The 57,671-nt window shown below is 62.6% G+C and carries 50 protein-coding genes and 5 pseudogenes; 34 read left to right on the top strand and 21 right to left on the bottom strand.

The genetic code is table 11. From position 1 onward, the window contains the following. Positions 1–130 precede the first annotated feature (130 nt). From AZG88_RS39885 to AZG88_RS39860, 6 genes are all read left to right on the top strand, one after another. Positions 131–1,144, top strand: a complete 1,014-nt coding sequence (locus AZG88_RS39885; protein ID WP_061700812.1) for an LLM class flavin-dependent oxidoreductase — start codon at positions 131–133, stop codon at positions 1,142–1,144. A gap of 55 nt (positions 1,145–1,199) precedes the next feature. Beyond that, positions 1,200–2,393, top strand: coding sequence for a homogentisate 1,2-dioxygenase (locus AZG88_RS39880; RefSeq protein ID WP_061700811.1), 1,194 nt, complete (start codon positions 1,200–1,202; stop codon positions 2,391–2,393). Then, positions 2,386–3,510, top strand: coding sequence for an alpha/beta fold hydrolase (locus AZG88_RS39875; protein ID WP_061700810.1), 1,125 nt, complete (start codon positions 2,386–2,388; stop codon positions 3,508–3,510). The genes AZG88_RS39880 and AZG88_RS39875 overlap by 8 nt, the downstream gene beginning before the upstream one ends. Positions 3,511–3,546: 36 nt before the next feature. Next, positions 3,547–4,170, top strand: a complete 624-nt coding sequence (locus AZG88_RS39870) for a cysteine hydrolase family protein (RefSeq protein WP_061700809.1) — start codon at positions 3,547–3,549, stop codon at positions 4,168–4,170. 42 nt (positions 4,171–4,212) lie between these two features. Then, complete coding sequence (locus AZG88_RS39865; RefSeq protein ID WP_061700808.1) at positions 4,213–5,907, top strand: FAD-dependent monooxygenase; 1,695 nt, start codon at positions 4,213–4,215, stop codon at positions 5,905–5,907. Between the two features lie 170 nt (positions 5,908–6,077). After that, positions 6,078–7,646, top strand: a complete 1,569-nt coding sequence (locus tag AZG88_RS39860) for an AMP-binding protein (RefSeq protein WP_061700807.1) — start codon at positions 6,078–6,080, stop codon at positions 7,644–7,646. Positions 7,647–7,786: 140 nt separating this feature from the next. Here AZG88_RS39860 and AZG88_RS39855 read toward each other — a convergent pair whose 3' ends face one another. The 10 genes from AZG88_RS39855 to AZG88_RS39805 all read right to left on the bottom strand — a co-directional run bounded on the left by AZG88_RS39855 (position 7,787) and on the right by AZG88_RS39805 (position 20,674). Next, positions 7,787–8,617 (bottom strand): PDR/VanB family oxidoreductase, encoded by an 831-nt coding sequence (locus AZG88_RS39855; RefSeq protein WP_231914361.1) that lies wholly within the window; start codon positions 8,615–8,617, stop codon positions 7,787–7,789. A gap of 155 nt (positions 8,618–8,772) precedes the next feature. Next, on the bottom strand, positions 8,773–8,997 hold the full coding sequence (locus AZG88_RS53150; RefSeq protein WP_061700806.1) for a hypothetical protein: 225 nt from the start codon (positions 8,995–8,997) through the stop codon (positions 8,773–8,775). Between the two features lie 1,071 nt (positions 8,998–10,068). Continuing rightward, positions 10,069–10,794 carry a cytochrome P450 gene (locus AZG88_RS53145; protein ID WP_197488020.1) on the bottom strand — a complete coding sequence of 242 codons (726 nt, stop codon included), beginning with the start codon at positions 10,792–10,794 and terminating at the stop codon, positions 10,069–10,071. A 1,113-nt stretch (positions 10,795–11,907) separates the two neighbouring features. Further along, on the bottom strand, positions 11,908–13,488 hold the full coding sequence (locus AZG88_RS39835; protein WP_061700803.1) for a class I adenylate-forming enzyme family protein: 1,581 nt from the start codon (positions 13,486–13,488) through the stop codon (positions 11,908–11,910). After that, positions 13,485–14,618, bottom strand: coding sequence for an NAD(P)-dependent alcohol dehydrogenase (locus tag AZG88_RS39830; protein ID WP_061700802.1), 1,134 nt, complete (start codon positions 14,616–14,618; stop codon positions 13,485–13,487). Before AZG88_RS39830 ends, AZG88_RS39835 begins: the two co-directional genes overlap by 4 nt. 56 nt (positions 14,619–14,674) lie before the next feature. Continuing rightward, positions 14,675–16,135: an aldehyde dehydrogenase family protein gene (locus AZG88_RS39825; protein WP_197488019.1), complete on the bottom strand. Its 1,461-nt coding sequence runs from the start codon at positions 16,133–16,135 to the stop codon at positions 14,675–14,677. A gap of 52 nt (positions 16,136–16,187) precedes the next feature. Then, entirely contained in the window at positions 16,188–17,915 is a 1,728-nt protein-coding gene (locus AZG88_RS39820) for a sigma-54-dependent Fis family transcriptional regulator (protein WP_156517735.1), read from the bottom strand. Between the two features lie 56 nt (positions 17,916–17,971). After that, the gene (locus AZG88_RS39815; RefSeq protein ID WP_156517734.1) at positions 17,972–18,493 is read right to left on the bottom strand and encodes a hypothetical protein; all 522 of its coding nucleotides are present in this window, start codon (positions 18,491–18,493) and stop codon (positions 17,972–17,974) included. Positions 18,494–18,605: 112 nt separating this feature from the next. Next, complete coding sequence (locus AZG88_RS39810; RefSeq protein ID WP_197488018.1) at positions 18,606–19,142, bottom strand: SCO family protein; 537 nt, start codon at positions 19,140–19,142, stop codon at positions 18,606–18,608. Next, the gene (locus AZG88_RS39805) at positions 19,139–20,674 is read right to left on the bottom strand and encodes a linalool dehydratase/isomerase domain-containing protein (RefSeq protein ID WP_061700879.1); all 1,536 of its coding nucleotides are present in this window, start codon (positions 20,672–20,674) and stop codon (positions 19,139–19,141) included. The genes AZG88_RS39810 and AZG88_RS39805 overlap by 4 nt, the downstream gene beginning before the upstream one ends. 581 nt (positions 20,675–21,255) lie before the next feature. Here AZG88_RS39805 and AZG88_RS39800 point away from each other — a divergent pair. The 8 genes from AZG88_RS39800 to AZG88_RS39765 all read left to right on the top strand — a co-directional run bounded on the left by AZG88_RS39800 (position 21,256) and on the right by AZG88_RS39765 (position 29,953). Further along, on the top strand, positions 21,256–22,386 hold the full coding sequence (locus tag AZG88_RS39800) for an acyl-CoA dehydrogenase family protein (RefSeq protein WP_061700798.1): 1,131 nt from the start codon (positions 21,256–21,258) through the stop codon (positions 22,384–22,386). 87 nt (positions 22,387–22,473) lie between these two features. Then, a complete protein-coding gene (locus AZG88_RS39795; RefSeq protein WP_082833595.1) occupies positions 22,474–22,983 on the top strand; it encodes a flavin reductase family protein in 510 nt (169 codons plus the stop codon). A gap of 439 nt (positions 22,984–23,422) precedes the next feature. Next, on the top strand, positions 23,423–24,112 hold the full coding sequence (locus AZG88_RS39790) for a CoxG family protein (RefSeq protein WP_061700796.1): 690 nt from the start codon (positions 23,423–23,425) through the stop codon (positions 24,110–24,112). Beyond that, the gene (locus AZG88_RS39785; RefSeq protein WP_061700795.1) at positions 24,112–24,954 is read left to right on the top strand and encodes an FAD binding domain-containing protein; all 843 of its coding nucleotides are present in this window, start codon (positions 24,112–24,114) and stop codon (positions 24,952–24,954) included. Before AZG88_RS39790 ends, AZG88_RS39785 begins: the two co-directional genes overlap by 1 nt. Next, positions 24,947–27,322: a xanthine dehydrogenase family protein molybdopterin-binding subunit gene (locus tag AZG88_RS39780; RefSeq protein ID WP_082833594.1), complete on the top strand. Its 2,376-nt coding sequence runs from the start codon at positions 24,947–24,949 to the stop codon at positions 27,320–27,322. The genes AZG88_RS39785 and AZG88_RS39780 overlap by 8 nt, the downstream gene beginning before the upstream one ends. Next, positions 27,319–27,783 carry a (2Fe-2S)-binding protein gene (locus tag AZG88_RS39775; RefSeq protein WP_061700794.1) on the top strand — a complete coding sequence of 155 codons (465 nt, stop codon included), beginning with the start codon at positions 27,319–27,321 and terminating at the stop codon, positions 27,781–27,783. The genes AZG88_RS39780 and AZG88_RS39775 overlap by 4 nt, the downstream gene beginning before the upstream one ends. Positions 27,784–27,788: 5 nt before the next feature. Continuing rightward, positions 27,789–28,559, top strand: coding sequence for an alpha/beta fold hydrolase (locus AZG88_RS39770; protein ID WP_061700875.1), 771 nt, complete (start codon positions 27,789–27,791; stop codon positions 28,557–28,559). A 35-nt stretch (positions 28,560–28,594) separates the two neighbouring features. Continuing rightward, positions 28,595–29,953 (top strand): MFS transporter, encoded by a 1,359-nt coding sequence (locus tag AZG88_RS39765; protein WP_156517733.1) that lies wholly within the window; start codon positions 28,595–28,597, stop codon positions 29,951–29,953. Positions 29,954–30,450: 497 nt separating this feature from the next. Here AZG88_RS39765 and AZG88_RS39760 read toward each other — a convergent pair whose 3' ends face one another. Beyond that, complete coding sequence (locus AZG88_RS39760) at positions 30,451–31,026, bottom strand: MarR family winged helix-turn-helix transcriptional regulator (protein ID WP_197488017.1); 576 nt, start codon at positions 31,024–31,026, stop codon at positions 30,451–30,453. Positions 31,027–31,325: 299 nt separating this feature from the next. On the opposite strand from AZG88_RS39760, the gene AZG88_RS39755 reads away from it, so the two are divergent. From AZG88_RS39755 to AZG88_RS39740, 4 genes are all read left to right on the top strand, one after another. Further along, positions 31,326–32,582, top strand: a complete 1,257-nt coding sequence (locus tag AZG88_RS39755; protein WP_197488016.1) for an aromatic ring-hydroxylating oxygenase subunit alpha — start codon at positions 31,326–31,328, stop codon at positions 32,580–32,582. Between the two features lie 8 nt (positions 32,583–32,590). After that, positions 32,591–33,106 (top strand): aromatic-ring-hydroxylating dioxygenase subunit beta, encoded by a 516-nt coding sequence (locus tag AZG88_RS39750; protein WP_061700790.1) that lies wholly within the window; start codon positions 32,591–32,593, stop codon positions 33,104–33,106. Positions 33,107–33,171: 65 nt separating this feature from the next. Continuing rightward, the gene (locus AZG88_RS39745; protein WP_061700789.1) at positions 33,172–33,516 is read left to right on the top strand and encodes a Rieske (2Fe-2S) protein; all 345 of its coding nucleotides are present in this window, start codon (positions 33,172–33,174) and stop codon (positions 33,514–33,516) included. Between the two features lie 3 nt (positions 33,517–33,519). Further along, complete coding sequence (locus AZG88_RS39740) at positions 33,520–34,737, top strand: NAD(P)/FAD-dependent oxidoreductase (protein WP_061700788.1); 1,218 nt, start codon at positions 33,520–33,522, stop codon at positions 34,735–34,737. A 153-nt stretch (positions 34,738–34,890) separates the two neighbouring features. Here AZG88_RS39740 and AZG88_RS39735 read toward each other — a convergent pair whose 3' ends face one another. Continuing rightward, complete coding sequence (locus AZG88_RS39735; protein ID WP_156517732.1) at positions 34,891–35,664, bottom strand: IclR family transcriptional regulator; 774 nt, start codon at positions 35,662–35,664, stop codon at positions 34,891–34,893. A gap of 233 nt (positions 35,665–35,897) precedes the next feature. Here AZG88_RS39735 and AZG88_RS39730 point away from each other — a divergent pair, with 233 nt between their 5' ends. The 15 genes and pseudogenes from AZG88_RS39730 (at position 35,898) to AZG88_RS39660 (ending at position 49,813) form a co-directional block, all read left to right on the top strand. Further along, positions 35,898–36,347, top strand: a complete 450-nt coding sequence (locus AZG88_RS39730) for a hypothetical protein (protein WP_061700786.1) — start codon at positions 35,898–35,900, stop codon at positions 36,345–36,347. An 81-nt stretch (positions 36,348–36,428) separates the two neighbouring features. Continuing rightward, entirely contained in the window at positions 36,429–37,676 is a 1,248-nt protein-coding gene (locus AZG88_RS39725; RefSeq protein WP_061700785.1) for a M24 family metallopeptidase, read from the top strand. Positions 37,677–37,804: 128 nt separating this feature from the next. Continuing rightward, the gene (locus AZG88_RS39720; protein WP_331712317.1) at positions 37,805–38,554 is read left to right on the top strand and encodes an enoyl-CoA hydratase/isomerase family protein; all 750 of its coding nucleotides are present in this window, start codon (positions 37,805–37,807) and stop codon (positions 38,552–38,554) included. Beyond that, entirely contained in the window at positions 38,551–39,648 is a 1,098-nt protein-coding gene (locus AZG88_RS39715) for a CaiB/BaiF CoA transferase family protein (protein WP_061700783.1), read from the top strand. The genes AZG88_RS39720 and AZG88_RS39715 overlap by 4 nt, the downstream gene beginning before the upstream one ends. 869 nt (positions 39,649–40,517) lie before the next feature. Further along, complete coding sequence (locus AZG88_RS39710; RefSeq protein ID WP_231914358.1) at positions 40,518–41,384, top strand: cyclase family protein; 867 nt, start codon at positions 40,518–40,520, stop codon at positions 41,382–41,384. 84 nt (positions 41,385–41,468) lie between these two features. After that, complete coding sequence (locus tag AZG88_RS39705; RefSeq protein WP_061700782.1) at positions 41,469–41,801, top strand: putative quinol monooxygenase; 333 nt, start codon at positions 41,469–41,471, stop codon at positions 41,799–41,801. A 95-nt stretch (positions 41,802–41,896) separates the two neighbouring features. Next, positions 41,897–43,036 carry an XdhC family protein gene (locus AZG88_RS39700; RefSeq protein ID WP_061700872.1) on the top strand — a complete coding sequence of 380 codons (1,140 nt, stop codon included), beginning with the start codon at positions 41,897–41,899 and terminating at the stop codon, positions 43,034–43,036. 85 nt (positions 43,037–43,121) lie between these two features. Next, the gene (locus AZG88_RS39695) at positions 43,122–43,538 is read left to right on the top strand and encodes a molybdenum cofactor biosynthesis protein MoaE (protein WP_231914357.1); all 417 of its coding nucleotides are present in this window, start codon (positions 43,122–43,124) and stop codon (positions 43,536–43,538) included. A 37-nt stretch (positions 43,539–43,575) separates the two neighbouring features. Next, positions 43,576–44,637 carry a GTP 3',8-cyclase MoaA gene (gene moaA / locus AZG88_RS39690; RefSeq protein WP_061700780.1) on the top strand — a complete coding sequence of 354 codons (1,062 nt, stop codon included), beginning with the start codon at positions 43,576–43,578 and terminating at the stop codon, positions 44,635–44,637. After that, a pseudogene (locus tag AZG88_RS39685) lies at positions 44,630–44,889 on the top strand (MoaD/ThiS family protein). The gene moaA and the pseudogene AZG88_RS39685 overlap by 8 nt, the downstream one beginning before the upstream one ends. Before the next feature lie 60 nt (positions 44,890–44,949). Further along, a complete protein-coding gene (locus AZG88_RS39680; protein WP_061700779.1) occupies positions 44,950–45,591 on the top strand; it encodes a DsbA family oxidoreductase in 642 nt (213 codons plus the stop codon). 143 nt (positions 45,592–45,734) lie between these two features. Then, positions 45,735–46,289 carry a YceI family protein gene (locus tag AZG88_RS39675; RefSeq protein WP_061700778.1) on the top strand — a complete coding sequence of 185 codons (555 nt, stop codon included), beginning with the start codon at positions 45,735–45,737 and terminating at the stop codon, positions 46,287–46,289. Between the two features lie 498 nt (positions 46,290–46,787). Next, positions 46,788–47,561, top strand: coding sequence for a fumarylacetoacetate hydrolase family protein (locus AZG88_RS39670; RefSeq protein ID WP_061700777.1), 774 nt, complete (start codon positions 46,788–46,790; stop codon positions 47,559–47,561). Positions 47,562–47,948: 387 nt separating this feature from the next. After that, entirely contained in the window at positions 47,949–49,178 is a 1,230-nt protein-coding gene (locus tag AZG88_RS39665) for an aromatic ring-hydroxylating oxygenase subunit alpha (protein WP_061700776.1), read from the top strand. After that, positions 49,175–49,813 carry an aromatic-ring-hydroxylating dioxygenase subunit beta gene (locus AZG88_RS39660; protein WP_082833587.1) on the top strand — a complete coding sequence of 213 codons (639 nt, stop codon included), beginning with the start codon at positions 49,175–49,177 and terminating at the stop codon, positions 49,811–49,813. The genes AZG88_RS39665 and AZG88_RS39660 overlap by 4 nt, the downstream gene beginning before the upstream one ends. A gap of 62 nt (positions 49,814–49,875) precedes the next feature. On the opposite strand, the gene uvrA is transcribed toward AZG88_RS39660, so the two are convergent. The 7 genes and pseudogenes from uvrA to AZG88_RS55860 all read right to left on the bottom strand — a co-directional run. Further along, positions 49,876–51,909, bottom strand: a complete 2,034-nt coding sequence (uvrA, locus tag AZG88_RS39655) for an excinuclease ABC subunit UvrA (protein WP_442971770.1) — start codon at positions 51,907–51,909, stop codon at positions 49,876–49,878. Then, positions 51,910–52,449 (bottom strand): annotated as a pseudogene (locus tag AZG88_RS55875) (sigma-70 family RNA polymerase sigma factor); the annotation flags it as partial. Positions 52,450–52,862: 413 nt separating this feature from the next. Next, positions 52,863–53,213: a class II aldolase/adducin family protein gene (locus AZG88_RS55870; protein ID WP_082833585.1), complete on the bottom strand. Its 351-nt coding sequence runs from the start codon at positions 53,211–53,213 to the stop codon at positions 52,863–52,865. 606 nt (positions 53,214–53,819) lie between these two features. Continuing rightward, a complete protein-coding gene (locus AZG88_RS39645) occupies positions 53,820–54,428 on the bottom strand; it encodes a TetR/AcrR family transcriptional regulator (RefSeq protein WP_061700772.1) in 609 nt (202 codons plus the stop codon). Positions 54,429–54,536: 108 nt separating this feature from the next. After that, positions 54,537–55,037: pseudogene (locus AZG88_RS51045) on the bottom strand (transposase); the annotation flags it as partial. Beyond that, positions 54,977–55,234, bottom strand: a complete 258-nt coding sequence (locus AZG88_RS55865; protein WP_156517740.1) for a CocE/NonD family hydrolase C-terminal non-catalytic domain-containing protein — start codon at positions 55,232–55,234, stop codon at positions 54,977–54,979. The pseudogene AZG88_RS51045 and the gene AZG88_RS55865, both read right to left, overlap by 61 nt. Positions 55,235–55,259: 25 nt before the next feature. Beyond that, positions 55,260–55,424, bottom strand: a pseudogene (locus AZG88_RS55860) (CocE/NonD family hydrolase C-terminal non-catalytic domain-containing protein); the annotation flags it as partial. A 171-nt stretch (positions 55,425–55,595) separates the two neighbouring features. Here AZG88_RS55860 and AZG88_RS39640 point away from each other — a divergent pair. Next, positions 55,596–55,937, top strand: a pseudogene (locus tag AZG88_RS39640) (TetR/AcrR family transcriptional regulator); the annotation flags it as partial. Here the strand turns inward: AZG88_RS39640 and AZG88_RS39635 are convergent. Together AZG88_RS39635 and AZG88_RS39630 are read right to left on the bottom strand one after the other, a co-directional pair. Next, positions 55,903–56,721 carry an SDR family oxidoreductase gene (locus AZG88_RS39635; protein ID WP_061700770.1) on the bottom strand — a complete coding sequence of 273 codons (819 nt, stop codon included), beginning with the start codon at positions 56,719–56,721 and terminating at the stop codon, positions 55,903–55,905. The pseudogene AZG88_RS39640 and the gene AZG88_RS39635 sit on opposite strands and share 35 nt — an antisense overlap. Before the next feature lie 43 nt (positions 56,722–56,764). Continuing rightward, positions 56,765–57,619 carry an alpha/beta fold hydrolase gene (locus tag AZG88_RS39630; protein WP_061700769.1) on the bottom strand — a complete coding sequence of 285 codons (855 nt, stop codon included), beginning with the start codon at positions 57,617–57,619 and terminating at the stop codon, positions 56,765–56,767. Positions 57,620–57,671: the final 52 nt, after the last annotated feature.

Raw genomic sequence — 57,671 nt, 5'->3', positions numbered from 1 at the left:
AACGGTTGCTGACTCCAAGGACCTCCTCTCCCAGGAGAACACCCGATGCCCCGCAGGAGTTGGCGGGGGCAGTCCTGTCCGGCAGCAGACAACGGCGAAGCGCACACCGTGAAAGAAAGTAGAGACTCCCATGGAAATCAACTGCGTTTTCGCGCCGACAGTGGCGACACCGGACCACCTCGTGCTCGCCGAAGAGCTCGGTTACGAACGCGGATGGGTCTACGACGTGCCGCTGACCTACGCTGACACCGGATGCACGGTCGCTATGGCCGCGGCACGCACAAGTACCATCCGGCTGGGTGTTGCTGTGTTCACTCCTCACCTGCGGCATCTGCTGACCAACGCTGCGTTGATCGCTCATCTGGCCTCCGTGGCACCCGGCCGTTTCGATGCCGGTGTCGGTGCCGGGTTCACCAGCGCGACGTACCTCAACCGCAAACCGTCGAAATGGGTCGATGTGGAGGCCTACGTCGTCGCACTTCGGGCGCTTCTCGCTGGTGAGGAGATCGAATGGGATGACACTGTCCTCGGCTTGGTGCACACACCCCGCACTGGGATCACCTTTCCCATCGACGTCCCTTTCTGGATCGCCGCACACGGACCGAAGGGGTTCGGAGTAGCCACCAAACTCGGTGCCGGCGTCGTCACCAATCCGACCCACGGCGATCACCCTGTTCCTGTCGATGGTCCGTGCCAGCTGATTCACTACGGCACGGTGCTCGATGAAGGCGAGTCGATCGATTCACCTCGCGTGTTCGATGCAGCCGGGCCCGGTGCGTCGTTGGCCCTGCATATGGGACAGCACGGACCGTTCGCCGGCACCGAGGCGGTCGCCAAGTACGAGGCGGCGATCGCGGAGGTCGACGAGCGCCGACGTCACCTCGAATGGCATCGCGGACATCTGATGTCGCCCAACGCGATTGACCGGCAGCTCATCGATGGTGACATCATCGCCCGCGGAACCACCACCGGCTCCATCGAGCACGTCGCCAACCATCTGCGTCGTCTCGAAGAGGCAGGCGCCACCGCCATCCTGTACCAACCTGCCGGATCGGATATCCCGCGCGAACTCGCCGCGTTCAAAAAAGCCGCCGATTTGCGCCACCACCTGGCCGGCACGGCGGTCACGGCCGCCTCGGCTTGAAAACTTACTCCACCTGTTCGCTCGACCCTCACCGCTCGGAAGGAGCATTCACCCGATGCCCTACTTCACTCAGCTCGGCACCATTCCTCGCAAGCGCCATGTGGCGTTCCGTCAACCGGACGGCACGCTGTACTCCGAGGAGATCATCGGCGAAGACGGTTTCTCCGGCGACACCTCGCTGCTGTACCACCGCTACCCGCCCAGCGCTTTGACCTCGATCGAGGCCGTGAAGCCACCGGACGAGGGGCTGCATCCCAATGAGCCACTCTCACCGATCCACCTCAAGCCGCGGGATTTGTCGCTGAAGGGCGACGCCGTGCTGGATCGAGTGATTCTGCTGGCCAACGATGATGTGCGGATCGGCTACGCCGTAGCCACCGAGGACAGTAGCCTCTACAAGAACGCCACGGGGGACGAACTGGCTTACGTCGAGAGTGGCTCTGGAGCACTGGAAAGCACGTTCGGTCGCATCGATATCACCGAAGGTGACTACGTAATCGTGCCGACCTCGACCATCCACCGCTGGACGGTCAAGGGCGACGAGCCGCTGCGGTTGTTCCTCGTCGAGGCGCGCGGACACATCGACCCGCCCAAGCGCTATCTGTCCCGGCGTGGCCAGTTCATCGAGGGAACCCCCTACTGCGAACTCGATATTCGGCGCCCGGATGAGCTCATCGAGGGCACCGGCGCCGACATTCCCGTCTACGTACGGACGCGAACCGGCATGACCCGGAATGTGCATCAGCACCATCCCTTCGATGTGGTCGGCTGGCACGGCGGAATGTACCCGTGGAGCTTCAACATCAACGACTTCGAGCCGATCACGGGAAGTCTGCACCAGCCGCCGCCCATGCACCAGATCTTGGAAGCTCCCGGCTTCGTGGTGTGCAACTTCGTACCCCGGCTACTCGACTATCATCCCGAAGCGGTGCCGATTCCGCCGTTCCATTCCAACGTCGACAGCGACGAGGTGCTGTTCTATGCGAAGGGGCAGGCCAACACGCGACAGGGCACCGGCGTGGGAACCGGTTCGATCACCGTCCATCCCGCAGGCTTCATCCACGGTCCCCAGCCCGGAAACGTCGAGCGTGCGCTCGGTGCGACCCGCAACGACGAGTACCAGGTGATGATCGACACCTTCCGACCCCTGTCGCTGACTGCCGCGCTCGCCAAGTGCGCCGACCAGGACTACCCCTACACGTGGGTCAAGCGGGAAGAGGCTCTGACAGCAGGTGCAGCCAATGCGTGAACTGATGCCAGTGCCCATGCAAGCAGCAATGGGCGGCGACGTGTACTCCGGCATCGCCCGAGCGGCGGGACTGCTCTGGTGTGGGCGCGAGAGAGTGACTCCCGGCAAGAACGCCGACACAGTAATGGTGTTCTGTCACCCGAGTTCGAACTTCGTCGGGCACTACGCGCTCGCGACCTGTGCACGGCTCGGTGTCGACGCCGTCGGTGTGGTGACGCGATACGCCGGCAACGACACACAGGTGATCTTGGAGAACTGTGTCGTGGACCTCGGCTCAGTCATCACCCACCTGCGCGAAACCGAACGCTACGAGCGGATCGTGCTGGTCGGCAACTCCGGCGGTGGAGAGATGGCTGCGCTGTACCAGTCGCAGGCAGAGCAACCGAGCATCACCGATGCGCCCGGTGGTGGAGGCGTCGACCTGACTCGGGCGAGCTTGCCCTCGGTGGACGCGCTGGTCATGCTCAATGCCCACTCCGGACGGGCCGACATCATGCAGTCCTGGCTCGATCCGGCCATCCGCGACGAGAATGATGTCTTCGACCGCGATACCGAGCTGGACTTGTTCGCCCGACGGGACAACCCGCTCGACCGGGAATGGGTGGCCACCTACCGCGCAGCCCAAGCTCAGCGCATGGAACGCATCACTAACTGGGTCAAAACGCAGCAAGCCGAACTCGCCGACCGCTACGGCGACGATGTTCCCGATCTGCCGTTCCGGGTCCACGGAACCTGCGCCGACCCGCGGTTCGTCGATGTGACGATCGATCCCTCCGACCGCGAGCCCGGCACATTGTGGGGAGAGACCCTGTCGGCGAACTTCCGGCCGGTGACCTTGGGCAGCCTGACCACGTTGCGGTCGTGGCTGTCGCAGTGGAGCGTGGCGGACACCAATGGCTACGGGCCGAGGTGCATGGAGAAGATCACCGTCCCCGTCTTCGTCGCCTATGCCACGGCCGACAGGGGCTGCTTCCCCTCGATGGCGACAGCACTCTACGACGGGGTGCAGCACTCGAACAAGGAGCTGCTGGCCATCGAGGGAGCCGGCCACTACTTCGACGGCCGACCCGACCTCGTCGACGACACCATGGCAACAATCATCAAGTGGTTCAACTGATCATGTCTGCGCCCCAACCGAAGGAGTCCTGACACCATGGACTTGAACCCCACAACCACAGCTGTCATAGCGGTCCATCTGCAGCCGGAGGTCATCGCTCCCGAGGGCGCACTGGGTGCCCTGTTCGCAGCGCAGGCGGCCGCCCGCGACGTCGTCGGGGTCACCAACGCGCTGCTGGCCGATGTCCGCACGTCAGGTGGTGCGGTGGTCTTCACCCGCGTCGCCTTCCGCCCGGATTACAGCGACCTGGTGATCAACAGCCCACTGCTGGCAATGGCCTTCCAAACTCAGTCGCTGAAAGAGGGCAGCGACAAAGCTGAGATCGCCCCGCAGGTGGTCGTCGCAGACGAGGATCTGATCATCACCCATCAAAGGGTCGGGGGGTTCAGCAATACCGACCTCGACCTCAGGCTGCGCAGCCGCGGGATCAACACGTTGCTCATCACGGGCGTAGCAACCAATGTGTCCGTCGAGAGCACCGCCCGACAAGCTTCGGACCTCGGATATCGCACAATCCTTGTTGCCGACGCCTGTAGCGCAGCAGACGACCAGACCCACGATGCCGCAGTGCAGAACCTGAGACTCCTCGGTGAGGTCGCGACCAGCGCCGAGGTACGCAGTGCCCTGCAGGCGTCGCAGCCGGCCGCCGCGCACCAGTAGTACGCGCACGGTGTCCAATCAGCCTGAACTAGTGAGGAAACCATGACCCCCCAACCACCTGCCGGCGACGCCGACGTTCTCATCATCGGAGCAGGGCCGACCGGCGCTGCGTTGGCCGGCGACCTCGGGCAACGCGGGATCTCCGTGCTTCTCGTGGACAAGGGAGATGCGATCGTCCGCGACGCCCGGTTGCACTCGGTCAGCATCCGCACAATGGAACTCGCTCGTCACTGGGGCATCGAGGACGAGCTTCGCAACTGCGGATGGCCGCTCGATCATCCGCAGGACGTCGTATGGGGGACAAACCTGTCCGAGCCGGAGCTGGCCCGCATTCACTGGCCGCCGATCGGTGAAATGACACCGCCGCCCACCAGTCCGACGTTCGCTCAGCGCTGCCCGCAGGCATGGTTCAACGACATCCTGCTCCGGTTCGTCCGTCGGCAGAAGTCGGTGACCATGTTGGTGCATACCAACGTCATCGAGGTGACGCAGGACCAGGATAAGGCCACCGTCATCGCAGAAAACCCGTCAGGTGAGAGGGTCACGTACACGGCGCGCTACGTCGTCGCCTGCGACGGCTCGCGCAGCAACACCCGCCGGGCACTGGGCATCGGCGCAGAGAAGTCGCCGGTGTGGGGTCACTCGGCCGAAGCCATGATCCGCAGTCCGCAGCTCGAGGCGCTGCCCCTCGCACAGACTTTGGGCCGGTTCACCGTGGTGGAACCCGACGGTATGTCGTTGACGATGCTGCCGTTCGACGGATTGGGCAGGTATCGCATCATGGTGATGCTCGGCGACGGCGAAATCACCGAATCGGTCATCCGTGAGGCTGCCAACAAGATCGCAGGATTCGACATCGAGATCGAGATGCTTACCCCGATCCTGCCCTGGTCGAACCGCGCGACGGTCGCCACCACGTTCCGTGACGGCCGAATCTTCCTCGCCGGTGATGCCGCGCACACCATGCCGACTACCGGCGGACTCGGCATGAATACCGGCATCCTGGATTCGTTCGACTTGGCCTGGAAGCTCGACGCTGTGCTGAGCGGATGGGCAGGCGACGAATTACTCGCCAGTTACGATGTCGAACGTCGCGCCGGGGTCCTGCACTCGTCTTCGCTGGCCGGGACCATCTATCAGGACTGGGTTCGCACACGCACCGGTTTCCGGCAGTTTTGGGAGCGGATCGAGGTCGGCGGCGAGGACGCCGACCGCGCACGCGCTGAACTCGGCGAGGCTCTGGTGTCAACCTTCCGCCGGGAGTTCAACAACATCCCCGCCTCACTGGACTACCGGTACGAGCAGTCCCCGATCTGCATCAGCGACGGCACCCCGGCACCCGAGCTCGACCTCGAGAATTACACACAATCCGCCCGACCGGGGCATCGGGCCCCGCATGTGTGGCTCGGGCCCAACGAGTCGACGCTCGATCACTTCGGTCCGCACTTCACGCTGCTGGTCATCGGCGAGCGAGCAGACACCGCAACCTCTCTCGTCGACGCGGCCGAACAGCGGTCACTACCACTGACGGTCCTGGAGGTCACCGATGGCCAGGTCGTCGCCGCGATGCGCGAAGCCTACGAGCGCACCTACGTTCTCGTCCGCCCGGACGGGCATGTCGCCTGGCGCAGCGACAGCGTCCCCCAACACGCCCAGCAGATCGTCGACGTCGTTCGGGGAGCGTCCCCGGCCGACTCGGTCGCCGAGCCCGCAGATCATGACCTCGTGAGTGGGTAACTGCGATGGTCTGGACTGGCGGCGGCGGACTCGACTGTCGCCGCGCCAGTCCACCGACGTGGCGCCCGAGCGCGCGTTCCACCCGTGCGCCCAACGAGGGCGGATCGAGAACGGTAAGTGACGGCCATGGTCAGCGGCAGTCATCGAACAAGCAAGAAGGGAGTCAGGGGATGGCGAGTGAGGGTGCGCCTGATCCGGCGGCTGCGGCTGAGTTCACCTTCGCCGCGTTGAGTCCGACGTCATTTCTCGATCGTGCGGCCGCCGTCTTCGCCGACCGCACTGCGATCGTCGACGGCGAACGCCGGTTTACCTACCGTGAATTCCATCAGCGGACCGGTCGGCTCACGGCCGCTCTCGAGACGCTCGGGATCCGGGCGGGCGACCGGGTCGCGGCACTGTGCGCGAACAGTCACGTGATGCTCGAGTTGCACCACGCGGTGCCATTGCATGGGTCGGTGCTGGTGCCGCTGAATATCCGCCTCTCCGAGCCCGAACTGATGTACATCCTGTCCCACAGCGGTGCGTCACTGCTGATCACCACTGACGAGTTCGCCGACCGTGCCCGAGCGGTGGCCGCCGCGTCCGGCATCCGGCTGGTCGTGGCCGGGGGAGAGAGCGATGAGTACGAGGACCTGCTCGCCGCTGAGGTGACGTCCGTGCGCCGCGAGCCGCAGGAGTGTGGGCTCCTCGCGATCAACTACACGTCAGGCACAACGGGACGGCCCAAGGGGGTGATGTATCACCATCGCGGCGCTTATCTTCAGTCGGTGGCGATGGCGTATCACTCCGGCCTCGGGCCGGGGTCCAAATACCTGTGGACGCTGCCGATGTTCCATTGTGACGGATGGTGTTTCACCTGGGCGGTAACCGCCGCTGGTGGCACCCACGTCTGCTTGCGGACGATCGACACTGCCACGATCTGGCGGCATCTCACCGATGACGGCGTCACACATTTCAGCGCTGCACCGACCGTGCTCACCATGATCGCCGAAGACCCTGCCGCGGGCCCGCTCGCCCGGACGGTACATGTGGGCACCGGTGGAGCACCCCCCTCGCCCGTGCTGTTGGCCCGGATGGCAGATTTCGGCATCGACATCACCCACCTCTACGGCATGACCGAGACATTCGGGCCGATCGTGGTCAACCAGTGGCAACCCGAATGGGATACCGGCACCGCCGATGACCGCGCCGTGCGCAAGGCCCGTCAGGGCATCGGCAACATCGTCGCCGGACAGGTGCGGGTTGTGGCGCCGGACGGAGTCGACGTCGCGGCCGACGGCGCCACCCAGGGTGAGCTGGTCGTCCGCGGTAACAATGTCATGCTCGGCTACTACCTCGACCCCGACGCGACTGCGTCGGCGACGCTCGAAGGATGGCTGCGCACTGGCGATATCGCGGTGATGCACCCTGACGGATACGTCGAGATTCGGGACCGCAGCAAAGACGTCATCATTTCCGGAGGCGAGAACATCGCCTCTATCGAAGTCGAGCGAGTACTCGACCGCCATCCCGACGTGGTCGAATCCGCTGTGGTCGGCCGCGTCGACGACCGCTGGGGAGAGGTACCGGTCGCCTACGTCAGTGTGCGGGCAGGTGCGCAGGTGCGGGCCAACGACCTGATCGAATTCGCGCGAAAGAGCCTCGCCCGCTTCAAAGTGCCCAAAGACATCGTGTTCGCGGAACTGCCGAAAACCTCCACCGGCAAAATTCAGAAGAATGTTCTACGCGACCGAGCCTGAGTCCGAGTGACGACCACGCCTACTAGCATCACGCGGCCCTGGAACCCCTCGGGAGGGCCCGAATGGAGGTCGGTTCGAGCCGCTTTTGCGAGCATCCGGTCGATCCGGGCCCAACGCGATTCGACACAGGTGTGTATGTCTCAGACGTCGAGAACAAGCCGGCTGCCGCGGCATCGAGAAACGCAGATCATTATCTTGCTGCCCTCAGCCTGCTCCGCCGGAGTCAAAACGGAATCACGGTGATCGACGTCGCCCGACAGTACGGGGGTCTCGCAGGATCCGCAGGTTCCCTCGCCGCAGGAGCTGACCACGTCGGCGCCTGCGTCTTCCAACACCGACAGCAACGTCCGGTCCGCGGGAACCTCGAGCACGCGCCCATCGACAGCGAGTTCGACCTCGAACGCCTGATCAACGGCAGGGGAGAGAGCCTGAGCGTGGGATGCACTGAACCGCTCCGTACGCACTGAACCGGGGGGCCAGTGAACGGTACGCTCCTCGACCGCATCGAGCAGCGAACTGGGACCGCAGCAGTAGATGAGGGTGTCGTCCGTGACGTCGGCCAAGAGATGGTCGAGGTCTACCCGTCCGGCCTCCTCACGTGGGTACAGCTCGACTCGACCCATGAACTGATCCAGGTCGTGCAGAAAGGCCATGGAGGCCCGGGAGCGGCCGGCGTACGCCACGCGATAGTCGGCACCGGAAGCGTGCGCTTCTGCCACCATCGGCAGGATCGGGGTGATTCCAATGCCGCCGCCGATGAAGATGTACTGCCGTGCAGGGTCGAGCCTGAAGTGATTACGAGGCCCGCGCACCGAGACGATATCTCCCTCGGCCAGGTGGTCGTGAATCCAGAGGGAACCTCCACGGCCGTCGTTTTCGCGCAGGATGGCCACTCTCCAGGTCGTCCGGTCGTTCACGTCGCCGCACAGGGAGTATTGCCGAACAGTGCCGGTCGGCAATACCAGGTCCATGTGTGCACCAGGCTCCCATGCAGGAAGATGTCCACCGTCGATGGCTTGAAGCTCGATTGCGACCACTGCGTCTGCGGCGAACCACCTGCGCGAAATTCGAACTGTCCGTTCAGCGTTGCTGTCGGCGACGGGTTCTGCTGCTCTCTCCATCGTTGTCACCGCCAGCCCCCACCGAGGCTGCCTGCATTTTCGTCCACGTCTTTTTTTACCGACAGCACCGGGTAGGTCCGTCGCTGGCCCTGGCTGTTGAGCAAGAATGGGCCTTGCACCTTCGCTACGGGACACTCCGACAGGACCTCGCTATCAACGTCCGCAATCTCTGCCGACGGGTCGGTCTCGAGTGCGCGCAGCGCCTCGTTCGCATTCCGCTTCAGAGTCATGCATCTGCTCCCATCGCACGATCAACTCGATGTGCGGTTCTCCGGTGAAAAACATTCGGCGACAGATAGTTTCGACCATACATCGTTCACTCCTCAGGGTAGTGGGATGGTGAACTCCGTCGCGAAATTGCTGGCGCGCTACAAAGGGTCGCCGTCTTATATAGAGGACCTAACGTCTTCTGTGTACGAATATAGGACTGTGACGCCAGGCACGTCAAGACCAGTCCGCCCGCCCGTCACAAGAAAGCCGACCGATTGTGCGTATCTTGTCACTGCTAACGCGACGGATGATTACGGTCGCCACGGTAGGCCGGCATTCATGTCGATCTACACCGCAGGGCAAACCGAATCGACCTCGTGTCGACCCACTCGAGGGCGGAAGACTCAAGCGCACAACGCAAGCCTTTAACCGGAGCTACAACGACCTTTGCATCCATCACCTGGCACGTAGTCGTGACATTCCAAGTCGATGGGTTCGTTGAGATCCCCGCCTATGCATTCAACGGGAAAGAGGTTTCGGGGGTGAACGATATCCGAAGTAGCTGCCAGTGGCATCGCCGCAGCAGGCTGGATCTTGCTTGCTGCCGTGCGTGTGCACCGAACCCGTTGCCTATCAGTACTTCAGAGGCTCGACAGTGGCACGTACGGCCTGATTCAGAGATGGCCCCTGGCCTTAGGGCACGGTAGGCCCCGCGAGAATGGTGTGAGCTGTTCGACCAGTCGGCCCCGGCGTCGCCGAGTGGCGCGATAGGAGTCGAATTGGCCCCTCGGTCAGGGTTGCGAGTCTCGGCGTCTCCTGACCGGCAGGTTGCAGATCCGGCGTGCTCGCGCGATCCTGATTCTCAGACGACAACGAGCCGTTCAGCGTACGCCGCAAACGCCCAACGGCATTCGAGGAGAGTGCGCCGTGTTCCGATCCGGCGACCGGAGGTGGGGGAGCACCTCCGGTCACGGTCGCGTAATCCGAAACAGGTGAAGAGACCTGGCTGTAGCGCTCAGGTGCACCGTGTAATTCGCTTAGGAGACGCGGTCCTATGCGCCGCCCTCGCATACGGCGACGCGCGTCCGAGGTCAGCCCGCGTTGGGAATTGCCACCGGCTCGAGGAGGAGTGGCATCTCGTCCACAGAGAGCACTGGGAAACTGCGGCGCTTCACCGTTCCGTTCACCGAGAATGACGATGTCCTTGCGAACAACTCCTCCAGCGTGAGCCGCATGTTCATACGTGCGAAGTGCTGGCCAAGGCAGGCGTGCAACCCGAACCCGAAGGCAAGGTGAGCCTTGTCTTTGCGGTCGATGTCGAACTTCTCGGGGTTGGGAAAGCGTCGCGGGTCCACGTTGGCGGAGCCGTAACTGGTGAGGACGAAGTCTCCGGCGGAAATCTTGTGTCCGCCGATCTCGGTGTCGACCACGCATTTGCGGCTCAGGGTCTGCTGCGGCGTGTCAACGCGCAGGCTCTCCTCGAGAGCGTCGGGAATGCGATCGGGGTGAGCCCGCAGATACGCCTGCAGTTCCTGATCCTGCGCGAGACGCAGTACTGTGTTCGACAGTGCAGCAGTGGTCGTCCCGTGACCAGCCAGCATCATCGCTATGATGAGTTTGCTTATTTCTACGTCGTTGAGCTGCCGGCCCTGGACCTCGCCGGTGACGAAGCTGTTGACGATGTCATCTTGCGGGTTCTGACGGTGGTCTTCAATGACTTTCTGTACATAGGGCAGGACCTTGCCCATCGCCGCGATGAAAATCTGCTCGTCCTGCTCGTCGCCGACTGCGAAGCCAACTTGTTCGCCGACAGCCATCGCGAACTCGTGGTGCACGGGCCAGTCAGCGTCTGCGACTCCGAGGAACCGACAAAGAACCCGAGTCGGGAACGGGAACGTGTACCCGGTCGAGAAGTCCACACTGCCCTGCGCTACGAGGGCATCGATCATCTCACCGGCAATCTGTCGGTTACCGGCTTCGAGTCGGCCGACAACCTCACGCGGGAAGTTCGGGTTGAGGAGCTTTCGAAACCCGGTGTGGAGCGGCGGGTCGGCGAACAGAGGGAGGATGGCAGGCGTGCCGTCCGGTTCCGTGGTGACCGTACTGCTCATCTTACGGAAGTCGCGTAGAACAGCGGTCAGTTCAGCGTGTCCGAGGGCTCCCCACCAGTCCACATCAGACCCGGTGATGTGGACCCGCGACATCGGACACTTCGCGAGGGGTTCCGCGTACACGGCGGCGGTCCCCGCGTGCGGATCGTCCTTCAGGGGCGCCAACGCCTCACTGACCCTCAGCGCGCCGGTCATGCGGTTCCCCTGTCACTTGGTTGGGTGTTGATCACAGAGCACTCTCCTTGGGCTGACTGCCCTCCAGGGGAGCGCAAGAAGCCGTCTCAGCGGTTCTTCCCAGGGTGGCATACTTGTCTAACTAGAAGGACGTGATGTCCTGTGAGTGTGACGTTAGCCATAGGGTGGGCGGCGGTCAAGAAGCGGACGCACACTTTCTATTGCCAGCACTCGTCGACGAGGGCAACACCGTTATCGTCAGCGAACACAACCTCGACGTAATCCACTGTGCAGACTGGGTTGCCGTCGGCCTCGAACGAGGGAGCGGCGGAGGGAGAAAACGAAATACGCTGTGCGAGCGGAGCGTAACCTTCCGCGATGACAACCAGATCTGCAGCCACCTGCACCCTCGGCCCAGTCCATGGTGTCTGACTGACTGGCTCGACCCGTCGGAAGCGAAATGGCTGAGACAAAGTGCTGCAAGCGAGCACAGGGGCGACACTGGAGCGCCGGTCGGCAGAGGCCACCGGCCGGACCATCGAAATCCAGCAGTGTCCCAGGCGCTACGCCGCCGCCGACCTCAGCGGGACATGAATGTCTATCCTGACGGACTATGTGCAGATGCTCATGGTCCGCCTGACTCGTTCACCGGGCGGGGGTGGAATCGAGTTCGCTGAGTTTGCGCCGCATCAGCTTTCCTGAGGATGTCGTCGGGAGGGCGTCGACGAAGACGACTTCCCGTGGGCGTTTGTAGGCGGCGAGGTGCTCTCGGCAGTATTCCAAGATCGATGCGCTGTCGAGGTCGCTGTCGGGTGGGGTCACGATGTAGGCCACTGCGACCTCACCTTTCACCTCGTCCGGCCGTTTGCCGACGGCGACCATTGTCACCTGGGGGTGTGCGCTGATCACGCGTTCGATTTCGGCCGGGTAGACGTTGTATCCGGCGGTGAGGATCATGTCCTTGAGTCGGTCGACCACGAAGTAGTGGCCGGTGTCGTCGGTGTAGGCGACATCACCGGTGCGAAGCCACCCGTCGGGGCTGAGGACTTCGGCGGTGGCGTCTGGGCGGCCGTAATATCCGGTCATGACCAGTGGTCCGCGCACGACGAGTTCGCCGGGGGTGCCGACGGGCACTTCATCCACGCTGCCGTCCATGGGGGCGATCTTGATCTCGATGCCGGGTAGGGAGACTCCGATCGATCCCGGGACGGGGGGAGCGTAGACGGAGTGCGTGGTGCCGAGCCCGGCGATTTCGGTCATCCCCCACAGTTCCAGCATCGGCCCGGCGACTCGCCTCTGCCAGCGTTCTGCCAGGCTCGGGCTGAAGGTCTGTCCGCCGATGGTGCTCTTGCGCAGACTCGACAGTTGGGCGGTCTCGAATGTCGGGTCGGCCAGCATCATCGAGTACATGGCGGGGACACCTTCGAACAGGGTGGCGTTCTCGGTAGCGATCAGGTGTAGTGCCTGACCTGCGTCGAACCGTTCCATCAACACCACCGTGCCGCCGGCCAGGAACGTGCTGTTGATGGCGACGTTTCCGTAGACGTGGGCGGCGGGAAGCGCGGTGACCACGATGTCGTCGTCGCGCCGGCCGTGCATGGTCGCGGTCAGGGCACAGTTGAGCAAGACAGCCTGGTGCGTCTGCATCGCTCCTTTCGGGTGACCGGTGGTCCCCGAGGTGTATCCGATGCAGCACAGATCTTTCGGTGTCACCTCCGGTGCCGGCGGGGCCGGCATGCCTTGTACCGAGGCCAGGAACCGGGTCCAGGGGACGGCGTTCTGCGGTACGAATGCGTCACCGGCAGTGTCGAAGACGGAGAACAACTCGACCGACGAAACCGCGGCGAGGGCACCGGCTGCGGTCTGTGCCTGTCCCGGCCCGGCGAATACCACTTTCGCGTTGCAATCGCCTAGGACGTAGGACAGTTCCGGGCCGGTGAGCATTACGTTGACGGGGTTGACCACGGCGCCGGCTTTGAGGGCGCCGTGGTAACTGACGATCCATTCCCAGCTGTTCTGACCGTATAACGAGACCACGTCCCCAGCTCCGATACCCCGGGTTCGCAGGGAGGCTGCGACATCGTCGGAGAGTCGGTCGAGTTCCCGGTAGGTCAGCCGGCGGGCACCGACCACCAACCCGACCTTGTCGGGGTGGCGGGCGGCGGCGAACGGGAGGATCTGACCGGGGCCGGTCGAGGGGAGCGCCGCGGCGGGGAGATCGTTCACTGCTTTGCACCTTCGACTGGGCCGGTGGTGGTGTCGAAGGTCAACACGGCCTTGGTGACCTCGCCGCGGTGAACGGCGTCGAGGGCGTCGTTGATTCGTTCGAAGGGAAAGGTGGTGATCAGTTCGTCGAAGGGGAAGCGACCGGCCTGGTACAGGTCGATCATGCGGGTGACGAACTCGTTGGGGATGGCGTCGCCTTCGATGACGCCGACCAGGGTGCGACCGAAGAGCAGATGCCCCTGATCGAGTGTGATCTCGTTGGACATGCCCTGGAAGCCGACGGTGGCGCAGACGCCGGGGGACTGCAGGCATTCGAGAGCGCTCCGCAGCACCGGCGGCAGCGCGATGCAGTCGACCGAGTACTGGGCGCCGGCGCCGGTGATGTCACGGACCCGGGTGACGACGTCCTCGGTGGCCGAGTTGATGGTGTGGGTGGCGCCGAGCTTGGTGGCCTGCTCGAGTCGGGACTGCTGGATGTCGACGGCGATGATGGTGCCGCAGTCGGCGGCCACCGCGGCGAGCAGTGCGGCCAGGCCCACCGATCCGACACCGAAGATGACGATAGAGGAGCCGGCTTCGGGCCGCAGGGTGTTCAGGACCGCGCCGGCGCCGGTCTGAATGCCGCACCCGAGGGGGCCGAGCAGTTCCAGGGGTAGGTCGCGGGATACCTTGACGCAGTTCTGCTCGTTGGCGACGGCGTGGGCCGCCCAGGAGGATTGGCCGAAGAAGTGGCCACGGATGGGTTCGTCGCCGCGGGCCAGTGCGGTGGTGCCGTCGATGCGGGCACCGACGAGGTTGAGTTCGACGAACTGCCGACAGTGCATGGGCACGTTGTGTTCGACACAGTTGTCACATTGGCCGCAGAAATTGTAGGAGAGCACCACGTGATCGCCCGGCGCGAGGGTGGTGACCTCGGCTCCGACGGCGTCGATGATGCCCGAGCCTTCGTGGCCCAACACGATCGGAGACTGCTCGGGTTGGTGGCCGGCGATGACGCCGAGGTCGGTGTGGCAGATTCCGGATCCGACGACTCGGACGAGGACCTCATGCGGGTGCAGGGCGTCGATGTGCAACGTCTCGAGCGTGAGCGGGCCGTCGGCGGAGCGCAGCACGGCAGCGGTGGTGTCCATCAAGAAAGTTCCTTTGTGGTCAGGCGCGGTATCGGCGCAGGCGATTGTCGGTGCGGTCAGGAGACGGCGTTTCGCGCCTTGTTGAGGGTGATGCTCTGGTGGTTGGTGTACTCGGCGAGCCCGTGCAGGGAGTTCTCGGCGCCGATGCCGGACTGCTTGTGTCCGCCGAACACCTGATGCGGGGAGTACTGGTGCACCTCGTTGAGCCAGACGGTGCCTGCCTCGAGCTGACGCCCGATCCGCTCGATGGCCTCGAGATCCTCGCCCCACACCGTTGCGCCGAGTCCCCAGATGGTGTCGTTGGCCCGGGCGATCACGTCGGCCTCGTCCGTCCACCGCAGCAGCGGCAGGATCGGGCCGAACGGCTCCTCGGCGACGAGGCGGGAGTCCTCGGGCGGGTTGTCGACCAGGGTGACGGGAACGAACCACCCGTCCGCGTTCGGGTCGATCTGCCCGCCGAGAGCGAAGGTGTATCCGTTCGCCGTGCAATCGCCGAAGTATTCGCCGACCTTCTCGTACTGCTGCAGATTCTGGATCGGGCCGAGTTGTGTGTCGGTATCAGTGCCGTTGCCGACCTTGACGGTTCGCGCGTACTTGACCAACTCGTCGCGCACCGCGTCATAGACGCTGTCGTGAATGTAGATGCGTTTGGCGGCGTTGCAGAACTGGGCGTTGTTCTGGAAGGCGGCCCAGAAGATCTGCGGAGCGACCTTCGCTGGATCGACGTCGCCGAGCACGATCGCCGGGTCGTTGCCACCGAGTTCGAGGGTGATCCGTTTCAAGGTGCCGGCGGCCGAGCTCATCACATGGCGCCCCGTCTCCGTGCTGCCGGTGAAGGCGATCTTGGCGATATCGGGATGTGCGGTCATCCACTTGCCGAGGTCGTCGTCGCCGCTGACCGCGCTGAGAACACCGGGGGGAAGAAGGTCCTGAACGAGTTCGACCAACTTGAGGTCGCACAGCGGGGTGAACGGGGACGGTTTGACGATGATCGTGTTGCCGGCAACCAATGCCGGCGCGATTTTCCACACCGCCAACAGGATCGGGAAGTTCCACGGCACGATCGCGCCGACCACGCCGAGCGGGGTGTGGCGGCTGATGACCCGGCGTTCGGAGTCGTCGACGAGGATCTCCTCGGGCAACGATTGGGTGGCGATCTCCCGGAACCACGCCACGGAGCCGTACACCTCCCACTCCGCCATCGGCCGGGGCTTACCCTGTTCGGCGGTCAGTAGTGCGAGGAATTCCTCGGCGTGCGCCTCGAGCCGGTCACCGATTGCCGCCACGATCGACTGACGCTCCTCGAGCGGCGTCGCAGACCAGGTGACGAATGCCGCCTTTGCTGCCGCGACGGCGGCATCGAGGTCGGCTCGGGAGGCGACCGGCACGCGGGCGATGGTCTCTTTGGTTGCCGGGTTGTATACCGGTGCGGTGCTTTCGGTGGTGACGGCCTCACCGCCGATCGTCATCGGGAACTGCGCGTCGAGGTGGACTCGGGACTGGGCTTGAACGGTCACCAGATTCGTCCTTTGTGAGTAGGAGACCACTCCCCGCTTGGAGTGGCTCTACTCACATTCGTCGATCACGGACCGTTGAACTGTTCCGATTACGAACACTGGTCCGTGGTTCGGCATCCGTGATGCCGTACCGGCGCAGACGGGCATAGAGGGTCGTCCGTCCGATGCCGAGTTCCGTGGCTGCAGCAGCTCTGTTCCCGTGGGACGCACGCAAGGCGGCGACGATGGCATCGCGTTCGGCGGTCTCCATCAAGGTCAGTGTCCGGCCCGACGGGGTGTTCATCCGCACCGATTCGGGGAGATCAGATTCGATGATCATTCCGCGTTCTCGGCCGCGAGCGGCGTACTGGAGAACTGCACGCAATTCGCGGATGTTACCCGGCCACGGTTGTGCAGCGAGAAGCTGGAGGGCGGACGGGGCGAGCTCGACAGCCGAATCGGGAAGTATCTCTGCCAGAACGGATGTCGCCACCGAAGCGAGCTTGTGTGGATAGCTGCGCAGAGGTTGCAGATCGTGCCGAGTCAACGCCAACGAGGCGAGAGCGCGGTGGGCGGTGCCGAGTTCGGTGAGGGGCGCGCTGGTGAGGACTACCTGGTTGCGGCTGACTCGCACGGGGGCGGTGAGTTGATCGGCCAACCATGGGCTGAGGGCGTGGAGATTGTCGATCACAACCCGTGTGTCGTCCTCGCGTAACGCTGACCGCACGTGGAGGAACCACTGTTTTTCGTCCTCGATCGCGTCGGCGGCATCGAAAACCGTGCAGTCTGCGCCGGACATCGTCCGTGCTGTGGCGGTTCTCCCGGTTCCCGCTTCCCCGGTAATCAAGATGGTCCGGGACAGTCCGGTGGAGGATGAGCTAGTTTTCGGTGTGTTGCTCGCCGGTGCACGGCCCGGCCCGGTCCCGCGCGGACCGGCCGTAGCCTCTTTGGTGATCTCGAAGAGGGCGCCACCGTGACTTCCGCTGACGGCCCGGGCCCGGACGGACACTTCGGTACCGGAGGCGAGGGTGAGTGAACGTTCGACGGGCGCAGTGCCGGGAAGATCCGCTGCAAGGGCTCGCAGGGCGACATGATCGGATCCCTTGACGAGGTCGACGGCCGCGGTGTTCGTCAGTACGAGGTTCTCGCCGAGGGCGACCACCGCGTACCGTCGTTGGCTCGCGTGGGCTTGGAACTCGGCGAGCAGTTGTTTCTCAGCCACCCGCGATCCTTCGAGAAGGCGTTCTTCGATGTCGCGGGCCGCCCGCATCAGGAACGGCCCCAGCAGGGTGGTCGCGTCGGCGACGGGGCCGGAGACGTCGATGACCCCCTCGAGTCGGTGGGTGACCGGATGGATGATCGGGACTCCGTAGCAGCAGAAACAGCGCAGCGCTTCGAGGAAGTGCTCCTCCCCGGTCACAGCAATCGGACGGCGGAGCTCGAAGGCGGTGGCCAACGAGTTCGTTCCACTCACCTCTTCCAGATATTGGAATCCGGGAACGGCGAGGACACGGTCGAGTGCCCGGCCGATCGCGCTGCTCGTGACACGGCGGTCGACGATACGAGAGGTTCGGTCGGCAAGGAGAATCGAGAACCGGGTGTCTGCCAATTCATCGACCATTTTGTCCAAGACGGGTCCGGCGGCGATCGAGAGGGTGCTGCGTGTCTCCACATCGGTGATCGCGGTTTCGCGAACCTCCATGCCGGGATCGAGACCACTCATCGTCGCGCGGCGCCACGCGAGTTCGATTTCCGGTCGACGCCGAGTCGGCTGGTTCGGGTCCTGCTCAGGTGTCGTCATCTTGTGCTCCACTCACCCGAATTCCGCGTATCGGGCGGTTTATTCATTGTTGCTCGTCATGCTGCAATCGGCACCATTCCGGTCAGCATCAGTATGCCCGAGGCGGCAGTGATCTTCGCATGTCGACCGGTCGGTTCGCGGCGGCGCGCGAAGAGGGGATATAGCACAATTCCCGCCCAGCACATCAAGACGAGTGGGCCAAGCCAGGAAGTGATGGTCGTCGTCGCCCCACCTGCTAAGTGATGGGCGTGGAGGGAACCCGGATAACTGTCGTCTAATCGGGGTACCGCATCCGAATAGGACACGGTCGGCGAAACGAACACAAGGATCAACGACATCGCCGTCAGGTCTGCAGCGCAGGGAAGAGCGGTCGAGCGATCCGCGATGTCGGAGGTCACCCACATCGCCAGAGCGAGCAGAACGCACCCGGCGAGCACACTTACCCACCCTGCGCAGCCGCCCGGGATGAACATTGTCGCCATCACCACCACCATCGCCAGGTGCGCAACCCATACCTCGAGCGTGCGGCACTGCCCACAGAAAAGGGGCAGTGCCGCACCGACAAGGCCGACGACCATGAGCGTCTGGATCAGTGGGTGGGCGTGCATCGGACTTTCGGACCTCGCTTGGTCGACTGCCGTCAGCGGCGCGCGGACGTCGAGCCGTCCGGGCGCCGGCCGCGTGCAAATATCACCGCAGCAGCGACGACAGCCGGGACACCAAATCATCCTCGTCGACGGCATCGGTGAAGTGCGTGACGTACGACCCATCCGGGCCGAGGACATAAGTGAACGCCGAGTGCGGCATTTGGTAGCTGTCCGGATCGTCCGGGTCGGAGACCGTCGTGGAAAACACGCGGAAGGATTTCTTCGCTTTCTCGATTTGCGCTGCTGAGCCGGTCAGGCCTGTGAACCGCGGATAGTCAGAGGAGAGAAACTCTCTCATCACCTCCGGAGAGTCCCGCTCCGGGTCGACGGTGATGTAGAGCGGCTGCACCCGGTCGGCCAGCGGTCCCAGGCGATCGAGCACCGTCGACAGGCGGTGCAGAGCGCGCGGGCACACCATTTTGCAGTGCGTGAAGCCGAAGAAGATCACCGCATAGCTACCGCGGTAGGACTTCTCGGTGACCGCGCGCCCATCGTGGTCGACGAGATCGAAGTTTCCCCCGATATGTCGTCCGGCGGGCCTGCTCGTACCCTCATCCATTGTCATGGCCGCCTCCCTCATTGTGGGGACACCTCGAGAAGAAATGTGCGCGGTGCACCGGCAGGCACCCGGACTCTGACACCACCCTCGACGTGATCGATCTCGACGGGCCCGTCGGATGGCTGGTCCGACGTGATCGGTTCGCCCGCTCGACCGGTAGCGACGATCACACCGTTCTCCGTCAAGGACCACTGCCGCCTGTCGGCGACGTTGCCCAGCACGATCGACCCGTCTCCGTCTCGATCACCATGTCGCTGGACGCGGAAGGTCAGCACATTCGAAGCCGAGGAGAAGCGTGCTTGGCTCACCGCGATGTCACCCGAGACGGCGGTGAGTGCCGGTTCGGTGAAATGCTCCGGGCCCCACGGCTCGTTATACAGCTTCCGCATGCCGTCCGGGACATTCAGGCGGGCATACCCCAGGAGAGCGTTGCCGGTTAACGGCTCGACGATGGTGCGATTGCCGTTGTCGTCGGCTTCGGTGTCATTTCGCGGGTAGAACAGACCGCCGTCCCGGCACGTCGGCTTCATGAAGCGGTCGGCGTGAGCGAGGAGCCCGTCCAGGGTGGCCGTGTCGCCCATCTCCGATGCCCATGTCGCGACCCACCCGAAGTCGCACGTGTCGTTGATGACGGTCTGACCCATCACCTGCAAGTCGGGTGGGGTACGCACGGACTTCGTGCCATCCGGGCCCTCGACCACCAGGTCCTGGATCTGCTGGGGGTAATGGGAGTGGACGAACTCGGTGTTCCACGTGTTCATCAGCGTTCCGCACCAGGCGTCGATCCACGGGGCGGCCGACTCGTTGGGGAAGACGGTGCCGGAGTCCTGCGTGAGCATCATGTTGTAATGACCGGTCGAATCGAGCCTGCCCAATTGTGCCCAAGCTTGCTCGTAGCTGCGGGTGACCTCGGCCGCCACATTCTCGCCGGTCACCAGATCATGCATGCGGAAACCGAGAATCGCCGGCTGATTACAGATCTGAAAGGTGCAGTTGGGCTCGCAGGCGACGCCGAGATAACCGCTCTCGACCATCTGCCAATACAGATGCTCGTTGAGGGAGTTCTCGTCATACTCGAAATGCTTCGGCTCTCCGCCCCAGAAGAAGGACCAATAGTCGAAGGCCAGCGCGCCGGGCTGCGCATATCGGTCGTCACCGAAGAGGTAGTGATACATCAGCGACATGGACTGCACATAGGCGCTGTACATGATGTTGTCACGGGCGACCGGGTTCCACTCCTCGCGGTACTTCTCCGCCAGGTGGGCGTTGAATACCGCACCACCCCGACTGACGTCGCGCCAGTACAACCACGCTTCGGGCAGCAGAATCTTCTCGATCAAACGTTCGAAGACGGGTTTGAACACCCCCGGCGCGTTAGGCAACCGATGGACGTGAGCAAGTGCGAGCCCGTACGCCATGTAAGCGACCTGGAACCGAATCGCGCCGAAATCGAACTGTCCAATACCCTTGCCCTGCATCATCGACCAGTCATTCAGCAATTGCCGTGACAGATTGTCGAAATGCCGGATGTGGCCGAGTTGCTCTTCGGTCAATACAGCTCCGACGTCTCGAACGTCTCGCTCCGGGCCGGTCTTCAGTGACGACACTAGTTGATCCCTTCCTGTGGAACCCGCCGACAGACGTGTTCTCCGCGTCAAAACTTGATTCAATTGATGTTCTGCAGGCGCAGTCGACGTGTCGGCGTGCGTGCCAGACCAACACCCATCGTAGTGACTTGGTTCACAATGCCCTGTCCTGTCGAAGGCAAGTGTTCCGATTACGAACACATGCCGTCACGCTCGTGTTCGAGAATTTCTGTGTAGGCGCCCCCTTGGCCTCTCACGCCGCGCACCGACGACGGCGACGGATTGTTGCCAATCGAAGAATGACTGTGCAGCAATGAATTTCGGCAAATTGCAGATCGACGAGGGGAATTGTAACCCTTGACGCCTCGATCAAATGGCCTGCATGATGGACATGGTGTCTCCTATGTGGGACATAGCGTCGATTATTTACATCAACCGTTTGTTTACACTAGAAGGGCAGAAATACCTTGGGTATCTCGCTTGCAACGGAACTCGACATCGCCCCGCGTGAGGGCGAACTCCTCGAGCGAGCTCGGGCACTCCGGCCGGTGCTCGCAGCCTCGGCAAGGAAGACCGAGGACGAAGGGAGGGTCGGACAAGAGACTACGCGTCTGATCAAGGAGGCTGGCTTGCACCGCCTTTGCCAACCTCGGCGGTTCGGAGGGTTTGAGACTGGGCCGACCACGTGGCTCGAGGTGGGGTTCGAGCTGGGCAGGGGATGCGGCAGCACGGGGTGGGCGGTGCTGGTCGGGAACTCGTGTTCATGGTTCGCCAGTTATTGGCCCCTGGAGGTCCAGGAGGAGATTTGGGGAAACTCGCCCGACAACCTCGTCTGTCTTTCCGGGATCCCGACCGGTAAGGCGCGTGAGGTCGACGGAGGCTACGAGATCTGGGGAAGTTGGGGCTATTCCAGCAACTCCGACAACTCGGACTGGGCCGTGGTCTCCGCCGTCACCAAGTTCGACGGAGCGCCGGTCACCACCTGGTTCATGGTCGAGGTGAAGGACCTCGAGATCGATCAGGACAGCTGGCAGGTCGCTGGCCTCGCCGGGTCGGGTAGTAAGACGTTGATTCGCAAGGAGCCGCTGTTCGTGCCGCACCGTCGGGTCGTGCGATTGGACGACATCACGCTCGAGGCGGCGCCCGGCCACCAAATTCCGGGCAATGAGATGGCACGCTGGAATTTCTCCACACTCGGAGGCGTCATCCTGGTTGCGCCGCTATTGGGCGCAGCCCAAGGTGCACTCGACTGGTTCGTGGACACGATGCGTACAAAGGTTAAAACGTCGCTCAAGGCCGGATCATCTGCTCCGGCGGCCGCCAACCCGTTCATCCAGGCCAGAATCGGCGATGCAGCGGCGCGCATCGACGCAGCGATGGCTCTGCTTCTGACGGATCTAGAGGGTCACGAGACCCGTGTGCGGGCTGGCGAAGACGTGTCCGTCGAGGAGCGGGTCCGCCTGCGCCGAGACATCGGATTCGCGACCCGTCAGGCGCTCGATGCGGTAACGATCCTGGTAGAAGGGGCCAGTGCCTCTGCTACTTCGCTGAACGTGCCCTTGCAGCGGTTCTGGCGCGACGTCGTAGCGGGGAGCCGCCACGTGACCCTGGACGTCGATGGCATCTACGCCATGTTCGGCCAGGAACAACTTGGCCTGGAGCCGATCGGCCCACACTGATCCACTGCAGGAATTGACGTCTGAAAGAACAACCCACCGGACTCGTCGTCGAACCAGCCGGCTGCTGACCGAAAGCGACCCGTATCCATGACTACAACACAAGCAGGCCCGAGTCGAATCGATGCGACACACTTCAGGCAACTCTGCCGACTGCTTCCCACAACGGTCGTCGTGGCGGCGGGGATGCGAGATGACGCTCCGGTCGGAATGGTAGTCGGGACCTTCACCACCGTGTCGCTGGACCCGCGGCTGGTCGGATTTTTCGGAGACAACAGCTCGACAACGTTTTCAGTGCTGTCGGGCCTCGACCGCCATTCGTTCTCGGTGCTCGATCAGGACGATAGGACCACGCCGGACAGTTTTCGACTCCCGCTCGAACGAAGGTTCGATTCCCTCGAGTGGTCGCTCTCCGGCCATGGGATACCAGTGATCGAGGCGGCGGTGATGACCTTTCACACTCGACTGCACTCCGTCGTCCCGGCAGGCGATCACCAGCTGATGTTGGCGGAGGTCCTCGACGTGGATGCGTCCGCTCATGCCGGTCGTCCCCTCCTCTTCGCCGAGGGGAAGATGACCCGACTGATCGACAAGTCTTGATCTCGCCCGGCGCGGCTCGGCGTCGACAGATCGTGTGACGGACGCGGAGACTTCAACTGCGCCCTCGCTGCTGCTTCATGTCAGGATGCCCGCGAAGTCTGATTCGTTGACTCACTCGCCTGGATCTGACGTTGGACGCTGTGGGGTTGCGGACCACATATTTAATTGAGCGGCAACGACTCTGCAGAGGTGTCGTTCCGTCGTTCGTCGCATCAGTTGAGGTCAACGCTGTACGTAGTGTCTTGCGCGCGTGGTCACGGTTTCAGCCAGTCGTGTGCCACAGCTCGTCAGACCGACACGCCTCTGCCGGGCTTTTTCAGGGTGAGGCAACGAATACACCTACGCGGGTGTTTCTGACGATCCGACACGAACCCTTGACTGTCTTGCAGGGAAGACATATCGTCCTCAGTAAAGGACACAATACGGATTGGGTTTGCTCATGAAATTCTCTTCTCGCTTCGAGGTACCCGCAGCGCCCGACAAGGTCGTCGCTCTCTTCTTCGATCCCGCCACCATGCGGGAGTGCCTGCCTGGCTGTGAGGAGTTCGAGCAGGTCGATGAGACGACCTACCGTGGCACGCTGACCAATGAAATTTCCCATGTGAAGTTCAAGGCCGCGTTCTCTGCGGTGATTACCTCGATGGAGGAAAAGGGCGACGACGGCGCCGCGACCGTGAACGCGGTACTCAAAGGCGAAGATCGCCGGCTGGGGAGCACGATAAAGATTGACGCCAGCGTCCGAATCACACCCCAGGGTGAAGCGTCGGTCGTCGAGTACGAATTCGAAATAGCGATGTGGGGCAAGCTCGGTCGTCTGGGCGAGGCCGTCATCCGACGCCGCAGCGTCGAAGTGGAACGCCAGTTCGCTGAGAACTTGGCGGCGGTCTGCGCCGGCCGTCCGGTGCCACATTCCGGGAGCAAGCCGGCCAAGAAGAAGGTGCTGCTGGCCGCGGCGACAGACGGAACGACCGCCGAAAAGGTCTCCCAGCCTTCGGAACTCACCGTCCCGGCGATCGCAGGCGGCGTTTCCACCAATGGTCGCCGCGAGGACCTGCCCTTCCTGGTGGCGGTGGCAGCCGCCGCGTTTGCGTGGGGAATCATCGTCGGCACCTGGAAGCGCGGCCGCTGATGGCGACCTTCCATACACCTGACACACTCGAGGAAGCACTCGGTCTCCTGCACGATCTCGACGACACCATGGTGTACGGCGGCGGAACAGCGATCCAGATCCTACTCAAGCAAGGAATTCTGTTCACCGAGCACTTCATCGACATCAGTGCCGTGCCAGGACTGCGGGAGATCTCGGTGACACCTGAGGCGGTCATGGTCGGACCGCTCGTCTCCCTGCGGCAGATGGAGCGCGATGAACGGATCGTGTCCGCCGTGCCCCTCGCTGCGTCGACGTACGCGAAGGTCGCGAATCCGCGAGTGCGCAACACCGCCAGTGTTGGTGGCAATATCGCCCACGGCGATTACCGGCTCGACCCGCCCACCGCACTGATGGTGCTCGATGCGACCGTGATGCTGAGTTCGGTGCGGGGAACGCGGGAGGTGTACGCCCGGGAGTTCTTCGTCGACTTCCAGGTCACCGAGGTCCAACCCGACGAATTGATCACCGGAATACACATTCCGCGCCAGCCGGCAGGCGCGGCCGGAGCATTCGTGAAGTACAGCAGTCTGGCCGAGAACGATTGGCCTTGTGCCTCGGCTGCCGTGCTCGCCGTTCCCGGTGAATACACCGAACTCCGGATCGGACTCGGCGCCCTGGCCCCTACCACTCGATATCTGGCGTTCGATATCGAGTCCGACATGTCCGACCAGGACGTGGTCGACGCAGCCCTCGACATCGCGAGTACGGCCATCGATCCCATCGAGGACATTCGCGGTGGTGTCGCATACAAGACACGGCTGGGCCGAGTCGCCGTCGAAGACGGGGTACGCGCAGTGATGAAGGAGTTGCATCATGTCTGAGGTTCAGACGAACCCTTGCGAACCGGTGGTCGTAAGCGCGGAAGAATCGGTCGGCCATCTCGAGGGCGTCGGAGCCCGGCGCAAACGCTTCGATGCCGTGGGCCGGGTCCGCGGGACGATTCGGTATGTCGGCGATGAGCCGGTCCCAGTCGGAACTGCCTACGTAGCGATCCACCGCAGCACTCAGCCGCACGCGAGCATTGTCCACATCGATGTCACTGCCGCCGAGCGCGTGGCAGGTGTAATCGCGGTCGTCACCGGGCAGGACCTCTACAAGGACTTCGGGGACCGCATGTTCACCGGCCCGGCGTTCGCCGATCAGCCGTCGCTCGCCGTGGAGAAAGTGCGTTACGCCGGCGAACCGGTTGCCGCAGTCCTCGCCGCCGATATCGCTACTGCGCGCGCCGCGGCCGACGAGATCGTCGTCGAATACGATGAGCTTCCACCTGTCTACGACACCGACGATGCACTCCGCGGTGACGTCTACGTCCATCAAGAGCTGCGTCCCTCATCCGTGTTCGCTGATCTGGCACACCTTTCCGGTGTGCGCGAGACGAACGTGGCCTACGAGTACCGGCAGGTGAAAGGTGATGCGCGGAAGGCGCACTCGTCCGCTGTGACGACCGTCGAGGCGACGATGTACGCGCCGCCCACGCACCACGTCACCATCGAGCTGCCCGTTACGTCGGCCTGGGTCGACAGTGGACGCCTGGAAATTCTCACAACGACGCAGACCCCGTCGTATGTCCGACAGATGGCCTCCGATCTCCTCGATCTTCCCCTGTCGCGCGTTCGCGTGCGTACTCGCGCCCTCGGGGGTGGGTTCGGTGCCAAAATGTATGACCGGTTGGAGCCGCTCGCGGCTGCACTGGCGTGGAAGTTCCAGCGCCGGGTGCATATCCCGACAACCCGCGAAGAGGCCTTTCAACTCACCACGCGTCACGGCGCGACAGTGGCCGCAAAACTGTCGGCCGACGCCGCAGGTAACCTCGTGGCCTCGACCGCCGATCTGCGCTACGACACCGGCGCGTTCGCCGACGTCGGCCCACGCATCACGGCGAAATCCGGCATGGTCGTGCCCGGTCCCTACCGGATCGGCAATGTCGAAGTGCTGTCTCGCTGCATCTACACCAACAAGATCTCGGCCGGCCCGTTCCGCGGTTTCGGTGTGCCTCAGGTGACCTGGGCGCATGAAACCGTGATCGACGAGCTCGCACACAAACTGGGCGAGGACCCGTACGAGTTCCGTCGCCGACACCTTCTGCGTGAAGGTGACGTCGCGAGCATGGGAACCCCCATGCACAGCGCCGATTTCCTTCGGTGCCTCGATGGTGTCGCCGAGGCGATCGAGTGGACCGGGCCGACTCCGAAGAGCAATGGGCGAATCCGGTACGGCAAGGGCATCGCGGTGGGAATGAAGGCGGTGCTCACCCCCACCGTCGCCAATGCGACGCTGAACTTCAATGAGGACGCCTCGGCAACTCTGTTGATCAGTACTGTCGACATGGGCCAGGGCGCCGACACGATGATGGCGCAGATCGCCGGTGAAGTCCTGCGCATCCCGTCGACCCGTATCCACGTTGTCCAGGCCGACACCGACGCGACACCGTACGACACGATCACCGCGGGGAGCCGCTCGACCTACCACACCGGCAATGCGGTGCGGCTGGTGGCCGAGGAGATGCGCGCTCGACTCCTTGCCCTCGCAGCAGAGCAACTTTCGCGCGATGCCGCAGAGCTCCAGCTCACCGACGGCGGTGTCTGCGACGGTGCCGGCACGGTGCTGGTCACCCTGCCAGATGTCGTGCACCGCAGGTTCGGAGCCCGTGGCGCCACCGTCACCTCGTCCGAGAACTTCAACAGCTGGTGGCATCCCTACGACAAGGCGACCGGCCTCTCGGAGAAGGTCACCGAACACTGGTTCGCGGGTGCGGTCGGCGTCCGGATCGCGGTGGATACCGCCACCGGCCGCGTGACGACCGAGCACATGGCCGTGGCCGGCGACGTCGGCAAGGCCATCAACCCCACTCTCGTGGAGCAACAGCTGACGGGAGCCGCCATCATGGGCATCGGCCACACCTTCTTCGACCAGCTCGTCTTCGACAAGGGGCAAATGGTCAACGGCACCTTGCTCGACTACCAGCTGCCCTCGATCAAGGACACCCCACAGCGGTTGACACCGATCATCATCGAAGACGCCCACCGCGACGGGCCCTTCGGGGCCAAGGGTGTCGGGGAAACCGGGATTCTGGCGGTAGCCCCCGCCTATGCGAACGCCATTCGCGACGCGCTGGGTATCCGGTTGACCCGCCTGCCCCTGACACCAGAATCAATTCTCACCGCACTCGACAACGGAGGGACACCGTGAAGTCCATCAACCTCGAGGTCAACGGGACCGCCCACCACGTCTCGGTAGGGGATCAGGAACTGTTGCTCGACGCGCTGCGTGGGCGCGTCGGCGTGACCAGCGCCCGAGAGGGCTGCGGCGTCGGAGCCTGCGGCGCGTGCACCGTGCTGTGCGAGGGGATGAGCGTCTCATCGTGTATGGCGAACGCGGCACGCTACGACGGAAAAGCGCTCACCACGGCGGACGGCCTTCCGGCGGACGACATCGTGGTCAGTGCCTTCGTCGAGTGCAATGCCATGCAATGCGGCTATTGCATCCCGGGCTTCGTGCTGATGACCAAGGAACTGCTGGCCGAGAACCCATCCCCCTCCGATGACGAGATCCGCGAACACCTGGAGGGCAACATCTGCCGCTGCGCCTCCTATCCAGAGATCCTCGCGGCCGTGCGGCTGGCCGCGCACCGGATGACGGGAGCAATGTGATGCCGATGCTCGAACGGCCCTGGGGCAAATGCCACTACCTCGATGAGGGAACAGGCCCGCTCGTTGTGCTCTTGCACCCCCTTGCCGCATCGGGGGAGATCTGGCGGACGTTGATTGATCAGCTCGTACCCAATTTCCGAGTGGTCGCACCGGATGCCCGCGGACACGGAAATTCGGTGTGGAACGGTGAGCCGTTCACAGTTCCCGAACTGGCAGAGGACGTGGCAGCGCTGATCGAACACCTCGACGTGGGCCCGGCGCACGTAGCCGCACTGTCGATGGGCGGGTGCACGGCAATTGCGCTGACCGTTCGGCATCCCGATCTGGTTACCCGACTGGTGCTCGCGGACACGACTGCCGATTACGGACCCGAGAAGGAGTCGGCCTGGGCGGAGCGGGCCGACAAGGCAGTTTCCGTCCCGAGGCCTCAACAACTCGCGTTCCAAGTGGACAGGTGGTTCTCACCTGACTTCATCAGCCGGGATCCCGTAGAGGTCGACCGCGTGTCGGCCATCTTCGTCGCGACGAACTCTCGGGCGCACGCGGCCGCGTGTCGGGCACTCGGCGGCTACAGTGACGCCGACCGTCTCGCGGAGATCGTGGCACCCACACTGGTGCTCGTGGGGGAGGACGACTACGCCACCCCACCGTCGATGGCGCTGCAGCTTCACGAAGGCATCGCCGGGTCGGAACTCCATGTGCTCGCCGATGTACGCCACATGTCGCTGATCGAGAGCACGGAGGCGCGCAAGTCCCTGCTCGAACACCTCGGGTGAAGGACGCGGCCGAGAAGCATGCGGGAAGGAACGCGATGTCGCAGACACGAATCTCACGAGGCGCCGGCCTCCCGGCAGCGAGCGAGGGCTCCGGTCGACCGAGGTCGGCACCGGCGCTCGTCGTCTGGCTGTGCTGGCTGGTGATGTTCTTCGACGGTTTCGACCTGGTCATGTACGGCACCGTGGTCCCCTCGCTGCTCGACGACGAGGACTGGGGGTTGACCCCCTCCGGCGCCGGAATAATCGGCGGACTCGCGCTCGTCGGGATGATCATCGGGGCGCTCGGGGTTGGCACGCTCACCGATATCATCGGCCGCCGCTGGTGCGCGATCGGCTCGATGCTCGGGTTCAGCACGATGATGATGATCTCCGCAGTCTCGCCGTCACCGGAGATTCTCGGGCTGACCCGGCTCCTGGCCGGAATCGGGTTGGGTGGCGCAATGCCCACCGTCGGCGCGCTCATCCTCGAATACACTCGCCCCGCGCGCAAGAATCTGGTGTTCACCCTGATGTTCACCGGATACTCCGTGGGGGGTGTGGTGGCAGCACTGGTCGCCATCCCGCTTATCCCAGCGTTCGGCTGGCGGGCCATGTTCGTACTCGGTGCCCTGCCGCTGGTGACGCTGGTCCCGCTCGCGATCAAATACCTGCCCGAGTCAGCCGCCTATCTCCGCTCACGGGGCCGCGACGAGGAGGCCAGTCGGCTCACCCAGCGTCTGAACCTGCATGAGGAAACCCTCGCTGCAGCGGTTGAGGAAGCGCAGCAGCCGCGCGACGGGCGTACTCCTGCGGCCGATTTGTTCCGAGCCGGCCAGTTGGTCCGGACGCTCGTCCTGTGGGCCGCGATGTTCTGCGCCCTCCTCCTCATCTATGGACTGACGACGTGGATCCCCGAGGTGATGCGAGCGTCGGGTTACCCGCTCGGATCGGGTCTCTGGATGCTGGTGGCGTTCAACGGCGGGGCCGCCGTCGGTGCGGTGCTGGCAGGCCGGCTGGCCGATCGTTTCGGGTCACGCACCGTGCTCCTCGTTGCTTTCGGGGCCGCGTCCATCGCGCTCGTGCTGCTGAGCCTGCGCCTGCCGCTCGCCGCCAACTTGGCTCTTGTCGCCGTTGCGGGCGTCGGCTCGATTGGAACGGCCAATCTCATGAACGTATACGTGACCTCGTTCTATGCGGTTCGGAGCAGGGCGACGGCGCTCGGCTGGACCTTGGGGATTGGACGTATCGGCGCGGTGCTGGGGCCCGTGATCGGCGGTGTCCTTCTCGGGGTGGGCCTCGACGCAGCGTGGAACTTCTATCTGTTCAGTGCTGTCGCGGTCCTGGGAGCGATCGCCGTCGCGCTGGTGCCGCGTGCGAAGGAGCCGGTCGAACCGGTCGGAGTAGTCGTCCATTGAGGTGAATATTACGAAGCGTCGATCCTTCCTGTGGCTGAGGTGTCGGCCTGCTCGGGATCGCAAGTGACTGTTCGGCCGTGAGTCCAATCCTCAGGCGTGAGCGGGTTACTGGCGCGGGCGGTGGCGTCGGATTCCGCATCCGCCCATCGACCTGCTGCGACGTGTGCCGTGGGCACGATTGCGGTACCGGCCCTGCGCGCCGTCCGCTCCGCCTCCGCGGCCGGTGCCTTATCCTTTGCCGGTTCGCCACCAGTGTGCGGTACCGGACACCCGGCGCAGACCGCCGCCAGGTCGTCTTCGGCGAACTGACGTTCCACTTCGGCACTGCGACGTCGGATGACGGCTTCACCCACGCGACCGAGCTTGCGCCCTTGATGAAGCCGCCCACCCCGCCGCCACCAGCCGATGCGAAATTGCCCCGTCAGCGCCGTTCGGTCAGAACTGAATGAGCGATTCCTGAACGGAGGGGCTGCTCGGCGACGTGAGCGAACACCATCTCAGTCGCTTGCCCAGCTGCTCTGGTCCGCGCCCGGAGCCGGCCAGCTGTCCACATCGGAAAGCAACCTCGCCAGGGCGGCAGACGTCTCCGCTCGATGTGGCGACGGCACGCCGCGGAAGAAGCGTTGCTGGGCATCGCTCCACACCTCGAGGCATTGATCAGCGATTGTGGCGCCCTCAGCTGAGAGTCGCACCCGGGTGCTGCGACGGTCGTCGAGGCTCTGCTCCCGCTCGACCAGTCCTCGGGCGGTGAGACGTCGTAGCAGGTTGCTTAGTCCGCCCGTGGTCAACAGCAGCCTGTCGGCGAGGTCGGATGGTCGGGACTCATGCGCGGGTCCAGCCGTCCGGAGTGTGGTGAGCACGTAGAACTCGGCTTGGGTGAGCTTCAGCGGGCGCAATCGCTCGGTCAGGGCATTCTCGAGAAGCGTCGACAGGCGGAGGGTGCGCATCACAAGAGCTAGGTCGGTTCGATCAATGGTGGTAATCACTCGGGACCAGTTGTCCGCGGTCACTTCACCAATGTCCGGTGTCTCGAGTTCACCCGCCACCATCACGCAGCTCCATTCCTCGTCCACGACTCTGCTTTGACACATGAGCAGCGTAGCCGGGGCACCACACCAGCTTGCATCAATTCGGCTTTCCGTATTGCTTTCTTAAAAGCTTTCATGGTGTAATTGTGACACAGGGCATAGAGGAACGCTTCGGTCGACCCCATCACCAGCCGCATTGACGATGTGTGACGAGCATCTCTAGTCTTCATATAAGGACATGTCGTCTCGTACTCGAGATGCAGCCGCCCGTGCTGTGCAGCGATCGACCGTTGCCCGACAGGCGCAATCCGCTCACGATCTCACGAGCTTCGGAGGACCAACCAGTGACTAGCGTGAAACCACTCGAGGGAACATTCGCGGGGTATGTCGATTACGATCAAGGCTTGGTCGACCGGCGCATCTTCTCCGACCCCGACATCCATCGCATCGAGATGGAACGAATCTTCGCTCGCGCTTGGCTCTTCATGTGCCATGAAAGCCAGATCCCGAACAAGGGAGACTTTTTCCAGACCTACATGGGCGAGAACAGCGTGATCGTGACCCGAGCCGCTGATCAGTCGGTGCAGGTTCTACTCAACCATTGCATGCACCGGGGAAACACCGTCTGCAAGGCGGACTCCGGCACCGTGTCGTCGTTCATGTGTTCCTACCACGGATGGACCTATGACCTGACCGGGAAGTTGGTCGGCGTTCCAGGATTCAAGAATATTTACGACCGACAGCTGGACAAGGATAAATGGGGACTGCGCAAGGCCGCGCATGTTGAGAGCTATCGCGGTTTCGTGTTCGCCACACTCGATCCGGAAGCGCCGAGTCTTCGCGAATTTCTGGGCGCACCTGGCGTGCACATGATCGACACTCTCGCCAATTTCGGTGACATGGAAGTCATTCCAGGAATCATCAAACACCGACTTCAGTGCAACTGGAAGTCGGCTATGGAGAACGACCAGGACTACTACCATGTCGGCATCAGCCACGCCTCGCTTTTCGACTCGATCGGAGAGGCGATGGATGACGTGAACCAGGGGTACTGGGAGGATCAAGACGGCGAGATTATCCGGGGTGAGTACGGCCATGTCGCCGACACGATTCCGGAACACAACCACGCCAACGTTTTCCCTCACATGTGCATGTTCACCAACCTCCTCCAGGCGGTCGTGATTCGTCATCCGAGGGGCCCCATGGAAACCGAACAGTGGTACTTCTCGTTCGTCGACAAGAACGCCTCTGAGGAAGAGAGGCGCGCCATTCTGCAGCGGAACATCATGAGGTTGGGCCCTGGCGGTGTCATCGAACAGGACGACGGCGAGAACTGGGAGCTGAGCACTAAAGGCGCGGCTGCGCCGGCCATGCGCAACGTTCCGGTCAACTATCAAATGGGCGTCGGTAACGGTGAACTCGTTCAGGAGAGCGAGTTGGGCTTTCCTGTCATGAAGGCTCGCCGGACCAATGAGGAATACGCGCGGTGGCAGTACAGGGCCTGGGCGGACTGGATGGACGCCGACAGCTGGCAGGGTCTCAAAGCCAACCACGCGCATCCGGACCACCCTGAAAAGCTTCCAACACCGTTCGAAAGGTAGGCCAGGGCATGGCAATGCTCCTGAATGCGCAGACACAGTACGAATTAGAGCAGTTCTACTACGCCGAGGCTGCGTGCCTTGACGAAGCGCGTTACACCGATTGGCTGGCGCTGTTTACCGACGACGCGCGGTACTGGGTGCCAGTTCGACAAACCAGGCTCACGGGTCAGCTCGATGAAGAATTTACAAAGCCTGGTGAGATCGCCCTGTTCGACGATGATATGGACACGCTGGGTATCCGGGTCAGGAAGCTGCAAAGCGCATACGCCTGGGGTGAAAATCCGCCTTCGCGAACGCGGCACATGTACTCGAATATCCGTGTCACCGCGCGCGATGAAGATTCGTTGACTGTCAACATGAACTTCACCTTCTACCGCGGTTACCTTGCGCAGGATGCTGACTGGTGGGTGGGCCGGCGTGAAGATGTTCTTCGCCCTCACGAGGACAGCTTCAAGATCGCGCGGCGCCACGTCTTCCTTGATCAGACTGTGATCCTATCGAAAAACATGAGTCACTTCTTCTGAAGGCGTGGATGAGCTCGTGCGTAACGAGCCGATTTACTTAACTATTGAAGTGGAAAGGACCGGTCATGTCCCTCAACCAGTGGACAAAGGTCGCAGCCGTCGAGGATGTACCCGAGGGCGAAATGATCGGCGTCAGCGCCGGTCAGGTGAAGATCTGCCTCGCGCGGATCAAGGGCAAATACTACGCGATGAATGATATTTGCTCGCATTTCGCAACGCGACTGAGTGGGGGTGAGCTCTACCCCGACCAACTCGAGGTCGAGTGCCCTCTGCACGACAGCAGGTTCAGCTTGGTCGACGGCAGTCCTCATGAGGTACCGGCCGAGGAGTGCGTTGACGTTTACGCGGTAAAAGTCGAAGGCGAGGAGATCCTTGTCGGTCCGCGCGAGCCCAGAGCAGACAGCGACTGACTGATGCGACAGACGATTGCAATTGTTGGCGCCAACCTGGCCGGTGGACATGCCGCTCGAACCCTTCGCGCCGAAGGTTTCGACGGGGAAATCCAGCTGATCGGCTCCGAGCCGCATCCTCCTTACGAACGCCCGGTGCTGTCGAAAGAAGTTCTTCTGCGGCAATGCGAGCCCGAGCGCGCGTACCTTCAATCGGCCGATGTGTGGTCTCAACAAGACATTACGCTGCGGCTGGGTACGACTGTCGAGCGCATCCGACCAACGGAACGTGAACTCGAATTGTCCGGCGGCGGCGCTATCCGCGCCGACAAAGTTCTGCTGTGCACCGGCGGGCGGGTGCGGCGACTCGATATCCCTGGCTCCGACTTGGAGGGAGTCGAGTATCTCCGGACCATCGAGGATTCCATTGCGATTCGCGAACGGCTACGTCCCGGCGCTCCCGTGGTCGTCATTGGAGGTGGGTTCATCGGCGCCGAAGTAGCTGCATGCGCCCGCGAATCCGGATGCGTAGTCACGCTTCTCGAGCATGGGGACGTGCCTCTTTCTCGGGTTCTGGGTCGCGAGATCGGACTCGCCCTTACCCGCATCCATCGCGAAGAAGGCGTCACCGTAGCGACGAATACGTCGGTAGCGCGCATTGAAGGCAATAGGAGCGTCACTCACGTGGTGACGACGGAGGGCGATCGCATCGAGGCCACGCTCGTCGTAATCGGAGTTGGCATCGATCCGGCTGTGGAACTCGCGGCCCAGGCGGGCCTCGACGTCGACAATGGCATCATCGTCGACGAGTTCTGCCAGACGTCCAATCCAGGCATCTACGCCGCGGGAGATGTAGCCAATCACCCCAACGGCATCCTCGGAGAACGCGTCAGACTGGAACAGTGGCAGAACGCGGCTAATCAAGGGGCGGCCGCCGCACGGTCCATGCTGGGCAGGCAAGAGAAGTTCTGTGAAGTCCCGTGGTTCTGGTCGGACCAGTTCGATGTCAGTGTGCAGATGGTCGGACGCCCCTCGGCGGAAGACGCCATCGTGTATCGCGGCGACCCCGAGTCCAGATCGTTCAGTGCATTTTTCGTCCGCGACGGAGCCCTGCGAGGTGCGGTGGGCGTGAACAGACCACGGGACGTCAAGCGCACCACGGCCTATATCGCCTCCGGCCAGACCGTGGACTCGGCGAAGCTTGCGGATGAGACCGTCGACTTGCGAACGATCGGCCTGTGAGAACTCATGTTTCGTTCGGTCGTCCGCCCCTTCCGTAGTATCAGACCCGGCCGTGAGTCTCCAGTGAACGCCGGTTGGGACATGGCGAAGTGCGGCGAACCTCGGCGGCATTGTCCAGCGCCACTGAGGAGGCAACGGGAGGTGGCGGTCAGGCTATCGGGTAGCAGTGGAGCCGACGTGCCGATCGGGCACCGCCCCTCCCGTCCGGGAGGTGATGCGCGCCGCCGCATCCCGAATCGACAACCCCACCTCCGTGAGGTTGTCCCAATCCAAATCACTCGAGAAGGCGAGAGTTACCAGCGCCAGCTTCGGACATCCGTCAGGTCCGAACACTGCCGCCGAGGCGCCGCTCTGAGCAAGGTTGAACTGGCGGATGCTGGCCCCGTACCCCCGCTCGCGAACGAGGGCAAAGAGTTCGGCAAGCTGATCGAGTTCCACCGCGGTGAACTCGGTGAAGCGCTCCACCCGCCGACGTCGCGTCACCTCGACGAACTTTTCCCATGGTCGATAGGACCAGAAGGCATGCATGAGGCCAGGCGCAGAGAACGGAAATCTGTCGCCGACATCGACTGTGACGCGAACGCCCCGGCCCGGATCTGCGACAGCGACGACCGTATAGCCGCCGGACCCCTCTTCTCGGGCGGCAAAGACCACGTAACCCAAACGCTTGCAGAGCCGATCGATCTCCTCCTGGACAGCGGTGTCGATCAATTCGTCGCTGAGGCCGGCGAGAGTCGACAGTCCGGGCCCCAAGGTCCAACCAGACCGGTTCCCGACATTGTTGACCCATCCGGCCTGCTGAAGGGTCGCAAGAATGTTGTAACAGGTGGAGCGATTCAAACCGAGTTCATTAGCCAAAGTTCCAGCCGGAACAGCGTGCGGAGCTTCAGCCGCAAGACGCTCAATCATGCGAATAGCAGCACTCACCGCGGGTACCTCGGGCACAGCCCCTCCTTGACGGCATCGTCGCTCCCGATACAAAACGGACGTTACCGGATTGTCCTCTATGGAGGACGTGAAGTGCAACTCTGTCCGCAAACGCGTGACAGTAGGCACGCTCAACCCTTGACCCGGGAGGCGACCAAGAATATCTTGGTGACAAGACAATTAGTCTCCTCCAGAGGTCAACTTGCAACCCATGAAAATCGGAGGTACAGATCATGATCTTCCACGTTTCCATTCCTGCGGACGACACTCAGCGTGTTGCCAAAGCCATCGCCGAAATCTGGGGTGGGAAAGCGTTCCCTTTCCCGCCGTGGCCCGGAGCATGGATCGCGATGGCGGGTGACGACCGAAGCACGACATGCGAGGTCTACCCGCGTACGCAGACCATGGCACCGGGTGAGGGACTTGACGGTGCGGTCGGGCCCTTGCTAGACGAGTCGCCGTCCAAGTATGTGGCGTTCCACTTCGCGACCGCGACAGACAAGACCGAGGACGAGATCGTTGCGATCGCGGAGCGTGAGGGTTGGCGGGTCCGGCGGTCCCCGCGGGGTCCGCTCTTCGACGTCATCGAGTTCTGGGTGGAGGACCGGCTGCATGTCGAGGTGCTCACCAAGGAGATGCAGGCCGACTACCTGAAGAACGTGAATTTCGAGATGTGGGACTGACCCACAACGGGCGCCCACGAAGCCGACATCAGGCAACTCCGTGGCGAGTCGTGAGATAGCTGAAATACGAAAGGCAGCATCGTGAATTACTCGAGAGTTGAAGCCTATCCGCCGACCCTGACCCTGTCGGAGCGTGATCGGCGGTGGGGCTTGCTGCGCGAGATGATGCGCCGCAACGACGTGGAGTGTTTGCTGGTTCCTCCGGCCCCGTTGAGGTATCCGGCAGACACCTACTTCACCAACGACCTTCCTGGCTCCGCCGTGATTCTTCCCTTGGAAGGCGATCCCGTTGCGATCCAGCGAGGCGCCTCGGTGGCGGGATCCTGGCTGCAAGCACAGGAATGGGGCGAAGCGACCTGGATCGAGGACATGCGGTTCGGGCCTCGAGCGCCGACGATCGTCTCGGTGTTGAAAGAGCGCGGGCTTGCCGAATCCCGAATCGGGACAATCGGGATCCTCAGCGGCCCGAACCTGCTGCCATACGGATGGACGCCGCAACCGATGTGGTCCTACATCCAAGGCGAGTTGCCGAATGCGACGTTCGTCGACCTGCTCGACGAGTTCACGCAGATCTGGCTGGTCAAGAGCGACGAAGAGCTCGTGCTCTTCCGTCACGCCTCGAAACTGGCGGAGCAGGCCTGCGAGGTGATGCTGGATGTCACCAAGCCGGGTGTCAGTGAAGTGGAAATCTACTCGGCAGTTCTCCACGAATTCCATCGCAACGGTGCGAGCATGGCTCACGACCTCTTTGTTCACTCCGGGCCGGACAACCTCAGCTGGGACGCTCCGCGATGGCTGTATCGAACTCAACCGCCGCGGATCGTCCAGGAAGGGGACATGGTCCTCGCCGAGATGATGCCCGCGGTCGGAGGGCTTGAAGCGCAGGCTCAGATGTGTATCGCGGTCGGGAACGTCGCCGAGCCGTTCCACCGCGCAGCCCAGGTGGCCCGAGAATCCTACGAGCGCGGACTCGAGGCCATTCGTCCCGGCGTGAAGTTCGGCGAGGTTGCCGATGCCATGGACGAACCCCTCAGGCGTGCCGGCGCATGGCACTTGACCCCATTGATCCACAGCCTCACGCCCCTGACGATGGTGGGCCCCGTGACCGAGCGGAGCGACAGCAGCCTCACGGACCGATTCCGTCAGGTCACGGAACTTCCGGGCACGGACCTGGATGTGGTCCTCGAGGCGGGAATGACGATTCAACTCGAGCCCGATGCTGTGTTCGGACGACATCAAGTAAACATCGGGGGCAACGTCATCGTGACCGACAGCGGGTCAGAGGAACTGAACTCCCTTCCCACGGAACTACGCTTCGCGAGTTTCTAATCCCGGCTAGCCCAACTGGCGGAGCATCCGAACTCCACACCGCCGTCCACGCCCGACGCCATCGACCAACCAGCACAAGGAGCCCCGCACACGCCATGAGCGATCTCGAGTACGACATCACCGATCACGTGGCCACGATTCGGCTCAATCGTCCCGAAAAGCGCAACGCGTTCACCCTGCCCATGGTCGACGCGTGGGCCGACCGATTGATCGAGGCGCAAAAGGACCCTCAGGTGCACGTCATCGTCGTCACGGGCGCGGGCCGCGGGTTCTGCTCAGGTATCGACCTGTCCTGGGTCGAGGACCACGACCAGAGTCCGCTCGAATTCAAACAAGCCTTGACCGAGCACATCCACCGCGTCCCACTCGCCCTCGAATCCGTGGACAAGCCTGTCATCGCGGCCATCAATGGCGACGCGATGGGTGCCGGTTTGGACATGGCGCTCATGTGTGACCTGCGTCTGGCATCGACCGAGGCGCGCATGGCCATGTCCTACGTCAAGGTCGGTCTCGTTCCCGGTGACGGCGGATGTTGGCTGTTGCCACGGCTGGTCGGCCTACCTCGTGCGCTGGAGCTTTTGTGGACCGGCGACATGATCACCGCCCAGAGGGCGGAGCAACTAGGCATTCTCAACGCGGTCCACGAGCCCGAGAAGCTCCTCGACGCAACATACGAGCTCGCGGGCCGCTTGGCGGCCGCACCACCGGTGGCGGTGCGCATGATTAAACGGGCGACGTATCAATCACAGCGGATGGACTTTCGAACAAGTTTGGATCTGATCTCCTCGCATATGGGTGTCGTTCGCAGCACCGACGATTCGGTGGAGGCGTACAGGGCTTTCGCTGAAAAACGCACGGGGGAGTTCGCAGGCCGATGACAGCTCTCGATGGACTCCGAATAGCGGACTTCTCCCGCATCCTGGCCGGGCCAATGGCGACCATGCTGCTCGGCGACCTGGGCGCCGAGGTCATCAAAATCGAACGACCGGGCGGCGGCGACGACACCCGATCCTGGGGGCCGCCGTACGCAGCGGACGGCGGTGCCACGTATTTTCTTGGAGTAAACCGGAACAAACGAAGCGTCGTCCTGGATCTGGCGACCCAGACAGGACGATGGCGCGCCCAAGACCTCGCGGTCGAGAGTGGCATCGTGGTGGAGAATTTCCGACCAGGGGTAATGGACCGGCTCGGCCTCGGATACGACGAGCTCGTCGATCGTCGCCCGGATTTGATCTACTGCTCCATCAGCGCCTTCGGTTCCGGCGAAGGGGCCCATCTGCCGGGCTATGATCTGATCGTTCAGGCAGTGGGCGGGTTGATGAGCATCACCGGCTCCCCAGATCAGGAGCCGCAGAAGGTCGGCGTAGCCGTGGTCGACGTAATTACAGGGCTCTTCGCGGCCCTCGGAATCGTTGCCGCCGTGCGGCATCGTGAGCGCACCGGCGAGGGACAGCACATCGAAGTCGACCTGTTGAGCTGTGCCCTCGCCGCGCTGACCAATCAGGCCGCCGGCTACACCGCTGGAGGTGTGGTGCCGCAACGAATGGGCAATCAGCATCCGTCCATCGCACCTTATGAGACGTTGCCGACCGGCGATGGCGACCTAGCTGTTGCCGTCGGCAACGACAAGCAGTTCCACGACCTGTGTGTGGTCCTCGAAGCCCTCGAGCTCGTCGGCGACCCCCGGTTCGGTTCCAACACCGCGCGTGTCGAGAACCGAGGGGTTCTGCGGAAGGAGCTGGTGACGAGGCTCTCTCGGCGTGATGCGGGGGAGTGGGCGAAGCTGCTTAATGATGCCGGGGTGCCCGCAGGACCGGTGAACGACATCGCCGGAGCGTTCGACTACGCACATGCCCTTGGACTGCAGCCGACTGTCGACGTCGGCGGGATCAGTTTGACGCGGAATCCCCTTCGTATGGCGCGCACACCAGTGCGTTATGTGCTGCCACCGCCCCGGCTGGAGGGCGACTAGCGTGCCGGCCAGGACTTGAACCGGCAGTCCTACCGCCCCGGAAGTTCCTGCGCTTTCACGCCTTGCTGCAGCGAGGACGACCACCTTCCGAAGGCCACTACAGGCCCCCGAGTAGATCGTTAATTCCTATGAACTCACGCGAAAATGGTAAATGGCGCCAGCGGCGCCGCGCCGCATGGGCCGAGGGCAATCGCACGCGCAAGCATCGCGATACCGAAGCAGCGCGCCTCATCGAGTTCGCCAGTATGTGGGCACCCTACGGTGGTGCGAACGAGGAAGAGATCCTCGTTCACTTCGGAATGTCGCGGCCCCGGTTCATCGAGCGTTTGTGGCAGGTCCTGCCTGAATCGAACTGCGCTGGAGAAGAAATACGCAGTTTAGCGAGCACATACTCTGCACCCCAGGACGGCGGACAATCCTTACCCCGTTCCGCCAGTCGCGCGCCGGGTCGCATGGATGGAGCGGGCGGCCGACGATCCGACAGATCTCGGGGCAGGTAGGCGGACGGACCGGAGCACCCGCCTCACGTAGCAGCGAAATGTAAAACAGCCGGATTGTGAAACAGCCGTGGTGCAACGACATGTCTCGACGGCGCTCTTCCTTCGGAACTGTCGTCGGGCGTGCTCCGACGATCGCACCATCGACTTCGCAACCGACAACATCGAGTACAAAATGCCGACGCTTAGCAGCTGTCGGATCCGAGTGTCACGTCGGAAACTACCTATCTAGTGAGCGTTCTTACCAGGCAACAGGAGACAATCGTGGAACACCAGAGCGTAGTGGAGAAGGTTGCGGCGCGGACAGCAACACCGGGCAAAGTCAGCCGCAGTCCCTTCGGACCCGATGATCAGATCGGGATGCTGAATCTGATGACTGACGAGTCACGGGCCGCAGCCTGGGCGGCAGCAGATCCGACCACGATGTACGACATCTCCGTCGACTATCACGTCGGGATGCCGTCGTGGGCCGGCATGGGCGACCCGACATACCAGATCTGGATGTCGCACACCCCGCAGGGCAGCGTCAACGAGAACGTCCTGGGTCTCGGCGAGGAGCAGAATCACCACGTGACCTACTCCGGTGACTGCATCACGATGTACACCCACACGGGTACACATCTCGATGCACTGAATCACTTCGGCCTGGACGGGATGGTGTGGAACGAGGTACGAGCAGATCAGGATCTCGGCAGCCGGCACTGGCTGAAGAACGGTGCCGAGCAGTTTCCGCCGGTGATTGCGCGAGGTGTTCTGCTCGACGTCGCCGGCGCGGCCGGAGTGGACGTGCTGCCCGACTCGCACCGGATCACCGCCGACGAACTCGCGTCGGTGATGGAGCGTCAAGGGACCGAGGTGCGTCCGGGAGATGTTGTCCTCATCCGCACCGGACGTATGACTCTGTGGCACGACGGATCCCGATACCTACAGAACGAGGCGGGGCTCGACCGGGAAGCGGCTGCGCTGCTCGCCGAGGCGGGCGCGATGATCATCGGTGCTGACAACGTCGCACTCGAGGTGATGCCCAGCGTCGATCCGGCCAACTGGCATCCTGTGCACACGTATCTCCTGGGCGAGTGCGGAATCCCGATCATGGAGAACGCCTACCTGGAGGAGATCGCCGATGCGCGACTCTGGGAATTCGTGATGGTCGGGGCCGGCCTCCGTCTGCGCGGCGCGACTGCGTCTCCCCTGCGCCCGTTGCTCTTCCCGCTCCGCGCGGCGACAAGTCTGGCGTGATCTCGGAATGGTCGTCGAGTTCTCCCTGTGCGCGCCGACATTTGCAGGATGTCGAATCGAATCTGCTGTGGAAGGAAGTCAGTAATGGAGAGTTCTGACCGTCCCATCATCGGTGTGGTGACTCTTCGCCCGCTCCCTGGACGAGAGAAGGACGTCGAGCAGGCGTGCCGCGATGCAGTTCACGCAACGCACGAGGAGTCGGGTTGTCAGAGGTTTGCACTTCACCGCCTCACCACTGAGGGTGGCGGGCTCGCCATCATCGAGAAGTGGGCCTCGTCGCAGGCACTCGAAGAACACTTGCAGAGCCCGGCTTTCGCGCGGCTCGGCGACGTGCTCAACGACGCACTCGTCGGCCCGCCGGAGTTCATTTCTCTCGATCCGCTGGTCGAAGGCGACCCGGTCCTCGGAGTGATCTGACGGACCAGGTCCGGTAGGAAGTGTGGCACCAATGATTGTGGAGCAGAGGATGAGTAGGGCTCGTGCCAGGGAGGTCACTGGTGGAGGAGGGCGTGATGCGTGACATTGTCGACCAGTTGATCGGCTGGCACGAGGATGAAGTTCCGTTCGCTGTTGCCACCGTGATCCGCACGTTCTCGAGCGCGCCGCGGGGAGTCGGTGCTGCCATGGCAGTCTCGGCCGCGGGGGAGGTGGTGGGAAGTATCTCCGGTGGCTGCGTCGAGGCGGCCGTCGTCGGCCTTGCAGAAACGGTCCTCGCCAGCGGTGTTCCGGTCCACCAGCGGTTCGGGGTTTCCGACAATGACGCCTTTACCATCGGCCTGACCTGTGGCGGAACCATCGATGTGTTCATCGAACCGGTGACACACGAGATGGGAATCTACCTGAAAGAGATCCGGAACTCGGTCGACACCCACACACCGACCGCAATGGCGACCGTCATTGCGGGCGACGTGCCTGCCGGTCGCCACATCCTGCTTGTGAATGACACGCTCGAAGGCACCCTGGGATCCGAAGAGCGCGATCGTGTCGCACGGAGGGAGGTTGTCGGTGCGCTGCATACCGGCGCCGACGGCGTTGTCCGATTCGGGGGAGCAGGGCAGGATTGCGTCGGCGACGTGACGCTGTTCGTACGCACCTTCACCCCGCCGCCGCGCATGATCGTGTTCGGTGCTGTCGATTTCGCGGCTTCGCTCGTGCAGATAGGCAAAATGCTCGGGTACTTCGTGACGCTGTGCGACGCTCGCGCGACGTTCGCGACCCGGGCACGGTTTCCTGAGGCCGACGAGATAGTCGTCGAGTGGCCGCACCGGTATCTCGATACCGTGACGGTCGACGAGCGCACCGTTCTGTGCGTGTTGACTCACGACACCAAGTTCGACATCCCCGTGCTGAAGAGGGCTCTTCGGCTCCCCGTTGGGTATGTCGGCGCCATGGGTTCACGACGCACTACCGTCCGCCGTGAAAACGAACTACGTGAACAGGGTCTGACAGACGTCGAACTGGCGCGGTTGCACGCACCGATCGGCCTCGACATCGGCGGACGGACACCCGCCGAAACGGCGGTCTCGATCGCCGCCGAGATCATCAGCGTCCGGGAAGGACGTTCCGGGTTCAGTCTCAAAGACGGTGACACTGCGATCCATTCGGATCCGGGAGCGGTGGATCCGACGCTGCCGTTCATGGTCGCTGTGTAGATCCAGGGCTTACGGCGAAACTTCATTGTCAACAACAGTGCTTATGAACTGAATCGGAGATGTGTCGGACGTGAGGGGATACGAGTTGCTGGCCGCTGTGTCGGCCGAATCGCTCGATCCGGTCGAGGTGACTGCGGCTGTCGAAGGTCCTGAACACGGTGCAGTGGTGGTGTTCACCGGAGTGGTCCGGGACCACGATCAGGGCCGTGCCGTCAGCGCACTCGAGTACAGTGCACATCCCGAAGCTGAGCACTTCCTGAGCCGTTGCTGTCGGCAGATGTCCGCCGAGTCGGGCCTGCCTGTCGCCGCGGTCCATCGAGTTGGGTACCTGACCATCGGTGATCTCGCCTTGGTTGCAGCGGTCGCGGCTCCTCACCGGGCGGAGGCATTCGCCGTCTGTGCCGAGTTGGTTGAACGAATCAAGCACGATGTGCCGATTTGGAAGCGGCAGCGCTTCGACGACGGGTTATCCGAATGGGTTGGCTCGAGCGGCTGTTCATAGGCCGCGTCACCACACGTGCGATCAAGAAGGAGATACCGTGACCGCAGTGGACATGGGTATTCCGGTGATGCCCGATGTTTTCGCCGAGCGAGTGCCCGCACGCCCGGACAATCAGGAACTGATCGATCGCTTCGGGCGCACCGCTCGGGACCTTCGAGTCTCGATCACGGAAAAATGCTCGCTGCGCTGTACCTACTGCATGCCCGAAGACGGGCTTCCGGCGATTCCCCACGAGCGGCTGCTCACCGCGGACGAAATCATCCGGCTCGTGACCGTCGCGGTGCAGCACCTCGGGATCCGTGAGGTTCGATTCACCGGGGGTGAACCGCTCATGCGCCGCGACCTCGAACAGATCGTCGCCGGGTGTATACGTGCCGTGCCGGGTATCCCGCTGGCGATCACCACGAACGCTGTGGGACTCGCGCACCGTGCCCACGCCTTGGCGGATGCCGGACTCTCCCGAGTCAACATCTCACTCGACTCGGTCGATCGCGCCGTGTTCACACGGCTGACCCGACGCGATCGCCTCGAATCGGTTCTGGAGGGTATCCGCGCAGCCAAAGCAGCCGGGTTGGGGCCGGTGAAAGTCAACGCCGTACTCATGCCGCAGACCGTGGACGGTGCGGCCGAGCTGTTGGCATGGTGCCTCGACGAGGGCATCGAGTTGCGGTTCATCGAGCAAATGCCGCTCGATGCCGACCACATGTGGGCCAGGGCGAAGATGGTGGCTGCGCAGACACTGCTCGACGCGCTCGCCGCTCGTTTCACGCTCACCGAGATCGGGCGTGAGGATGCGTCGTCGCCCGCCGAACGGTGGGAAGTCGATGGCGGACCGGCCACAGTCGGCATCATCGGATCGGTGACACGATCTTTCTGTTCCGATTGCGATCGCACCCGTCTGACCGCCGAAGGGACGGTGCGCGCGTGCCTGTTCAGCGATCGGGAAACCGACCTGCGGGTGGCGCTGCGTAGCGGCGCGAGCGACGACGAACTCGCCGAATTGTGGCGCGGCGCAATGTGGAACAAATGGGCCGGTCACGGCATCGCCGCGGTGAACTTCACTCCGCCGGAACGAAGTATGGGAGCAATCGGTGGATGAGACGGTGACGGGAATTGAAGTTCGATACTTCGCAGCCGCCGCAGACGCGGCTGGTGTTGACAAAGAAATCGTGTCGCTGCCGCTGACGACAGATCTTGGGTCGTTGAAGGCGGCGCTGATCGAGCGGCACGGCGAGAAGATGGCGAGGGTGCTGTCGGTAGCCGGGTTCCTGGTCGATTCGGAACTGACTCGCGATCTTGCCTGCATAGTGGGCCGGTGGTGGACGTACTACCTCCCTTCGCGGGTGATTGAACGCGCCATGGTGGTCAACCACTGTCTGGTCGATCCGGTCTAGAAAACGCAGGAGGAGTAGTGGAGAACATCCACATCGATGTTTGGATGGATCTAACCTGTCCGTATTGCTACATCTGGCAGAAGCGCCTGAGAGGCGCTCTCGCGGCCGAAGGCGTAGCAGAACGGACGAGTATCACAGTGCGTTCGTACGAACTGGACCCTGAAGCCCCGGTGGTCGCTACACCGGCAGCAGTAAGGATGGCGGCCCGACGAGGACTCACTCTCCGCGAAGCCCATCAGGTCGAAGGTAAGTTCAAGGACATGGCGACCGCGGAGGGACTGGACTATGACTCGGATCGGCTACGCGGAAACACCGGCAACATCCATCGGGTCAATCAGTATGCACGGGAGGCCGGGAAGGATTTCGAGTTGTTCACCCGCTTGCAGGAACTAGCCTTCACCAGACGAGCGAACCCCTTCGCGACAGAAGAGTTGGTCAGAATCGCGGTGGAAGCCGGCTTGGACGAAGCCGGGATCCAGAACGCCCTGATCAACCCGAGCATCGCTGTAGCCGTCGAAGAGGATCGGGCTAGCGGTGCGACCGTACGTCTTCAGGGGGTGCCCCACACGGTCATCAACTCGACCATAGCGCTCCCGGGCATGCAATCGACCGAGGACCTCCGAACAGCACTACGCGAAAGGCGTCACCAGACACTGTAGGCATTCCCACACGACGGAGAGGGCCTTGCTCCGGTCGGTGGACGAGCCATTCTGTGCCTCTTCTGGGGCAACTCCAATTTTCTTCTCGCTGCACCCATACACGTTCCGTTACCAATGACGAAACCGATCACAGAGGAAAACACATGACCACTGCTGCCCTTTCCCTCCCCGGCCTGAGCGTCGGAACCTGGACCATCGACCCCACCCACTCGACCGTCGGATTCGTCGTCCGGCATCTCGTCGTGAGCAAGGTCCGTGGCACGTTCAACGACTTCACCGGTGCGATCACGGTCGCCGAGGACGGCACCCTTTCAGTACAAGCGCAGATCCAGGTCGCGTCGATCGGCACGAATAACGAACAGCGCGACGGCCACATCAAATCTGCCGACTTCTTCGACGTCGAGCACTTTCCCGTCGCCACCTTCGTCTCGACTGGCGTACGTGCCGAGGGGTCGAACCACGTCGTCGAGGGTGAGTTCACGCTCCACGGCATCACAAAGCCCGTCGAATTGGCGCTCGATTTCGCCGGCGTCAATCCTGGAATGGGGAATGGCCCCGTCGCCGGATTCGAGGCCACCACCACCATCAACCGCAAGGACTTCGGCATTAACATCGAGATGCCGCTCGAGGGCGGCGGAGTAGTTGTCGGAGAAAAGATCACCATCAATCTGGAGATCGAGGCCGGTCTAACAGACTGATCGATTCTCGCGCTGACAGACTGGGCACGAGGAACACCCGCAAGGTGCTTGCCGCATCGTTTTGCCAAACCGCGCAACACATTGCGAACCGAGAAGCGAAACTCACTACCGGCCATTTGAAGAGAAGTCGATGATGGCGATCGTCACCAGGGTCACGCTTCGCGCGGAGGGCGTCCACCAATGGGACAGGGTGATGTACGCCCGGCTCGAGGTTGCGCGAGAGAAACCGGGGTGGGTGTGGCCCAATTGCTCCAGGACTGCGCCGCGGAATCGACCTGGTTCGAGGTAGTGGAGAACGCCGAGTAGTCAGTCCGAACTGTTCTGGCCCAGGCCGGTCACGTACACGAGTAGTTCGGACTATTGCGATACGTGACCGGCCGCAGTTGGGCGGGCGCTTCAGCCGCGTCCAGCACCTTCGACGTCATCACCAGTCTCGGACAACTGGTCCCGCCAGTCGACAGCCGGTGGTAGATACCCCGCACAAAAAAGGAACGCCCTATGAAGTACGCCCGCATCGCAGTCGACGGAACACCCACGTGGGCCATCGTGCACGACGACACCATCGAGCTCATGGACGGAACACCCTACAACGGTGGCCGGCCGACCAAAGCCCGGCTTGCGCTGGCGGACGTGCACCTGCTTGCCCCGGTGACACCCTCCAAGATCTTCTGCTTGGGAAGGAACTACCGGGACCACCGTACCGAGATGGGCTACGCACATGACAGCGTACCGTCAGTATTCATGAAGGGACCCACGACCGTCATCGGGCCGGGCGACGACATCGTACTGCCTCCGTCCCACCTCAGTACACACGTCGAACACGAGGCCGAGCTGGCGGTCGTCATCGGTAAGCCTGCTCGATTCGTGAGCGCTGACAAGGCGTTCGAGTACATCCTTGGCTACACCTGCGTCAACGACGTCAGTGCACGCGATCTGCAGCGCAGCGACCCACACCCGACGCGCGGCAAGGGATTCGACACGTTCTGCCCAGTGGGCCCGTGGATCGAGACCGACCTCGACCCCAGCAGCGGCGTTCGGCTGCGATGCAGTGTGAACGGAACCCTCCGGCAGGACGGGTCGACAACGGATATGACCTACGGTATCCCTTTCCTGATCGAGTACCTCACCAGCTTCGCGACCCTTCTTCCGGGCGACCTCGTGATCACCGGTTCTCCCGGAGGAACCGCACCAATACAGGCAGGCGATCACATCGAAATCGAGATCGATGGCATCGGCACACTCACGAACGGCGTAGTCGCCCACCGCCCCTGACAGACCGCCCGGCACAACGGGGTCCTCTCGTCTGGATCCTCTTTTCGAGTTCGCATCGCTCAATTGCGAAGAAGGTCAACGCCGCAGCAACGTTCGGCCATGGTCAGTCTTCTCCTCACCCTTACCCTCGACCACCACATCGACGTGATCGACATGCGCTATACGGGCATTGACAGGTGAGGTGACGAAAGGGCCTGCGCGGGCCTTCGTTGAGTCGAACGGCAGCCGTTGACGAGAGTGACCCAGACTACTAGTCTCGTATCTACTACATCATGTCCTTAATGAAGGACTTACCCGTCTTGGGCTTTCCCTCTCCGGAGTTAGAGCGCTACCCGGAGAACGCAACCAATGCATCATCAGATCCCGCCCCGCAACGGAGGAACATCCATGACGACCCTAGGACAGGCGACGGGTTCATTTACGCGGTTCGTCGACCACGAGAATGGACTCATCAGCCGTGCGATCTACTCGGATCCCGAGATATACAAGATCGAGATCGAGAAAATATTCTCGAGGGCGTGGCTCTTCATGTGTCACGAAAGCCAGATCCCGAACCCGGGCGACTTCTTCCAAACCTATATGGGCGAGGCAAAGGTGATCGTCACTCGTGCGAAGGACATGTCTGTCCAGGTTCTCCTGAACACCTGCATGCACAGGGGAAACTCTGTCTGCAAAGCTGACTCGGGCAACACCAAGACGTTCATGTGCACCTACCACGGCTGGACTTATAACCTCGAAGGGAAGCTGGTAGGCCTTCCCGGAGCCAAGGATCTTTACAACGGGACTTTCGACAAGAGCGCTTGGGGCCTCCGAAAAGCTGCACACGTCGGCGACTACCGCGGGTTCATCTTTGCCACTCTCGACCCTGCTGCTCCCTCACTTGACACCTTCCTGGGAGCCCCCGGGAAATTCATCATCGACCAGCTCGCCGGCCGTGGCGAGATGAAGGTTCGCCCTGGCATCATCAAGCATAGAATGCGAGCCAATTGGAAAGTTCCGATCGAGAACGACTCGGACTACTACCACCCCGCGACCACGCACGCGTCCTACGTCACTGAATTGGGCTCGACGGTCGACGAGATCAACGGTATGTTCTGGGCCCAAGAAGGACGAATTGTCCTAGGCGAGTACGGCCACGTCGCTGACACTCTGAATGAGTACGATCATTCGACCATCTTTCCGCACATGACACTACTCACCTCATCTCTGCAGATCTTGGAGATTCGCCACCCCAAGGGCCCAATGGAGACGGAGAACTGGTACTTCTGCTTCACCGACGTGAGCGCCTCTGACGAAGAACGTGAAGGCGCGCGCATGAATCAACTGCGGCGCGTCGGACCAGCCGGCCTGATCGAGCAGGACGATGGCGAGAACTTCGAGCTGAGTACGCGAGGTACCGAGACCGCGGTAATGCGTGACGCGCCTTTGAATATGAGCATGGGCCTCGGACTCGGGGAGATGATCGACGACGAAGAGCTGGGCTTTCCAGTTATGCAGTCGCGCTACACCACCGAAGCCTACGTCCGCTGGTCACGTCGCGCGTGGGCGGACTGGATGAATGCAGCGGACTGGCCCAGCCTGATAGCGAGCCATACCCTACCTGGAGAGGCGCGGTGACCGAAATTATGTCAACACCATCGAACAGCAGTGCGACGAAGTTCCCGTCGATCGTCCCGCCGCAGCCGGACTCTACGGAGGAAGTAACTCCTGTAGTCCCGCAATATATTCCGCCGCCGATACCTTTGATTTCCGCAGCGGAGCAACACGAGATCGAACAGTTCTACTACTACGAGGCAGCCCTTTTGGACGCACACAAGTTCGCCCCGTGGGTGGACTTGTTCACAGATGACTGTCGCTACTTCATGCCGGTCAGGCAAACTCGACTGACCGGTCAGCTGGACGAAGAGTTCAGCAACAAGCCCGGCGACATGGCCTTCTTCGACGATGACAAAGAGCTACTCACTTTTCGCGCAAAAAAGCTTGAAAGCCAGTACGCATGGGGGGAAAATCCACCCTCCCGAACAAGGCATCTCTTCACCAACATCCGCGTGGTCGACAAAGACGACGACACAATCCAAGCGCACAGCAACTTCGTGTTCTATCGAGGTTCTTACGAACGCCACACTGACTGGTGGGTCGGTCGACGGGAAGACGTCCTGCGGCGGGAGAACGGCGGACTGAGGATCGCCGGCAGACAAATTCTTCTAGATCACACCGTGATTCTCTCGCAGAATATGAGTCACTTCTTCTGAGAGATGCTTCGCTACGATCAACTCCCGCATCGGGTCCCGGCCGGGCCGACGCCGTAATGTCGTCATCCCGGCCGGCCTGTCAGAGCTGGCCGAAGGTACTTCCCAGTCTGGGAATCCTCCACTGATGCGAGATCTTCGGGGGTCCCACACCCGATCACCGTTCCGCCGCGCCGACCACCCTCAGGTCCGAGATCGATTACCCAGTCGGCACAGCGGATCACGTCGAGATTGTGTTCGATCACCACGACGGTGTTGCCCTTCTCGACCAAGGCCTGGAGCAACTCCAGCACCCGGTACACATCCTCGAAGTGCAGACCGGTCGTCGGTTCGTCCAGGATGTACAGAGACTGCCCGCGGGTGCGACGCTGGAGCTCCGTCGCCAGTTTGACTCGCTGTGCCTCACCGCCTGAGAGGGTCAGTGCGCTCTGACCGAGAGCGAGGTAGCCGAGACCCACTCGGTCAAGGGTGGTGAGGTAGCGGGAGATGATGCCATGCGACTCGAAGAACTGCGCGGCCTCGGCTATCCGCATCTCCAACACATCTGCGATGGATCTGCCCTTGAACCGGATGTCGAGTGTGTCCCGGTTGAACCGTCGTCCACGGCACGTTTTGCACTCGACGTGAACGTCGGGAAGGAAGTTCATCTCCACCGTGGACGTGCCCTCTCCGAGGCAGTCCTCGCAGCGGCCGCCCTTGACGTTGAAGCTGAATCGCGCGGGGGTGTATCCCCGGACTTTCGCATTAGTGGTCTGCGCGAACAATGTCCGGATTTTGTCGAACACACCCGTGTACGTTGCTGGGTTCGATCGCGGACTTCGCCCAATGGGTGACTGATCGACGTGAACGACCTTGTCGAGGTGTTCCATTCCGCGTATCCGGGTGTGTCGGCCGGGGCTGCGTTGGGCGCCGTTGAGCGTGTTGGCGACGCTGTTGTAGAGGATGTCATTGACCAGTGTGGACTTACCAGATCCGCTGACGCCGGTCACCGCCGTGAACAGTCCGAGTGGTAGGTCCACGGTGACGTTTCTGAGGTTGTTCTCCCGCGCACCCTCGATGCGCAGGATCCGAGACCGGTCGAAAGGGCGACGCTGCGTGGGTGTGGATATCGATCTCCGACCGCACAGGTAGTCCGAGGTGATCGAATTCCTCGCGGACAGAAGGTCTGCGACCGTCCCGCTGTGCACGACCTGTCCACCCGCGACGCCGGCTCCGGGCCCGACGTCGACGACCCAATCCGCGGACCGGATCGTCTCCTCGTCGTGTTCGACAACCAGGACGGTGTTGCCGAGATCTCTCAGCGACTCGAGGGTCGAGATCAGTCGAGCATTGTCGCGTTGATGAAGTCCGATACTCGGTTCGTCGAGGACGTAGATCACCCCGGACAGTCCGGCGCCGATCTGCGTGGCAAGCCGAATACGCTGTGCCTCAACGCCCGACAACGTTCCCGCTGCACGACTCAGTGTCAGATAGTCGAGTCCGGTGTCGAGCAGGAACTGGAGACGCCCCAGCAGTTCGGGGAGCAGGCTTTCAACGATCGCGGCGTCCCCCACCGGTAGTTCGAGCGTCCGGAGGAACGCCGTTGCTGACGCCAGGTCCATAGCGCTCACTTCGGCGATGCTCCGTCCGCCCACGGTGACGGCGAGAACCTCCGGCGCGAGGCGTCGCCCATGGCAGGCCGCACACGGCGCCTCCCTCAGGAACTTCGTATACTTGGCGCGCTGCGTGTCGGACTCCGCTTCCGCGTACTTGCGCTGGAGCCACGGCGCCAGCCCCTCGTAGCGGGTCGCATACGTTCGGTCCCTGCCGAAGCGCGTGCGGTATGCGACGGTGAGATCCGATCCGGTTCCGTGCAGTACGACCTTCCGTATGTCGTCGTCGAGGTCTTGCCACGGCGTCGTCAACGAGAACCCCACGTCACGCGCCAGGGCCTCGAGGAGCCGTTCGAAGTACACGCGGCCGGCGCGTCCCAACTGGGCCCAGGGCAGGAGAATGCCGTCCCCGACGCCTAGCTCCCGGTCACCGAGAGCACGCTCCGGGTCGACTGTCACATGACTGCCGATTCCCGCGCACGCTTGGCACGCGCCATCCGGGGTCACATCGAGCGCGACGGCCAACTCGTCGATCCGGGGCGCGCGGCCGAGTTCGACCGTCATCTCCCGTTCGACTTGGCTGAGCTTGTTGATCACTTCGACCATGTGCACCGGCACCCGGATGACCCGGCCTTGATCGGCGAGCGCGCGGGAAATCGACTGCTTGATCCACCAGGTTGCGTACGTCGAGAACTTGAAACCCTTTGTATAGTCGAACTTCTCGACTGCGCGAATCAAACCGAAGTTGCCTTCCTGGATAAGGTCGAGGAAAGGCAGTCCGCGTCCGGTGTAGCGCTTGGCGATCGCCACGACGAGTCGGAGGTTGGCGCACACAAACGTTGACTTCGCGCGGACGCCATCACTGGCAATCCCGGCCAGATCCCGACGAAGCCGCGGGTCAATCGAAGTCTGTCGACTGCGCTCCTTTTCCAGCTTGTACGCCGCGTACAGGCCGACCTCGATCCGGGCGGCGAGGTCGACCTCACCTTCTGCAGTGAGGAGGGGGACCTTGCCGATCTGTTTGAGGTAGTCGCGAATTGGATCCACTGAGGCAACCGATTGTGTTGGTTTACAGCCGCCCTGAGCTGTTTGCTCACGTTCTCGGTCGCGTGGCGTTGAGACGTCACCCTGGTCGTCGAGATCCTGATCGTTATGCTCTCCGCCTCTGACGCGGGATTCTACGCCATTCACCACTGCCACTTATCGCCCTTCCGTGACGATCGCTTGTGGCATCGCGCCAGGTCAGGCGCGGAGAGGCCAAGCATCCAACGAGACTATCGGCATCGTCCGTGAATCGCGTGTCAAGCAGGCTCGGAGTCCCGGGACCTGCAAACATTCCGTCGACTACGCGGTTCATCGCCTATATCCGATAAGCGAAATAATATCACCGTCGCGACGGACATTGCGCGTCTCGTGTATCGCAAATCACGCGGGTGTCCACGCGAGAGGTTCCACCAATGTCACCACATCCAGCACTGCCCCTGGTCGCAGCGCTTTGTAACCAGCTGTTCATGCAGGCCAGTGGTGCTCGATCTTCCACCGCTACCACTGTCGCTCATTGGTCTCGACGCCACGACAAGCGACCGCGGCTCGATACCAAAAGATCGTAACCAGCGGCGGTGCACGAGATACCCTCCGCCGCTGGACAACAACGATACCGCGGTCGCCACGGGGGAGTGCGTGTGAACTACTGCGGTAGCGTCGTTCTTGGTATGGCATGCGAGGCTGGACGGCAGCACGGCCGTGGATTTCAGCGAACCGTCGATTATCGGGCCGTCCCCTTCGAGCATGACCACGTCGTCGGCGGTCATCCCGACTTAGTCGGTCCCGCTCGCATACTCAAACTTTACGGAAGCCGCTGCAACGGTGACGATATCATCAAGGGCTATGACTGTGCGCGGCAAGCAGGTCGAGTGGCTATGCGACGTGTGGATGCGGGCGAACGCCGTGGGAATGCCAGCTTTGCTCGAAAATGATGAGATTGCACCGTCGTATGTCGCTTCGGATCCTATAGGCAACGACAGCAGGAGCTCTCCCAGTAGTCCGCGCGCATAGTCCACCGCCGAGCCGCCGATCCGCGGTCGATGCTCCAGGGTGAGCGGTTTGACGTGATACCTGTCATGGGGGCGGGGGCTCTCACTGACCCTCCCAACCAGGGCGGACAGTTCACTGGGTTGGCGGATGGTGTGGCGGGTGCCCACGGGCACTTTAGCGCTGCCCACGGACAGGTTTCGTGACCGCGACTAGATTGCCGTCCACGCCGAGCCCGCCGCGGACCAGGGGAGCGCGGGCACGGGGAATCTGATTCGTTACCAGCCTCACAAAGGCGGCGGTCGTCTACGCACTACTCGTGGAGGTGGGATCGGAAGGTCGTGTAGAGGCAGCGGCGCTCGGATCTCTTGAACACTGACATGTCACTATGACCGAACTGACTGGCGTCGTGTGAGCGTCGCGTTGGTTGCGGCCTCCGCGGTCATCATGATGAATTCACGCCTGTGTGCGTCCCGATCGTCGCCGTTGGAAGGAGGTGGTGAAAAAAGTCGGTCGGCGGTTTGTAGGGCCATCCAGCCGTCGACGAGGGTAATCACGGATATTAGAAGTTCCTGGGCATCGCTATCGGAGAGCTCGGGAAGCGCCTCTTGCGCGTTCGCGACTAATATCCGCGCATGGATTCGCCTGGACTCCTCGGCAACAGGTGCGTCGAGTTCAAGTCCTTCCCATAACATTAAACGTGCGAATGTGGGGTGTGAGAGTTGGTAATCAAATCTGCGACCGGCGTAGTCGGCGATGGCGGACGTCCCGCGTCCTGACAGTTCGACCGCGGTCAGCGAAGTCGTCAGTTCATTCTCCAAAACAGCGCTGAAGAACGCTTCCTTCTTGCCGAAGTACTGGTAAATGCGTTCCTTGTTCACCCCGGCGCTTTCGGAGATTCGATCGACGCGGGCACCCGCCAGCCCGAACGCACTGAACTCAGCGGTGCCAGCCCTCATCAAAAGCCTTTTAGTTCGTTCGGTATCCCATGCCACGTGCGTATCTTACGGACAACGCATCGATCTGGGGTGCAGTCCATGCGGGTGGTGTACGAGGGTCGTCGCGTGACTCCTTGTTGGTGAGTCAGGCAGTCACGGCCGGTGTCACCTCCTCGGTGGACTCGGTGCTGCTGTCGATGGGCCGTCGTTGCGGGAGCGGGCCAGATCGTCCAGGCCGAGATAGCGGCGCCATTCGATCCACTCGTCGTGTTGTTTGGGCCAGGACCGCACAGACGAGCAGGATCAGGGCGGTACGATCCGGGAAGATTCCGACCACATCGGTTCTCCTGCGGATTTTCTTATTGAGGCGCCCCTGCGGATCGTTGCTCCAAATCTGTTTCCAGATCTGGATCTGCTTGGAAATATGCTGAACGCTAACAAGTCCGGTCGTGCTGCGTCGAGGTGGTCGGCGTTCGAAAACTTCTACGAAAGTGCGCCGATGATTCGAACATACTGGGTGTGACCAGAATACGAGTCGGCTTGGTCGTAGACAGAATGCAGAAACGTCTGCTCCCGAGGCTTTGGTTCCTTCCGGGTCACCGTGATCAGGTTCGTCGAGTAGTGGATTCGGCACCTGTGCCACGAGGTGCCCGGCAGGGTCCCACCTTGTTTAAGTGGCGATGACCTGGAGTAAGAGGTGAGAGGGGTGGAGAGCTGGCGAATGGTCTGGCGTGCGATGCGGAACTTGCTGGCGTCTTCGACTTCCGTGTCGGTGTGGGGTTGCGGTCCCGACGGGGGAAGTTGCTGGAGCTCACTTGCACTCGAAGACGATGGCCGGCCTGACGACAATGCAGGTCGACCACAGGCCGATATCGGCCTTGTTGACGCGGTCAGCCTCAGTCGTCCGCGGGTGATCCCGTCGAAGATGTTGGCCGAGACGCCGTTTTCGTCGACATTACAGAGTGTGACCACCCAGTCGGTCGTGGGTCCGTCGGTGGCGGCGTAGAGTTCGGCTGCTACCTTGCCGGTGATCTTGAGGTCTTCTGTCAGCACGGGAGTCGAACACAAACATATCGCGGCGACTTTGGACGGTTGCCTGGTCTATCGGTCCGGCCGGGAACTGAACGGGCATGACGAGGTTGCCGCCGCACGTCGGTACTGGGTCGGCGGGGTCAGAGATGAAGTTGCTGTGCGATTGCTCGTCGGTGAGCCGGCCGACGGGGGTTCACGTCGGTCACCGTCGACGACCTCACCGAACGCTTGCGGTGCTCGAAGGCAACCCTCTACAGCGTGGCGTCGACGAAGGAGCAACTCGTCATCGCCGCCACCAAACACTTCTTCGTCGCCGCGGCCGAGCAGATCGAAGATGCGGTCGCGAATGAGTCGGATCCCCGCAAGCGGATCACCACCTACTTGGGCGGTGTCGCGTCGGCGATGCGCCGCAGCTCCCGGGCGTTCTACGACGCAGGCAACGTCGGTCAGCAGTGCCACTGCTGCGCCCGCGGCGGGGCAAGAGTGATACGAGGTGAGGTCAGGTGGTCACTGCGGCGAGCAGTTTGTCGGTGATCGCTGTGGGCGTTATTGCTACGGCGAGCTGTTGGACGCGGCTGGCGGTGTCGAGGATGTAACGCCGTTTGGGGCGCGGCGAGGTCAGAGCGTGGTGGACGGCCGTGGTGACGCGTTTCGGAGGAGCTGCGATCTTTTGCATTCGACCCAACAGGGTGCGGCTGCCGGCGAGGTGCGCTGCATAGAGTTCTCTGTTTTCTTGGCTCAGCTGTGCGGTCATGGCGTCGTAGTCGTCGAGCATTCCCTCCCACATGTCGGTACGGATGGGTCCGGGTTCGATCAGTGAGACGGGGATCTTCCATGGACGCAGTTCGATTCTCAGTGCGTCACCGAGGGATTCGATCGCGTACTTCGATGCGCTGTACGCGCCGGTGCCGGGGGTGGTGATCAGGCCGCTGACCGAGGACATGAACACGATGCGGCCGTGTGCTGCTCGGATCGCCGGCAGGACGGCTTGGGTGACGGCGATCTGCGAGACTACGTTGACGTCGAGTTGACGGGAGAGGTCCTCGATCGGCAGGCCTTCGACCGGTCCGCTGACGATGATGCCGGCATTGTTGACCACGGCGTCCAGCCGTGCTGGAAGGTGTCGTGGTAGTGCCGCGATCGCCGTTCGATCGGTGATGTCGAGGGGGACCGCGTGGACGTGGTGCAGCTGGTCGAGGCGGGCGAGTGCCGACTCCGAGCGGGCGGTTGCGTAGACGGTCCACCCGGCTTCGCTCATGCGGTGGCAGATGGCCAGACCGATGCCTCGGCCGGCTCCTGTGACGAGTACTGAGGGCATGCGTTTTTCTCCGATCCAAAAGGGCGTGTGTACCGAGAGGTGTTCAGGGACCGAGGAACTCGACGGCGACGGGAGCGAACTTGTCGTGGTATTGGAAGATTCCGCCGTGGCCGGAGTCGGGGTAGATGATCAGTTCGGAGCCGGGGATGCGGCGTCGTAGATCTTCGGACAGTGGGGTGGGGACCATGCGGTCGTGGTCGCCGTTGGCGATGAGGGTGTCGGCGGTGATGCGGGACAGGTCCGACGGGGCGGAGCGCCCGTACTTCTCGATGGCGGCGAGTTGTGTTCGCAGAACGGATATTCCGACGGCTGTGTCGCGGTCGGTGCTGCGTTCGTGGAGTCGCCCGATGAATGCCTTGGCGGCGGTCTTGCCGGCTGGGTTGCGGTTGAAGAACAGGAACTCTTTGGGGTCGGCCCGCACGAGCGTTGCGCGCAGAATGTCGACGTAGGTCGTTCGGGAGACCTTGTCGATGTCCTTGCCTCCGCGTGGTCCTGTTCCGGTGAGGATGAGCTTGCGGACCAGGTGCGGGTGCTCGAGGATCAGATCTTGGGCGATGAAACCGCCCATCGAGAAGGTGAACAGGTCGACTGTGTCGAAGCCGAGCGCGGTGATGAAGGTGTAGGCGTCGGCGGCCATCGCCTCGATGGTGTCCGGCACCTTCCCTGTGGACGCGCCGACACCGACGTTGTCGAAGGTGACGACGTGACGGTTCCGTGCGATCGCGTCGACGATCCGGGGGTCCCAGTTGTCGAGGTTGGCGGACAGGTGGACGAAAAAGACGACGGGGATGCCGCCTTTCGGTCCCAATTCGCGGTAGGCGTAGGTGTTCCCGCCTGCGGTGATGGTCTTTGTCGGGGCTGATGCGTAGGCGGCGGCGGGACTGCTCTGGGTGCTCATGGGGGTGTTCTCCGGCGATTCGCTGGGTTCAAGCGGTGGGCAGGGTGATGAC

It is taken from the genome of Rhodococcus sp. LB1, from assembly GCF_001583455.1.
Taxonomy (GTDB): Bacteria; Actinomycetota; Actinomycetes; order Mycobacteriales; family Mycobacteriaceae; genus Rhodococcus_F; species Rhodococcus_F opacus.
The sequence above is the reverse complement of the archived record's forward strand: the minus strand, read 5'-3'. Positions and strand labels throughout refer to the sequence as shown.

Excerpts from the sequence above, each read along its gene's own strand:
- AZG88_RS39885 (WP_061700812.1), top strand. The coding sequence starts at position 131 with ATGGAAATCAACTGCGTTTTCGCGCCGACAGTGGCGACACCGGACCAC.
- AZG88_RS39880 (WP_061700811.1), top strand. The coding sequence starts at position 1,200 with ATGCCCTACTTCACTCAGCTCGGCACCATTCCTCGCAAGCGCCATGTG.
- AZG88_RS39875 (WP_061700810.1), top strand. The coding sequence starts at position 2,386 with ATGCGTGAACTGATGCCAGTGCCCATGCAAGCAGCAATGGGCGGCGAC.
- AZG88_RS39870 (WP_061700809.1), top strand. The coding sequence starts at position 3,547 with ATGGACTTGAACCCCACAACCACAGCTGTCATAGCGGTCCATCTGCAG.
- AZG88_RS39865 (WP_061700808.1), top strand. The coding sequence starts at position 4,213 with ATGACCCCCCAACCACCTGCCGGCGACGCCGACGTTCTCATCATCGGA.
- AZG88_RS39860 (WP_061700807.1), top strand. The coding sequence starts at position 6,078 with ATGGCGAGTGAGGGTGCGCCTGATCCGGCGGCTGCGGCTGAGTTCACC.
- AZG88_RS39855 (WP_231914361.1), bottom strand. The coding sequence starts at position 8,617 with ATGGACCTGGTATTGCCGACCGGCACTGTTCGGCAATACTCCCTGTGC.
- AZG88_RS53150 (WP_061700806.1), bottom strand. The coding sequence starts at position 8,997 with ATGACTCTGAAGCGGAATGCGAACGAGGCGCTGCGCGCACTCGAGACC.
- AZG88_RS53145 (WP_197488020.1), bottom strand. The coding sequence starts at position 10,794 with ATGGCTGTCGGCGAACAAGTTGGCTTCGCAGTCGGCGACGAGCAGGAC.
- AZG88_RS39830 (WP_061700802.1), bottom strand. The coding sequence starts at position 14,618 with ATGGACACCACCGCTGCCGTGCTGCGCTCCGCCGACGGCCCGCTCACG.
- AZG88_RS39820 (WP_156517735.1), bottom strand. The coding sequence starts at position 17,915 with ATGACGACACCTGAGCAGGACCCGAACCAGCCGACTCGGCGTCGACCG.
- AZG88_RS39815 (WP_156517734.1), bottom strand. The coding sequence starts at position 18,493 with ATGGTCGTCGGCCTTGTCGGTGCGGCACTGCCCCTTTTCTGTGGGCAG.
- AZG88_RS39810 (WP_197488018.1), bottom strand. The coding sequence starts at position 19,142 with ATGAGGGAGGCGGCCATGACAATGGATGAGGGTACGAGCAGGCCCGCC.
- AZG88_RS39795 (WP_082833595.1), top strand. The coding sequence starts at position 22,474 with ATGACTACAACACAAGCAGGCCCGAGTCGAATCGATGCGACACACTTC.
- AZG88_RS39790 (WP_061700796.1), top strand. The coding sequence starts at position 23,423 with ATGAAATTCTCTTCTCGCTTCGAGGTACCCGCAGCGCCCGACAAGGTC.
- AZG88_RS39785 (WP_061700795.1), top strand. The coding sequence starts at position 24,112 with ATGGCGACCTTCCATACACCTGACACACTCGAGGAAGCACTCGGTCTC.
- AZG88_RS39780 (WP_082833594.1), top strand. The coding sequence starts at position 24,947 with ATGTCTGAGGTTCAGACGAACCCTTGCGAACCGGTGGTCGTAAGCGCG.
- AZG88_RS39770 (WP_061700875.1), top strand. The coding sequence starts at position 27,789 with ATGCTCGAACGGCCCTGGGGCAAATGCCACTACCTCGATGAGGGAACA.
- AZG88_RS39765 (WP_156517733.1), top strand. The coding sequence starts at position 28,595 with ATGTCGCAGACACGAATCTCACGAGGCGCCGGCCTCCCGGCAGCGAGC.
- AZG88_RS39750 (WP_061700790.1), top strand. The coding sequence starts at position 32,591 with ATGGCAATGCTCCTGAATGCGCAGACACAGTACGAATTAGAGCAGTTC.
- AZG88_RS39745 (WP_061700789.1), top strand. The coding sequence starts at position 33,172 with ATGTCCCTCAACCAGTGGACAAAGGTCGCAGCCGTCGAGGATGTACCC.
- AZG88_RS39740 (WP_061700788.1), top strand. The coding sequence starts at position 33,520 with ATGCGACAGACGATTGCAATTGTTGGCGCCAACCTGGCCGGTGGACAT.
- AZG88_RS39730 (WP_061700786.1), top strand. The coding sequence starts at position 35,898 with ATGATCTTCCACGTTTCCATTCCTGCGGACGACACTCAGCGTGTTGCC.
- AZG88_RS39715 (WP_061700783.1), top strand. The coding sequence starts at position 38,551 with ATGACAGCTCTCGATGGACTCCGAATAGCGGACTTCTCCCGCATCCTG.
- AZG88_RS39710 (WP_231914358.1), top strand. The coding sequence starts at position 40,518 with ATGACTGACGAGTCACGGGCCGCAGCCTGGGCGGCAGCAGATCCGACC.
- AZG88_RS39705 (WP_061700782.1), top strand. The coding sequence starts at position 41,469 with ATGGAGAGTTCTGACCGTCCCATCATCGGTGTGGTGACTCTTCGCCCG.
- AZG88_RS39700 (WP_061700872.1), top strand. The coding sequence starts at position 41,897 with ATGCGTGACATTGTCGACCAGTTGATCGGCTGGCACGAGGATGAAGTT.
- AZG88_RS39675 (WP_061700778.1), top strand. The coding sequence starts at position 45,735 with ATGACCACTGCTGCCCTTTCCCTCCCCGGCCTGAGCGTCGGAACCTGG.
- AZG88_RS39670 (WP_061700777.1), top strand. The coding sequence starts at position 46,788 with ATGAAGTACGCCCGCATCGCAGTCGACGGAACACCCACGTGGGCCATC.
- AZG88_RS39665 (WP_061700776.1), top strand. The coding sequence starts at position 47,949 with ATGACGACCCTAGGACAGGCGACGGGTTCATTTACGCGGTTCGTCGAC.
- AZG88_RS55870 (WP_082833585.1), bottom strand. The coding sequence starts at position 53,213 with ATGACCGCCGACGACGTGGTCATGCTCGAAGGGGACGGCCCGATAATC.
- AZG88_RS39635 (WP_061700770.1), bottom strand. The coding sequence starts at position 56,721 with ATGCCCTCAGTACTCGTCACAGGAGCCGGCCGAGGCATCGGTCTGGCC.
- AZG88_RS39630 (WP_061700769.1), bottom strand. The coding sequence starts at position 57,619 with ATGAGCACCCAGAGCAGTCCCGCCGCCGCCTACGCATCAGCCCCGACA.